Here is a 56,908-nt window from a genome sequence, read left to right as displayed (position 1 = left end):
CTCCTCCGTGCTCGAACCCGCCTCGACCGCCATGCTAGTCGGCGCGCAACAGCCCGAGGACCAGGGCGAGCGGCGGCCACGCGTCCCGCCCGCGCCGGGTGCACGCGTAAGCCCGAAGCCGCACGTCGGGACCGGTCAACGGCAGGACGGTGACGTCGGGCCGGGTCGGCCACGATTCGGGCAGCAGGCCGACCCCGCCGCCCGCGGCGATCAAGTCCTGCACCAGGTCGAGGTTGTCCGCGCGGTGGGTGAAGCGCGGCGAGAACCCGGCCATGGACGCCAGCGTCCCGACGACCGTCTCGTCCGCGCCGTTGCGGGAGTTGCCGATCCAGTCGTGCTCGCGGAACGCCGAGACCACCGCCAAGGCACCGGTGCCCTCCACCCGGTTCGCCTCCGGGCGCGGCACGGCGAGTCCCCACGGCGCCGTCCACAGCGGACGGACGGCGAGCGAAGGATCGTGGGTCGCGGGCGCGAGGTCGTAGTCGTAGGTGAGCGCGAGGTCGATGTCGTCGGTCCGGAGCTGTGCCAGCGCTTCGGCGGGCTCGTGCTCGCTGATCACCACGCGGACCTGCGGATGCCGCTGCGCGAGGAGGTCCGCGACCGGGAGCACGGCGTGCCGCACCCCGGTCCCGAACCCGGCGACGCGCACGGTTCCGGCCGGTTCGGCCTCGGGATCGAGATCGACGCGGGCGGCCTCGACGGCGGCCAGGATCGTCACGGCGTGCTCGGCGAGCCGCCGCCCGGCCGGCGTGAGCCGCACCCGGCGGCCGTCCGGTTCGAGCAGCGCGACGCCGGTTTCCTTGGCTAGAACCGAGATTTGCTGCGAGACGGTCGACGTTGTGGTTTCGAGCACGTCGGCGACCGCGCGCATCGAGCCGAGCCGCGACAGTTCGAGAAGGAACTGCAGCCTGCGAGTCTCCATCCGCCTATTGTCCAGGATACCCGGACGGTACGTCCAGGATTGGCACGTGGACACGAACGGTCCCGATGAGTTCTCCTGGACCACGTGCTTCCCTCCACTCCCCGCGTCGGAGTTGCCCTGGCTGTCGGCGCCATGTTGTCGGTCCAGCTCGGACTGGCGGTTTCGGTCAACATCGCGAACCAGATCGGGCCGACCGGCGTCGCGTGGCTGCGGCTCGCCTGGGCCGGCGTGCTGCTCCTGGTGCTCGTGCGGCCGCGGCCGTCGGCGTTCCGCCGTCCGGCACTGCTGACGTGCGTGGTGCTCGGCTTCGCGACGGCCGGGATGACGATCCTGTTCATGGTCGCCGCGACCCGGTTGCCGCTGGGCACGGCGAGCGCGCTTGAGTTCCTCGGCCCGCTGACCGTCGCGATCGTGCGCGGCCGCGGCGGAAACCGGGTGTGGCCGGTGCTGGCGGCGGCCGGAGTGGTGCTGCTGACCCAGCCGTGGCAGGGCGGGACCGACCTGATCGGCCTCGGCTGCGCGCTCGCGGCGGCGGTCTGCTGGGGCGCGTACATCGTGCTGACGCAACGAGTCGGCGACGAGGTGTCGGGCCTGCGCGGGCTGGCGGTGTCGATGCCGGTGGCCGGTCTGGTCGCCACCGTCGTGCACGCCCCGGCGGTGGTCGGCGAGCTGACGTGGCCGCTGGTGCTCGCCGGGCTCGGGCTGGCGGTGCTCGTGCCGGTGGTCCCGTTCAGCCTGGAAATGCTGGCGCTGCGGCGGTTGACGGCGTCGGCGTTCGGGACGCTGATGAGCCTGGAACCCGCGATCGCGCTGGTGCTCGGGCTGATCGTGCTGCACCAGGTGCCGAATGTCGCGGCGGTGGCCGGGATCGCGTTCGTGGTGGCCGCGGGCATCGGCGCGGAACGGACTGGGGCGCGGGAACCGGTGAAGACCGCCGTCTAGGGCGGGTCTGGCGAAACCTGGGGAGCTTTCTGGCCAAAGGCGAAAACCTCGCGCCATCCGCTGGCCGGGCTTCCGCCGGTGTCGGCGCTCCGGCGGAGAATCGCTTGGTCGCAGAGGGGTTTTCGGGCCTATGCTTGGCCAATGCGGCTGGGTGGGGCTGTGCGGGGGAAGTCGCGGTCGCGGCGCGGTTGGTGGCTTGCCGCTGCGGTGCTGGGCGTGCTGGTGTTCGCGGTCTTCGCCGCCGGGACAGCCTGGTCGCTGTTGTACCCCGGCTACGTCCTGGAAGACGGTGAGTTGGCGGCCGACATCGCCATTGTCGTCGCGTCGTTGTCCTTGGCGGTGTTCTCCGTCTCCCGTGCCCGTCGGCTGGGCCGCCGGGTCGCGGCGCGGGCGGACGAGGGGCGGTGGCTGCCGCCGCGCGACGAGCACGACGGGCAGGCGGCGATCGACCTGGACGCCGAGATCCGGCGGCTGCGGGGCACCGGCATCCGGGCGTGGGGGTTCGTGGGGTGCTGGGTCGTCGTTCTCGTCGGATGCGTCGTGGGAATGGGCCGCATCGAGTCGTCGGCGGAGACCCTGCTGGCCACCGGAGCCTGGACCGCGGGGGAGGTGCTGAGCGTCAACGACCCCAAGAGCGGGCACGGGGCGCCGTCGATGTGGGTGCGTTACGTGGCCGGGGGAGCGACCCGAACTGCCGAGATCGTGCGGAGCTCCCACTGGCGCTACCTGCCGGGCGACAATGTGACGGTGGTCTACGACCCGGCGGACCCCGACGACGTGCGGACCGTCGACGAGAAAAACGAGAACCAGGTCCTCGTCGGCGTTGATCTGGTGCCGATGCTTCTGGCTCTGCTCGGTTTGCCTTCCGCGGTGGCGGCGGCCGTGGGGTGGCGCCGTCGCCGCCGGGAAGTGCGCCGCACCGGTTGGCGCGCGGCAGCGGTGACGGTCGTGCCCAACCCCGCGCCCAGGAAGACGCGGGGACCGGACATCCTGGTGCGGTACCGCGACGGCTCCGGAATCTGCTTGAGCCAAACCTGGTCGACTCGCGGGTGTGCTGTCGTGAAGGACGCGCCGGCCTGGGTGGGCGGAACGGGACGGGACATGGTCGTGCTGTTCCCGCACGGCCGATGGAGGCGACGGCCGAACGCCATGCCCGCCGTCGCCCAAGGCGAGCGCGTTCGGCGCTTGTTCAACCTGGTGCGGTGATACGACCTCGCCCGCCGGTGCGCACCGGCAGGCGTTCTACGCTGGCGGCATGCAGGTGGAAATCTGGAGCGATGTCGTGTGCCCGTGGTGCTACCTCGGGAAGGCGCGGTTCGAGAAGGCGCTGGCCGGGTTCGAGCACCGGGACGAGGTGACCGTGACGTACCGGTCGTTCGAACTGGACCCCGGGAAGACCGGCACCGAGCCGTTGCTGGACATGCTCACCGCGAAGTACGGGCCGCAGGCCGGCGAGATGGAGCAGCGGGTCGCCGGGCTCGCCGAAGCGGAAGGGCTCGGCTACCGGACTGACCGGGAAATCGGCAACACCTTCGACGCGCACCGCCTGCTGCACCTGGCCCGCGAGAAGGGGTTGGAGCACGAAATGGTGTCGGCGTTGTTCCGCGCGAATTTCGCTGAGGCTCGGGCAGTGTTCACTTCGGAGGTCCTGGCGGAGGTGGCCGAGGAAGCCGGATTGCCGCGTGCGGAGGCGGAAGCGGTGCTGGCCGATCCGTCGCGGTATGCGGACGCGGTTCGGGCTGAGGAGCGCGAAGCTGCGGAGCTGGGCGCGGGCGGGGTGCCGTTTTTCGTGCTGGGACGGCGGTTCGGCGTTTCCGGCGGGCAGTCGGTGGAGGTGTTCGCGCAGGCGCTGGAGCAGGCTTGGGAGGCTTCCGCCGGACGCTGAGGCCGGGTCGTTCTTCGCCGCCGGGATCGGCCCGGCCGCCGGGAAGCAGCCGGGCGTCCCTCTCGGAGCGACTACTCGGACCAGGTGCTGAGGCGGTTGAGAAGCCGTTCCAGCACCTGCGGGTCCGCGGTGACCGGTTCGCCGGAGACGGGCTCGTCCACCAGCGTGCGGCGGTCGCCCCGGCGCGGCAGCCGGACCTGGCCCGCCGAAATCCCGCCGGGCAGCGCCAGTTCGCACCACGTGGTGCGGCCGCCGCGCTCGCCGGGGCGCACGCCGATCCGCTCGTCGCCCGGCGGGGCCGGGGCGATCAGGTCGTCGTCGACCTCGATGACGAGCCGGTCGCCGCGCAGCTGCAGCCGGACGGTCACGAAAGCGGGCGCGGACGGGCTGCTCTGGTCGACGACGTCGCCGACCAGCCGGACGGCGGCGTTCGTGACCTGCTCCAGCATCGGCATCAGCGACCAGTCGGTCAGGATCAGGCGGACGAACAGCTCGGTGCACGGGACCGCGCTCGGCTGCGCCACCAGCCGGAGGTCGTCCACCTGGGTAGTGCGCGTGCTCAAGCGTCACCTTCCTCCTCGGCGAGCGGTCCGATCGGCCGGGACCGTGCGGGCATCATGCCACCGCCGCCGGAGCAGCCTGCGGCGGGAGGGCGGTGCAGGGGAGAACCGCAGGTCACAGGTCCGGGCGCGGTTCCGGGCTCCGGCGGGGTCTCTTGTCCGGTCGTTGTCCACTGTGGAACTCCTATGCTGGCCGGATGTCGGCAGACTCGGCCCGGTGGGCGATCCAGGACCTGATCATGACCTACGCCGCGTGCATCGACGCCGGCGATCTGGCCGGGGTGGGCGAATTGTTCCGCGAGGGAACCCTGCACAGCGGCGGCGGCCGGACCGGGCGGGAGGCCGTGGAGAACTGGTTCCGCGACATCCTGATCCTCCACTCCGACGGCACGCCGAGGACCCGGCACGTGACGACGAACGTCCGGATCAAGGCCGAGGAGGACACGGCTTCGGCGCACAGCTACTTCACCGTTTTCCAAGCGACGGCCGACTTTCCGCTGCAGCCCGTCGCCGCCGGGCACTACGACGACCGGTTCTTCCGGCGCGGGGACGAGTGGCTCTTCGCGGAGCGGACGCCGGTGCTGCGGATGACTGGGGATTTGACGCGGCATCTCCGGCTGGACGTCGTGCGGGCGGCCAGTTCCGGGCAGTGACCGCGGGCGCGGCTGAGATCAGCGGTGCGGACTTCCGGCCGGTGAAGGCGGCGGCGCGCGGCTGAGACCAACGGTGCGGACTTCGGAACCGGCAGGGCGGACTCCGGCCGGTGAAGGCGACGGCGAGCGGCTCCAGTTTGGATCTTGGCCGTGGCAGGCCGCCAGACCGCTCACCGGCCGCGGACTGCCCCACTGCGGTTTTCAGTGGCGCGCGGGGGTTCTCGCCCTGGCAACCGGCCCGGCGCGCGCGGGAATCAAGGGGTCGCGGGGGCCGTCCGGCGCTCCGCGTCGCCGCCGCGAGGCCGCACACCGCACTGCTGAGAAAACCCCCATGCCGCAGCGGGTGCGGGGGATGCACTCCATGCGGCATGGGGGTTTCCGGTCGGGAGGGCGGGTCAGTCCTGTTTGCTCAGCTTCCGCCGCAGACCGCGCCCGGCGGCGAGCGTCGGGAATGCCAGCAGAGCGCCCGCCCCGAGCGGGATTCCCTGTTGCCACGCGGGGGCGCCGAGCGCGGCGGGCGCGGCTTGCGGATCGTGGTCGCTGACGCCGCCCCACCGCGACGGCGGCAGGACGATCACGCGGGCCTTGCCGATGACGTCGTCCACCGGGACGGTCCCGTTCACCCCGCCGCCGCCCTGGCAGCGGGAGTCGCACGAGTTCTCGCGGTTGTCGCCCATCACCCAGAGGCTGCCCTTCGGCACGGTGACCGGCGGGAACGTCTGCCGCACCGACGGCGGCTGATCGAGCCAGTGGATGTAGGGCTCGTCGAGAGGTTTGCCGTCGACGAGGACGCGGCCCTTCGGGTCGCAGCACTGGACGGTCTGCCCGCCGACGGCGATGACGCGCTTCACGAAGTCCCGCTCGTCCGGCGGCGCGAAGCCGACGAGCGAACCGAGGCCGCGCAACGCCTTCGTGAAGACGTTGCCCGATTCCTGCGGGGCGATCTCGTTCGCGGTCCACGGCTGCGGGCCGCGGAAGACGATGACGTCGCCGGGCGCGGGATCGGTGAAATCGTAGGTGACGCGGTCGACCACGACCCGGTCGCCGAAGCAGCCGTCGCAGCCGTGCAGCGTCGTCTCCATCGACGCCGACGGGATCAGGAACACCTTCGCGACGAACTGCTGGATCAGGATCGTCAGCACCAGCGCGATCCCGATCAGGATCGGCAGCTCCTGCCAGAACGGACGCTTCCGCCGGCCCTTCTTGGGCGGCTCGTCCGCGCCGGGACGCTCGGATCCGGACTCGCCGGGGGCAGGGACTGGGGGGATCGGGTCGGCCACGTCGCCAGGCTACCCAGATCCTCCCGCCGGACGGCGCACCGCGGGCGGCCACGATCGGGGGTAGTGCCGGTGAGCGGGACGGCAACCGGAGGTTTCGCCCGCGGGGAAGGAAAACGGGCCGGAAACGGGGGAGCGATTCGGAATCCGGGCGGGGAGACGGCCCGGGCGCGGGATCCGGTGGAAGCCGCGGCGCCGGGAGCGAGGTGAAGAGGAGGTGAGCGGCGCAGGGGTTTGGTGTGCCGGACAGGGCGCGGGCGGGTTTCAGGGGACGGCATGTGGCGGGGGCCGGGCAGTGGGAACGGCGAATCGGGAAGGGAGGGTGGGGAGGAGGCCGCCGTACTGCGCGCGAGTCCCGGTTCCGGCGAATCGGTGACACCGCGGTGACGGTGCTTCTGCTAAACCCGCTTGATGGCAGAACACGTCCGTCCGCGGCGCCGGGCCGCTCCCGAAGCGGTCGACGGGGTCGTCAGCCAGGCAGGAGAGCCGCTCGACCCGCGGATCCGGGCGTGGCTGGAGCCGCGGTTCGACCAGGATTTCAGCCAGGTCCGGGTGCACACCGACCGCGCGGCCGCCGAATCCGCCGACGCCCTCTCGTCGCAGGCCTACACGGTGGGCAACCACATCGTCTTCAACTCCGGCCAGTACGCCCCGGAAACCTCGGCGGGCCGCCGTCTCCTCGCGCACGAGATGACCCACGTCGCGCAGCAATCCGGCTTGCCCGAGCCGGTGCGCCCGGCGCTCGGCGGCCCGCACGACCACGCCGAGCACGAAGCGGCCTCCGTCGCGGCGGGAACCAGCCCCGGCGCCCGGCTGACGGCGGAGCGGGTTCCGGTGATCCGCCGTCAAGAGCGTTCCGTGCCGAAGCTGCGGATACCGACTCAGAAACAGTATGACGACCAACTAGCCGCGAAATTCGAAGGAATGCTCGCGCCGGGCGCGGCCGAAGCCCAGCAGGCGGTCGAAGAGCTGAACGGCTACAGCATGCGCGACATCGCCGCCGTCCTCAAACTGATGCGTGCGCACGGGAAACTCGCCGAACTCCGGAAATACGCCTCCGTCCGGCCGCTGATCGAGGTCGCGAGCAAAGCGACCGAAGACCCCGCCAGCGTCACCGACGACGACATGTCCAAGGTCGACAAACAGCGATGGCTGGACTTCCGGCTCCATTTCCACACGGTGGAGAACAGTTTCCTGCCCGCGCTGGAATCCGCGTGCCGGGACGTCGGCTGCCGCCCGCTCGACCTGCTCTCCTGCATGATGGCCGAAGGAGGCGTCGGGCCGGGGAGCGTGAACCCGCAGTCGCACGCGGTCGGCCTGATCCAGTTCATGCCTTCCACGCTGGAAAAACTCGGCTACCCGGGAACTTGGCGGGATTTCGCCGAGCTGTCGGCGACTGAGCAGATGGACTACGTCCGGAAGTTCCTGCTGCCCGGCAAGGGCACGTTCACCAGCGCCGGCCGCATTTACCAATTCATGTTCCTGCCGTCGACAATGAATTCGGCGAAGGATCGCGGAGGTGTCATCGCCGCTGCCGACGACGCGGACGAAAAACTGAAGAAGGCTTACGCGAAAAACGCGGGCCTCGATACGAACAAGGACGGCACGATCACTATCGACGAGCTCGAGGCCCGCGCGCGGCAGCACCGGGCCGCCGCGCAGCACCTGCTCGGCGCCCTCCAGGCTCGCCCCCAACCGCGGCCAGGTGCTGAATGAACTCCGTGACCCGATGGCTCCACGTATACCGGCTGCGCACCAGTTCGTAAGCATTGTCCCGGATCGTCTCCGCGAGAGCCGGGCTGTTCTCGAGGCGGCGCAGCCCGTCAGCCAACGCCTCGGGAGAACGCGGCGCGGCAAGCACCCCGTTGACGCCGTCGTCCACCAGCGCGGCAAGCGGCCCGACCGCGGTGGCGATGACGGGCACCCGGTTCGCCCACGCTTCGAGCAGCACCGTCGGGAACGCGTCGTTCGGGCTGGTCGGGCAGAGGATGAGCGATCGGGCACTGCGGAGCGCCCGGAATTTCGCGTCGCCGCCGAGGTTTCCGGCGAAGGTGACCTTGTCCGCGATCCCGAGTTTCCGGGCGAGCGCTTCGTATCCGGGACGCGCGGCCCCGTCGCCGATCACCAGCAGGCGGGCGGCCGGCGCGGAGAGGCGCAACGCGTGCAGGAGCTGATCCAGGCCTTTCCACGCGTGCGTCGGGGCCAGCCGGGCCAGGAACGCGGCGGCGTAGGGGCGGCCCGCCACCGCGCAAGCGGCTAACGCTCCGGGATCGATCGCGTTCTCCAGCACCCCGACTTTGCCGCCGTAACGGGGACGGAAACTGTCGGCGACATAATCGGAAACCCCGAGGATCAGGTCGGCCCGCCGGAGCATGAACCCCTCGGCCCCGGCGTAGGCGCGTGCGACGGTGTTGAAGACGGGATGGCCGTCCTTGGCCAGGGCGGCGGCGTGATAGGTCACGACGACGGGGACGCGACCGGCGACCATCGTCGCGGCGTCGGCCAATCCGGGCACCGGAGTGTGCACATTCAGGTAATCGGCTTGTTCGCCGCGCAGGATGCGGCGGATCTGCGTCGGCCAGCGGGGGTCGAGCGGAGTGTTGGACAGCTTGGCGAGCGCGGGGAGCCGGTAGACCGGGAAGCCGTCGCCGGAGCGGGCGCGGGTGCTCGCGGTGACGACGACGGGCCGCCATCCGGGGACTTCCCGCAGCGCGACGGCGAGACTGTGGACGTAGGTTTGCACGCCGCCGACGTCCGGCGGGTAGTACGGCGTCACGAAGACGACGGTTCGTTCGCGGCTCACGGAGGCTCCTGTCCTCATTGGTCCGGTTGGCTGGGCGCGTGCGGATGTGATGGTGTGGGTCCGGGACACGGGGGAATTCGAGGAGGCGCAGGATGTCCGGGATCCGGATGCCGTGGGCGACGGCGCGCTGCCGCGCGTGCGGCCACGACCGCAGCGAGCATCAGCATTTGCGCGGCGGCACCGACTGCGGACGGTGCGGCTGCCGGCGGTTCAGGTGGCTGCGGCGGGGCTGACCCCCGCTCAGGCGGCATGCCGCAGCGGGCTCAGGTCGCGGGCCCGGCGCGCGTAAGGGGGAAGGACTTCGCGCAGGTGCCGCCGGTAGTCCTCGCGGTGGTCGATGAGGCTGTCGAGGAGCGTGGGCAGCGTGGTGTCCCGGATTTCCCCGATGCCGACGACCCATTGTTCGAGCCCGAGGTCGCGCATGATGCCCGCGGTTTTGTGCTCGTATTCGACCGCGAGGCACGGGACGTGCGCGGTGAGGGCGAAGATGACGGAGTGGAAGCGGGTGCCGATCACGAGGTCGGCCTCGGCGTAGAGGGCGCGGGCGTCGCGGTGGTCGAAGGTGTCGTCGCCGAGGACGCGCAGCCGGGGGTGGTCGAGGCCGGCGGCGAGGCGGGTGTTGACCCTCCGGTCGTCGTCGCCTTGGAAAGCGCAGGTCACCTGGGGGACCAGGACGACGTGGTACCCGCGGCCGAGCAGGTGGCGGATGCCTGCGGTCAAGGCGTGCTCGTATCGGTGCTGCCCGGCGCCGTCGAGCCACTGGCGGGCGGTGACCATCGCGATCCGGGCGTCGGCGGGGATGCCGAGAGCGGTGCGCCAGTCGCGGTCGGAGCGGGTTTCGAAGGCGAAGGCGCTGTCGACGCCGCGGGTGAGCAGGCGCGCCGGCAGCCCGATTTCGGTGAGCCGGTCGCGGCTGATGTCCTCGCGGACGAGGACGGCGTCGGCGCGGCCGAGGACGTGGCGGACCAGCACGCGCTGGACCCGGCGCGGGAACGGGCCGTAGGACTGCGGACCGGTCACGACCCGGACGCCGAACCGCTCGGCCAGCCACAGCGGCAGCAGCAGGAACAGGATGTTCAGATCGGACGCGAAGTTCGCGCGTCCGGTGAGGTAGCCGCCGCCGAGGGAGACGACGAGGTCTGCGGTCGCGAGGGCGTGCAGTTCGCGGCGCGGTTCGGCGGGCAGCAGCCGGGCGACGGCCAGCAGCGGGCGGCGGGGCAGCCGGGCGGCGGCGAGGGCGACGACGGGCAGCAGGCTCAGTTTGCGCAGGATCCGCCGGAGCCGGGGGATGTTCTCCTCGCCCGAGTACCGGCGGAACGAACCGAGGTTGGGCACGCCCTCGAACTCCGGCCAGCGCGCGGGATGCTCGAAACCGGCGATCGCGATCCGCGCGCCGGGCAGTGCGCGGCGGATCTGGTCGAGCAGGACGCTGAGCAAGGCGGCGTCGCCGCGGTTGCCGCGTTCGAACGCGTTGACGACGAGGACGCGGGTCATCGGCGGGCCTCCTGGCGCGGGTGCTCCGGCGGGACGGGGAGGATGCGGTGCATGGGCAGGCCTCCTGGCGTGGCGGTTCGGGGCGAGCGGAGAGAGCGGGCTGGGCAGGGGCGGGTTCGGGGCGAGCGGACTGAGCAGGGGGCGGGGCGGCTAGCGCGGCTGCACCTCCTGGTAGTGCTGCTCGAGCCGGTCGAGGAAGGTGCTGAGGCTGTGACAGCACGCGAGCCCGGCCGATCGCGCGCCCATGGCCCGTCGCAGTGCGGTGTCGCCGAGGAGCCGGGAGAGCGCGTCGGCGAGGGCGCGGCGTTCGCCCGGCGGGACGAGCACCCCGTTGTGGCCAGGGCGGACCAGTTCGGGGATGCCGCCGACGTCGGTGGCGGCGACGGCCCGTCCGACGCAGAGGGCTTCCAGCGCGACAGTCGGGAAGTTCTCCGGCCACACCGACGGGATCACCACCACCGACGCGGCGCGGTACGCGGCCGCCAGTTCGGGGCCGTCGAGCCATCCGGCGAACCGGACGCGGTCGGCCAGGCCGTGTTCGCTGACGGACTTTTCCAGTACGGCCCGTTGGGTGCCGTCTCCGGCGAGCGTCAGCCGGGCGTCCGGCAGGCGGCGGGCGACGGTCGCGAAGGCGTCCACGAGCACGTGCGCGCCTTTCACCGGTTCGAGCCGTCCGGCGAACAGCGCGTGGGCGGCGTCGGGGACCGGTTCGGCTGCCCGCAGCGGCACTCCGTTCGGGACGACGTGGATCGGTGTCCGCGGCAGGTCGTGCAGTACGGCGTCGGCGAGGAACCGGCTCGGGGTCAGCACGCGGTCGACGGTGCGCAGGCGGCGCAGGTAGGCCGGTCGTTGCAGGAAACGCAAATAGGCCAGCCGTGCGGTGTCCATTGTGGATAATCGGGCGCGGCCTTCGGTGCGGCTGCGCAGGTTCCACGACAGCAGCTGTCCGGTCCAGTCCTCCGGACCGTGCACGGTGAGCACTCGCGGGTAGGCCGCCGACGCACTGAGCACTGCCGGGCTGAACTCGCCGATCGTGTGCAGGTGCACCACATCGGGCCGGAAAGACTGCAGCGCGGCGGTCACCTGCCGATAGGCCGCGCGATGCCAGAAGTAGCCCGCGAAGCGGCGGGCAGCGCTTCCGCGGATGGCGGGCACCAGGACGTCGGCGAAGACTTCCCGGTCGCTGACGGCGGGGTCGTCGAGCAGGTGGTCGGTCGCGATGACGAGGACCTGCTGCCCGCGGCTGCGCAGCCCGTCGGCGATGAGGCGGACGCTACGCTCCGCGCCGCCGGCTTCGAAGCCGACGTTGACGATGTGCGCGATCTTCATCCGAACCTCCCTTGTCGCTCGGAGACAAACGGAACCCGCGCAAGGCCAGCGCGACCACCGCGACGAGGCCGGACGCGAGATTGCCGACGCCCCAGGCCGCCGCGATCCAGACGAGGCTGTGCTGCGCCCCGAGCGCGGCGAGGCCGACCGTGACGACCGCGTAGACCAGATTCGACAGATTCATCGCTGGCAGCTGCCGGGTCACCTTCAGCAGAAACCCGGACCACGTATTGAAAGCGACCGCGAACGCGGAGACCGCGAGGACCACGAGGCAGTTCCGGGCGTCGGCGGCGTAGCTCGCGCCGAACAGCGTCAGCACGGGTTTCGCCAGCGCGGCGGTGATGCTGACGGCGGGCACCACGATCGCGAGAATGAGCAGCGCCGACCGTTTCGCCAGATGCTTGAGGTCTTCCTGCTCGTGCGAGCCTTCGGCGAACAACGCCTCGCCGACCGCGAACGGCACGGCGTTGACGAAGTTGGCGATCTGGAACGCCACGAAGTAAGCCGCCGACGCCTCCGGGCCGAGCGAACGCAGCACAAGCAGCGGAATCACCAGCAGCGGCACCAGATTCAGGCAGCTGGAGGCGTAATTGCCGAGCGAGTACGACAGCGTGGAACGCAGCGTCGCCGGGTACAGCCGGGGCCGCACCGGGATGCGCAGGCGCTGCCGGATGACGACGACGCTCGCGACGGCGGCGACAGCGGAGGCCACGGTGCTGGACAAGAAGATCCCGATCGCGCCCGCGCCGACGAAAACGATCGGCAGGCCGATTTTGACCACACTCATCAGGACGCCGTTGAGGAGCATGTTGTACTTCGCCGCGCGCAGGGCGACGAAGACCGAGTCGGTCAGCAGATTCTGCGCGACGGCCATCGCCAGCACCGCGAACAGCACGACCTCCGGGAACGACCCGCTGAGGAACGACAACCCGGGCGCGACCAGCGGTGCGACGAGGGCGAATCCGGCCCCGAGGACAGTGCCGGTGACAGCCACCGAGGTTAGCGCGGTGCTGACGTGCGCACTGCGGGCCAGCGTCGTGGGCAGGTACCGGACGAGGCTGGAGCTGAGCCCGAGCCCGCTGAAATAGCTCAGCAGCGTCACCGCGGAGAGCAGCGAACTCGCCCAGCCCACCTCGGCGGGCGGGTACAGCCGGGCGACGACGATCCAGAACACGAACCCGGACCCGGCTCCGAGCGCGGTCGTGGCCATCAGGAAGAACGAGTTGCGCACCAGCGGGTCGGATTTCAGCCGGGCGGCGAAGGACGGCACGGGCCCGGCGAGTGCGGTCATGCCCGGACCTCGGCTGGGTCGAGTGCCTCGCGGTAGGCCTGTTCGAGGCGCTGGGCGTGTTTCGGCCAGGAGAACCGGGTGGCGGCGAAATCGGCGGACCAGCGGCCCATGGCTGCGCGACGCGCGGGATCGGCGGCGAGGGAGCGCAGGGTCGCGCGCAGGATGTCCGCGTCGCGGGGGATGAGGGCGACTTGGGTTGGGTCGAGTCCGTAGGAGGCGTATCCCGGGTCGTCGGTGGTGACGATCGGGAGGCCCGAGGCCATGGCTTCTTGGACAGTCAGGGGAAATCCTTCCGCGGTGGAGGGCAGGGCGAAGATGTCGCAGGCGCGGTAGAGGTCGCTGATCTCGGCGGGGCTGAGCGCGCCGAGGTGATGGACGGTGGGATCGGCGGGGACGTGCTGGGGCCGTTCGCCAGCGAAGACCAGGTCGTAGTCGTGGTGGCGGGCGGCGAGGAGCAGGTCGTATCCCTTCTTCGGCACCGGCCGTCCGACGAACAGCACCAGGACCCGGTCGTCGGGCAGCCGCCAGCGTTTCCGCAGCAGCCCCGGTTCTCCGGCCGAGGCGGGGCGGTACTGGCTGGTGTCGACGCCGTTGGGAAGCAGTTCCGCGCTGCCGCCCCGAAATCGGCGGACGAACGCGGCGACCGAATCGTTGACCACGAAGACCTCGCGACTGGCCCGGAACAGCCGTCGCCCGACAGACCGGTACACCGCGTGCTGGACAGCCCGCACCAGCGCCGACGGATGCTCGACGACCGCGACGTGCTGGGTCAGGAAAAGGGGCGTGCCGGTCCGCGCGGCTCGCAATCCCGCACTCCAGGAGGACTGATAGAGCGTGTCGTGCAGGTGGACGACATCCGCCCACCGCACCCACTCGCGGACGGCGCGGCCCAGCCGGGGCCCGAACACCGGAAACGGGACTCCGGTCCGGTTCTCCACCCCGTTGAAGGCCGGTATGCGCACGACCCGGACACCGTCGTCAGGAACCGGCGGCCCGGCGCTCGTCAGCACGGTGACTGCGGAGCCGCGCGCGGCGAGCTTCCGGGCCTGCTGGGCGGCGACGTTCTCGATTCCCCCGACGTGCGGCGGGTAGTAATGCGAGACGAGCAGGATCCGGAGCGGACGGGAAGGCGTCATCGGTACACACTCGTTCCGTTGCTGCTGTAGACCTTGTTTTTGGTGGCGTCGAGAAACCGCAGCGGATAGCTGTAGGTGACGAGATCGCCCTGGTAGAACACGGTGACCTCGTCTTTGCGGACCGTCGGATAGCCGAGCAGGACGAACGAACCCGGTTGCACGAGCGTCGGGTAGATGTCGTCGCCGGGGCGGCCGTCGATGAGCGTTTGGAGCCTGCTGAGCGTGTAGCGGTCGGACTGGATCCGCTGCGCGGCGGTGTGCTGTTCGAGCCAGGCGATGGCGGCCCGTTCTTGGGGGTGGGCATAGTAGATGTCGTAGTACTGCCCGGCGTTGTCCAGGTGCAGCTGCGCGGGATAGCCGCCGAACAGCCGGGGCAGCGCGCCGGTGAGATCGAGGAACAGCAGCAGCGCCACGGTGGTGGCGGCGGGCATCCGCCACTGTTTCCTGAGCCACGACAGTGCCCAGACCGAGCCCATGGCGATGAACGGGGCGAACCCGAACAAGCCCTGCTGGAAGGTGCGCAGGAGTCCGTAGTCCACCGAGAGTTGCGGCACGGCGATCTCGGCGGCGAGCACGCCCAGGCCTCCGGCGGCGAGGACGAACAGGTCGTGCGTCGGGCGGAACAGCGTCGCGGTGGCGATGAGGGTTCCGGCCAAACCGAGGATCAACAGCACTTGCAGCCCGTCCGCGCACAGGGTGCGAAGGAAACCGTTGACGCTGGGGACGTCGAGGCCGAGACGGTCGAGGGCGGAACCCGCTGCGGTGAGCGGGAGATTGTCGGCGGGGGCGACCTGGGCGGTCGCCGCGGACAGCGCGGCTGGTGCTTCGCCGCCGGTGCGGGACCGGGTGGAGTCGGCGTAGTCGCGCAGCCGCTGCTGCGGGCTGACCCGGGCGGAGCTGAAGATGCCGTAAGCAGTGTCGGACGAGCCGCGTTGCACGTCGCCGGGGTGGAACAGCTCTTGGGCGGTGGCCGCGGCGGTGTGCTGGAGCTGATGCCAGGTGCCGGTGACCGGCCCGGTCCACAGCGCCGAGCACAGGACCGCGATGCCGATCATCGGCCAGGCGACGAAGTCGGTCGCCTCCTTCGGCGCCCGTTCGGCGAGCCGGCGCCGCAACGGCGGGATGACCCGGATGACGCCGCTGGCCAGCTTGCCCAGCATCAGGATGCCGATCAGCACGTAAGTGGTGGAGTAATGCGACAGCACGATCCCCGCGAACAAGACGGTGAACGCGATCCGACGGGGGCGGCGTGGCGAACTATGGTCGCTCAGCGCCAGGACCGCGCAGCCCAGCAGGAGGAACGCGATCTCCTGCCGGCCGAGGAAGGGCATGTCGGTGAAAAACGTGGGGAACGCGAGGAAGTAGATCGCGGCGAGGAGCGCGACCCGTTTCGACGTGAGATTGCGCGTCGTGCGGTACACCGCGACCGGTGCCGCGGCGAACAGCATCGGCAGCACGATCTTGAAGATCGCCAAGCCGGGCAGCGCGGTCAGCTTGGCCAGCGATGTGGGCAGGAGGGTAATGCTGAGGCAGGCGTTGTAGGCGTCGGGATAGCCGGAGATGTCCCAGTACCCCTTGGTCGAGGTCAGCTGGAAGAGCAGGTACTCGCGCTGGACGTCGTGCCCGCTGACGTACCAGCCGCGCAGCGAGGTCAGCAGCAGCAATGCCGTTGCCGCGCAGAGGATTCCGAACGCGATGGCCCCGTCGCCGTACCGGCCCGCCTTGAGGACGAGGAACCCGAGCAGCGCCGCGACGAGGACCAGCGCGATCAGGCTCGTCGCGCCCGTGAACCCGTTGTTCAGGCGGACAGCCCCGGCGATGGCGACCACCAGCGAAAGAACTCCGAGGACAGCGATGGGCGCGACGTTGCGCACCGGCATCAACCGCAGGGCGCGCACTGGCGGCGAGGCACCGGTGAGCCGTCGGTCCAAGAATGCGAGCGCCGCCGCGGCAAGAATCTGGGCCACGGCGAGGGACACGGTCGTGAGAGGACGCGAGACGCCGAACCAGGGGAGCACCGTGTTGACGGCCAGCGCGGTCACCATCGCGGTCAGCACCGCGAAACCGAGGCCCAGCAACCACTGTGCTTCGCGAGTGGACACGATTCTGGTGGCAATCCGGCGGCACAGCCAGGCTGGGGCGCCGAGAATCAGCCACAGACCCGCGACGGTCACCAGGACGGGCCACGGGCTCAGCTCCACGGCACCGGCGACGAGGGCCGATCCGAGCACGACGGTGCGCTGGCTGGGTCTCGTCACGGCAGAACCTCGGCGTAGACGTCCTCGACCCGCTGCGCCGCCTCGGCCCAGGTGAACTTCCGCGCTGCGACCGCGCTGGCCGCGGCGGTCCGCTGCCGGAAGTCCTCGTCCGCCGCGAATTCGTCGATCGCCGCGGCCAGGGCGGCGGGATCGGCGGAAGCGAGGGCTCCGATGCCGCGCAGGAGTTCGGAGTTGCCAGGAACGTCGGTCGCGAGCACCGGCAATCCCGCTGCCATGGCCTCGAGCGCGGCGAGCGACATCCCCTCGCGGTCCGACGGCAGCACGAACAGATCGGCTTGCTCGTACCGCTGCACCAGCGAAGCGCCGTGCAGACGACCGTGGAACCGCATCCCCGAAAGCCCTTGCCGCTGCGCGGTTTCCTCAAGCTGCTGCCGCTGTTCTCCATCCCCGACGACGTCGAGTTCGACCGGCTGGCGCACGAGAGTCAGCGCGTGCAGCAGCCGGGCGAGGTTCTTCTGCGGGCTGAGCCGTCCGACGAACAGCAAGCGCAGCACCGGTTCCCGTCGCGGCCGCGGCGGCAGGAAGAACTCGGCGGACACTCCGTTCGGCACCGCGAAAATCCGCGCCGGGTCCACCCGGTAGGCGGCGCGGACGAACTCCCGCTGCGCCTCGGTCAGCACCAGCACCCCGGCCGCAGCCCGCAGAACCCGCCCGAAGACGTGCCTTTTGTAGTGCGGCAACAGCCAACCCAGCTTCCCGGACTGGTCGACGTCCAGGTGGAAATGGAGCAGGAACGGCTGCCGACGGGCGGCCGCGGCGAGCGCGACCTGTTCGGGCAGCACCGCGTGCGCGGCATGCAGATGCCACACTGACGTCTTCGGCGTGCGCAGCAACGCGGGAACGACACCGGCGGACACCGGAGTGTGCGCGACGTCGAGCGCGAGCGCCCGGACGATGTCGACGTCGCACACCCGCTCGCGCCGTGGCGAATCGCGGGCGCCGACGGTCGTGGTGAGCACGGTGACGTCGTGCCGGCGCGCCTGTTCCACCGCCAAGTGCCGCACCACGGCTTCCATCCCGCCCAGATGCGGCGGGTAGTAGGGCGTGATCTGGACGATCCGGCGGGGCGTCACGGTCTGCCTCTGGTGGCGGAAGCGTTGCCCGGCAAGCGGAAACGGAGGTTCTCCATGCCGCCCGCGACGTTCACCGCGATCGCGTCCACGACCTGCCCCGGGGGGACCGGCAGGTGGAAGTCCAGCGTGGTGAACTGGCCGGGTTCGAGGGTCACGCGCCGCGACACCCCGGCGAGCCGGGCCGCCGACGAAGTTTCCAGCGCGGCTACCACTGTGTAGTCGGCGTGCGCGGGACCGTGGCGCACGAGCGCGACCTCGGCGGTGACAGTTCCGTCCCGGAACGCGGGCGTGCCGACGAAATACAGCTCGGTGTAGGTCTCGGGCTGTTCGGTGAAGGACTGCCGGAACAGCACCCGCGCGGCCGGCCACACCAGGACCGTCACGACCCCGAGCACCACCACCGCCGAAACCGCGCCGGCGAGCTTCAGCCAGCCGCGGCCGTTTCCCCGGTCTTCTCCCGCGGAGTCGTCCACGCTCAGTCCGCCATCGCCAGGACGCACTCGGCTTCGCCGGTGCAGAGCACGGTCGCCGGCCCGCGGACGGTGCGCGCGCGGTGGGCGGCCAGCTGCGAAAGGTTGCGCAGTCCGTCGCGCACGGCGTGCAGTTTCACTTCGCCGCCGCGGATCCGGTACTCGATCGGCGTTTCGCCGCAGCGGAAACCGCGGACGTACGCGTCGTTCTTGATCTCCTGCGAGAACGGCATCCCGCCGGACCGGATGTCGAGGTGCTGCCACACGTGCCGCCGGAACACCCACATGCCGGACTGCGAGTCCCGGAACGGCGAACGGAAGAAGAACCGGCTGATCAGCGTCAGCACCCGGTTGCCGATCAGGTGCGAGGGTTTCATCGCCTCGCGGTTCTCGTGGCCGAGCCGGTTGGTGGAGAGGAAATCGAGCCGCCGGTCCGCCATCGTGCACAGCAGCCCGGGCAGGTGGTCGAACGGATAGGTGCAGTCCGCGTCGCCGGTCGCGATCACGTCGCCGGTCGCGGCGGCGAACCCGGCGTGGTAGGCGTGCCCGTACCCGCGCTGCGGCTGCAGGATCACCCGCGCGCCGAGGGCGGCGGCCACCTCCCCGGTCCCGTCGGTCGAGGCGTTGTCGACCACGATCACCTCGATCTCGTAGCCGAGGGAAGCGAGCCCGGATCGCGGGATCGTGGCCAGCACCCGGGGCATGTTGACCCGCTCGTTCAGCGCGGGGATGACGATGGACAGCTTCCGCGGCCGGGGTCTTTCGCCGCAGGCGCCGCGGCTGGCGACCCGGAGGCCGCAACAGGGGCCGGCGGCCGCGCGGGGAGCGGTGTCGTCCGACGGCGAGGAGCTGGAACGCTCGGTGTTCGACGTCATGGAAGAACCTCGGTTCTCGTCTTGTGCTCGGCGGGGGAAGAGAACGGAAGAGCACGGGGGCGCGGCGGGATCCGGAGGCGGGAAGCACCGATTGCCCGGCCTCGTCAGGCCGGGCGGTCGGCGTCCGCCGGCGGGGGCCTGCCGGCGACGGGTCGGGGGGCGGGGTTGCTGTTGTAGAGGCGGGCGGTGCGAACGGCCACGCGGGCCGTGCGAGCGCGCTTCGGCGCCCGGCCTCGTATCTGTATCGATGCCGAGGGCCTGGGCGCTACGTGCGTTTAGCGAATTTTTCGTTCGCTCGATCGGACCAGCGGCGAATGCGGCCGCGACAATAAACGGTCGTCGCAGGTAATGGTGACCGGCGCGGAAAAAACCGAAAGGGATTCGCGTGTGGTTTCACTCGTTCGGCCTAGTCCGGAAAAAGCGGGTGACTGAGCCGAAAAGGCGGCCTTGAGCCGTATGCCCGCTATGTCCGCATGCCGTCCGCGTCTGCTTGGACGCGAGTATATGCCTTGCCGTGCAACGGTAATCGGACGCGACTAGTTCTCGAACGACCCGTGCCTGCCCGCGCCCTCGGCGAATCGCGTTGCTCCCGCGATGGTGTCCGCGTTCAGTGACTGAATCCCGTGCCGGAATTCGTTTGCCAATGCGGATTCCTCGGTCAGGGACTCGCTTTCCAGCAATGCCGCCCGGTCCTCTCGCAGGCACGTCTGCGGAAACGCCGCGAGTTCCCGTGCTAATGCGATCGCGGCGGGCAATGCCTGCCCGGAAGGCACGACGCGATTCGCCAATCCGATCCGGTGCGCCTCTTCCGCGCCGACCGGACGTCCGGTCAGCACCAGGTCCATCGCGTGGCTCCGCCCGATCAGCCGCGGCAGCCGGACAGTGCCTCCGTCGATGAGCGGAACGCCCCAGCGGCGGCAGAAGACGCCGAATACCGCGGTCTCCTCCACGATCCGGAGGTCTGCCCAGATCGCGAGCTCCAGTCCGCCAGCCACCGCGTGCCCGGACACCGCCGCGAGCACCGGCTTGCGCAGCCGCAGGCGCGTCGGACCCATCGGACCGTCGCCGTCCGGCTCGGTGCGGTTGCCGCGGCCTTCGCTCACCGCCTTGAGGTCCGCGCCCGCGCAGAACGTCCCGCCGACGCCGTAGAGCACCGCGACCGAGGCGTCTGAGGCGTCGAATTCCCGGAAGGCGTCGGCCAGTGCTTCAGCGGTGGCGCGGTCGACGGCGTTGCGCCGCTCCGGCCGGTTGATGCCGATGGTGGTGACCGGACCGTCGTGCTCGACCAGCACAGTGCTCACGCGGGGCCTCCTGCCGAAGTAGCGGGTGTCCGGGCAGCATGCCACGGCCCGTAGGCTCCGGCTGGCAGATCGGCACGGGAAGGGAACTGCGGAATGGACGCCGAAAGCCTGGCCGCGTTCGGGTTCGAGCTGGGAGTGCTCAAGCGGGTCCGCCGGGCGGGCTGGTGGCAGGCGGGGGTCCGCGATCCCGAGTCGGTGGCCGAGCACAGCCTCCGGGCGGCACAGCTGGCCGCGCTGCTCGCCGCCGAGGAAGGAGCGGTTCCCGAGCGCGCGGCGTACCTCGCGCTGTGGCACGACACCCAGGAGACCCGCACCGGCGACCTGCCGCACACGGCCGTGCCGTACCTGACGAAGCCGGAACCCCGGGCCATCACGGCGGATCAGACCGCCGGATTGCCGCATGCGGCGGCGGAAACCGTGCAGGCGGCAGTAGACGAGTACGAAACGCGCGAGTCGCCCGAAGCGCGCTGTGCGAAGGACGCCGACAAACTCGAAATGCTTTTCCAGGCTCTCGAATACCGCGCGACCGGAGTCTCCACAGTGGACGAATGGATCGCGTCCGCGCAGGCCGGGCTCTTCACCGAGACCGCCCGGCGGGTCGCCGAGGCCGCGCTGGCGACGTCGCCGCTCGCTTGGCGGTCTCGTTAGGGATCACCCACATGGGCGCACTTTTGGTTTAGATCTGTCCTCTCTGGGAAAGATCCAGAAGACGACCATCTCGGGGAGGCACAGGATGAACCGGAAACTCACGGCAATGCTGGCCAGTATCGCCGCGATGGCGGCAACACTCGGATTCGCGGCGACCGCGGAAGCGGCGGGACCGCCGTGCGGCGCGCAGGCGAAGGCGTGCCTGAAGCTGTCGGCGAACACGGCCTGGCTGATGAACAACGGCAAGGTCACCCGCGGCGGCGTGCGCGTCACCGTCGGCAAGCCCGCTTACCCGACGCCGGTCGGCACGTTCCGCGTGCAGTACAAGGATCTTCACCATTACAGCAAGGAATTCCACGGCCCGATGCCGTACTCGGTCTTCTTCACCAACACCGGGGTGGCGTTCCATCAGGGCAGCCTGAAGGTCCAGTCGCACGGCTGCGTGCACCTGTCGCACGCGGACGCGGTGGCGTTCTTCAACACGCTGCAGCCGGGCGACGTGGTGCAGGTCGTGCGGTAATCACCCGACGGGCATCGGCCGCCGCAGCGCTTGCCGGCGCAGGCGGCCGAACCCCTTCGGGTTGTTGAGCCCGAACACGGCCACGGTCTGGCCGTCGCGGTGGTAGGTGGCGAGGAAGGACTCGTCGTCCGGACCGCCGTCGGCGAAGCGCACCTCGTCGCCGGGGGAGGGGTGCCCGGCGAGCTGAAGCGTCCCCGCGTACTGATCGGACCAGACGTAACCGCTCGGCTGGTACTCCCGGACCACCTGTCCGGCCAGCAGGTTGGCGACCGCGACTGAGGCCTGCTCGGTGGCGTTCGTCCAGTGCTCGTGCCGAGTCCCCGCCGGTCCGTACGCCGCGACATCGCCCGCCGCGACCACGTTCGGCAGAGACGTGACCAGGCCGGTGTTGGTACGGACGCCGTTGCCGATCTCCAGCCCGGAGCCGTCGAGCCACTCGACCGCCGGGACCATCCCGATTCCGGCGACGACCACGTCCGCGGGCAGAGTCTCCCCGGTTTCCAGCTGCACTCCGGTGACCCGGCCGGAGAGCGTGGAAAGCCCGGCGACTGACGCGCCGCAGCGGAGCGTGACGCCGTTCCGCCCGTGCAGGCGCGCGCAGATCGAGCCGAGTTCCGGGCCCAGCACGCGCGCCATGGGCGTCGGCAATGCCTCCAGGACCGTGACATCGAGGCCCAAGCCGGAGCACGTCGAAGCCACCTCGGCCCCGATGAATCCGCCGCCGACGATCACCACCCTCGCACCGGGGACCAGCTCTTCGCGGAGGGCAAGTGCGTCGTCGAGGGTGCGCAGAACATGAACTCCGGCAACGGATTCCGTCCCGGCCAAGGCACGAGCCCGGCCGCCGGTCGCGAGGATGACGCCGTCGGCGGCGAGTTCGCCATCCGAGAGGACGAGGCGGCCGGTGGCCGGGTCGAGCCGTTCCGCGCGCGTGCCGAGCCGGACGTCTAGCGAAGTGAGATCGTCGGCATCGAGCAGGTCGAGCGACTCACGCGACGCGGTTCCGGCCAGGAAGGCTTTCGACAGCGGCGGCCGGTCGTAGGGGAGATGCGGCTCTTCGCCGATGAGCACCACGCGACCGTCGAACCCCTGTGCGCGCAGCTCCTGCGCGGCGCGGGCACCGGCGAGCGAAGCGCCGACGATCGCGACCGTTTTCACGCAGCGTCCTCGGCGGCGTCGGCGAGCACGTAGATGACGCCCTCGTCGACCTGCACCTGGTACGTGCGCACCGGCTGCTTCGCGGGCAGGCAGGACGGCAGGCCGGTGCGCAGGTCGAAGAGCGCCGCGTGCAGCGGGCACTCCACGAAGCAGCCTTCGAGCCAGCCGTCGGCCAGCGACGCGTCCTGGTGAGTGCAGGTGTCCCCGATCGCGTACAGCTCGCCGTCGGCGTTGAAGACGGCGATGGGCTCGGGCCCCGCGATCCGGACGGACTCGCCCGGGGGCAGTTCGTCCACTGAGCACGCGCGCAGCATTGATTCCTCCGAAGCTGGGGATTGTTGCGTATTGAGGAACACCCGACGTGATACGCAACAGAGTCTGGGCGCGCCGGAGGGGTGCCGTCAAGAGGTTCCGGGGTGGAGTTTTTCGGAGCGAAGTTCCGGATGAAAGCCCTGGTCGAGGGCGGTTCCCGCGAACGGGTGCGGTGCTGCGGCGGTGCTTGACAGCGCCCCGGCTGAGCCGCATCTTGTTCCGGAGGGAGCAACAAGATGCGTAATACGCAACATCGATCGTGTGCGAGAGGAGCCCTGCCGGTGACCGCTATCGACCTCCCGCAGAGCCTGCTGCCGACTCTGCCCGGGCCGCACTACACCGACCCGGCGATCTTCGCCCGGGAGCAGGAGCGGATCTTCGAAGCGGGCTGGTTCTGCGCGGTGCGCAGCGCCGACCTGCCGTCGCCCGGCTCGTTCGAGACCGTGCAGGTCGGCCGCGAAAGCGTGCTGATCGCCCGCGGTCGCGACGGGGCTCTGCGCGCGTTCCTGAACGTGTGCCGCCATCGCGGCGCGCGGCTGTGCACCGACGAAAAGGGTTCGGTGAAGCGCGCTTTCCAGTGCATGTACCACGCCTGGACGTACGGCCTCGACGGAAAGCTCGTCGCCGCACCGAATCTGACCGGGATGCCGGACGTCGACCGCGTCGAGTACGGCCTGACGAAGGTGCATCTGCGCGAATGGCTCGGCTACGCCTGGGTTTGCCTCGCCGAAGAAGCACCGTCCTTTGCGGACACTGTGCAGGCGGACGTGAGCGAACGGCTCGGCGGGCCCGGCGAAATCGAGGCGTACGGCATCGAGAATCTGTCCCTGGGCCGCCGCATCGAGTACGACGTGCGCGCGAACTGGAAGCAGATCATCGAGAACTTCATGGAGTGCTACCACTGCGCGACCATCCATCCGGAGCTGACCGAGGTGCTCCCGGAGTTCGCGGACGGCTACGCCGCACAGTATTTCGTGGGCCACGGCGCGGAATTCGGCTCAGACGTAACTGGGTTCACTGTGGACGGTGGCGACGGTTTGCAGCGGCTGCCGGGCGTCGGCGAGCACCAGGACCGGCGGTACTACGCGATCACGATCCGGCCGCAGGTGTTCGTGAACCTGGTGCCGGACCACGTGATCGTGCACCGGATGTTCCCGCTGGCCCCGGACCGCACCCTGGTCCGCTGCGACTGGCTGTACCTGCCGGAGGTGGTCGACTCGGGCGCGGACCTCGACCGGTCGGTGGAGCTGTTCCACCGGGTGAACCAGCAGGATTTCGAGGCGTGCGAACGGTGTCAGCAGGCGATGGGATCCCGCGCTTACGCCCGCGGCGGCGTGCTGGTGCCGAGCGAACACCACATCGGCGAGTTCCACGAATGGGTGCGGGCGAAGGTTGGCGACTAGATCAGCGCGCGGATCGCCTTCTCGAAGCCGGTCACATGGTCGAGCGTCAGCTCGGACGCCTTGTCGGCGTCCCCCTCCACGATCGCCGTCAGCAGCGGCGAATGCTCGTCCACGTGCCCGGCCATCCCGCGCAGCCGGGGAAGGAAGACGCACCAGATCCGGGTCGCGAGGTTGTCGTAATGAATGAGCGTGTCCTCGAAGAACGGATTGTGCACGCAGGCGTAGATCGCGCGGTGGAGCTCGAGGTCGATGCGCAGGAGGTCGGTGTTTTCCTTCGGCGTGGCCGAATCCAGTTGATCGCGCAGCTCCGCCAGCCGCGACCGGTCCGCGTCGGTCGCGCGCGTGGCGGCGGACGCGGCGGCGGTGGGTTCGAGGGTGCGCCGGACCTCGGAGATGTGCGCGAGGTCGGAGATGTTGACGTCGGTGGCGAACGTGCCGCGGCGCGGGTATGCCACCACCAGGCGTTCGGTCTCGAGCCGTTTCAGCGCTTCGCGGATCGGCGTGCGGCCCATGTCGAGCGCGGTGCCCGCCCATTCCTCGTTGATCGGGTCGCCCGGCTTGATGTCGAGCATGACCAGGCGGTCGCGCAGGAACTCGTAGGCGCGTTCGGCCAGCGACGGGGCGGCGGCCGGAATGACGTGGTTGACCGGGGTGTTCACCCGGCCTACTCTACCGCGAAGATTGATATATCAGTAGTCGACCAGTTGTCCGATACGGGAGGCCAGCGGGAATGACCACGACGGACCAGCCGCGTCCCCCGGGCGCGGACCTGCCGGACCACCCGGATTTCCTGTGGCGGGACCCGGAGCCGCGGCGCGCGTACGACGTCGTCGTGGTGGGCGGCGGCGGGCACGGCCTCGCGACCGCGTACTACCTCGCCAAGGTGCACGGCATCACGAACGTCGCGGTGCTCGAGAAGGGCTGGCTCGCCGGCGGGAACATGGCCCGCAACACGACGATCATCCGGTCCAACTACCTGTGGGACGAAAGCTCCGGCATCTACGAGCACTCGCTGAAGCTGTGGGAGGGCCTCGAAGAAGACCTCGGCTACCCGATCCTGTTCAGCCAGCGCGGCGTGCTCAACCTCGCGCACAGCCTGCAGGACGTCCGCGACAGCGTGCGCCGCGTGAATGCCAACCGGCTCAACGGGATCGACGCGGAATGGGTCGACGCGGACGGGGTCAAGGAACTCTGCCCGATCGTGAACACCTCGCCGGACGTGCGCTACCCGGTGCTCGGCGCGACCTACCAGCCGCGCGCCGGAATCGCCAAACACGACTACGTGGCTTGGGGTTTCGCCCGCGCGGCAGCCGAAATGGGCGTCGACCTCATCCAGAACTGCGCGGTGACCGGCCTGGAAACGCGCGACGGCAAGGTGGTCGCGGTCGAAACCAGCCGGGGCCGGATCGCCGCCGGAAAGGTCGCGCTGTGCGCCGCCGGGCACAGTTCGGTGCTGGCCAAGATGGCCGGGATCGACCTGCCGCTGGTGTCGCATCCGCTGCAGGCGCTCGTGTCGGAACTGCTCGAACCGGTGCACCCGACGGTGGTGATGTCGAACGCCGTGCACGTCTACGTTTCCCAGGCGCACAAGGGAGAACTCGTGATGGGCGCGGGCATCGACTCCTACGCCGGCTACGGCCAGCGCGGCGCGTTCCACATCATCGAGGACCAGATGGCCGCCGCCCTGGAACTGTTCCCGGTGTTCGCGCGGGCGCACCTGCTGCGGACCTGGGCGGGCATCGTCGACGTGACCCCGGACGCCTCGCCGATCGTCGGGCTGACCCCGGTGGAGAACCTGTACCTCAACTGCGGCTGGGGGACCGGCGGATTCAAGGCCACGCCGGGCGTCGGCGACTGCTTCGCGCACACCGTCGCGAAGGGCAAACCGCATCCGTACGCCGAACCCTTCACCCTCGACCGGTTCACCACCGGCGCGCTCGTCGACGAGCACGGCGCCGCCGCCGTCGCGCATTAGGAGCCACTGTGCAGCTGATTCCCTGCCCCTGGTGCGGTCCCCGCGAGGAGACCGAATTCCACTACGGCGGCCAAGCCCACGTCGCGTACCCGCAAGAACCGGCCGCACTGTCCGACGAAGAATGGGCGAAGTACGTCTTCTTCCGCGCCAACCCGAGCGGTCCGCTCGCCGAGCGCTGGACGCACAGTGCCGGCTGCCGCCGCTGGTTCAACGCCGTCCGCGACACCCGCACCCACGAACTCGCGGCGGTCTACCGCCTCGACGAACCCCGGCCGGTGATCCCATGACCTTCCGCCTCCCCAGCGGCGGCCACGTCGACCGCGACACCTTGCTCCACTTCACCTTCGACGGGCGCGTCCTCAGCGGACACCCGGGCGACACGCTCGCGTCCGCGCTGCTCGCCAACGGCGTGCATCAGGTGGCGAGGAGCGTCAAGCTCGGCCGCCCGCGCGGCATCATGGCGGCGGGCGTCGAAGAGCCGAACGCGGTGGTACAGCTGGAAAAGCCGTTCCCCGAGCCGATGCAGACCGCCACCACCGTCGAGCTGTTCGACGGCCTGGTCGCGCGCAGCCTGTCCGGGCAAGGCCGATTGGCGACCGAACCGGACCCGGCGCGGTACGACGCGAAGCACCTGCACTGCGACGTGCTGGTGGTCGGCGCGGGACCGGCCGGTCTGGTCGCCGCCCGCACGGCGGCGCGGGCCGGAGCGCGGGTCGTGCTGGTGGACGACCAGCCCGAACCCGGCGGTTCGCTGCTCGGCTCGAACGAATACCTGGACCTCAAGCCCGCCGTTGAATGGGCCCGCGCGGTCGCCGACGAACTCCGCGCGGCCCCGGACGTGCACGTGCTCGACCGGACCACCGCGTTCGGCGCCTACGACGACGGTTTCGTCCTGGCCGTGCAACACCGGACGTCCGGCGCGGCCCGGCAGCGCGTGTGGCGGATCCGCGCGCGGCAGACCGTCCTCGCGACCGGCGCGCACGAACGCCCGATCGTGTTCCCGGACAACGACCGCCCCGGCATCCTCCTCGCGAACTCCGCGCGGATTTACCTGCACCGGTACGGCGTCCTGCCCGGCCGCCGCGCCGTCGTGTTCACCATGGACGACTCCGCCTACGCGACCGCGATCGACCTCGCCGACGCCGGTGTGGAAGTCCCGCTGGTGGTCGACGTCCGCCCGGCTGCCCCGGAAAGCTGGGCCGCAGCTTGTGCGGAACGGGGTATCGAAGTCCGCGTTGATGCCGCGGTCACCGCGACCGAGGGAACCGAGCGCGTCACCGGCGTCCGCGTGGGCGGGGAACTGGTCCCGTGCGACACCCTTCTCGTTTCGGGAGGCTGGACACCGGCGGTCCACCTGTTCAGCCAGCAGTGCGGCGCCCTGCGCTACGAACCCGCGCTCGGCGCATATCTTCCGGACGGGGAGCTCCCGACCGCGCGCGTGGCAGGCAGCGCGAACGGCACGTTCGACTTCGCCGGTTGCGTCCGAGAAGGCCGGGCCGCCGCCGCGAAGGCCTTAGCCGAAGCACCGGAGGAAATCCCGCTCCCGGTCTCCGACGCGCCGCCGCGCGAACTGGCACCGGCCGTCCGATGGCAGATCCCCGGCGCGGAGTCCGATGTGGACACCCGGTTCGTGGACCTGCAGCGCGACGCCACCGTCTCCGACGTGCTCCGCGCGACGGGCGCAGGCCTCACCTCGCTGGAGCACGTGAAGCGCTACACGACCATCGGCACCGCGCACGACCAGGGCAAAACCTCCGGCATGCTCGCCGCCGGGATCACCGCCGAAGCCCTTGGCGTCGACCTCGCCGACCGCCGCCCGACCACCTACCGTCCGCCGTACACGCCCGTCGCCTTCGCCGCGTTGGCTGGACGGAACCGCGGCGAACTGCACGACCCGGTCCGCGTCACCGCATTGCACTCCTGGCACGTCGAACACGGCGCGGAATTCGAGAACGTCGGCCAGTGGAAGCGTCCGTGGTACTACCCGCAGCCAGGGGAGGACCTTCACGCGGCGGTGCGGCGGGAATGCATTGCCGCCCGCACCGACGTGGCGATGATGGACGGCTCCACGCTCGGCAAGATCGACGTCCAAGGCCCGGACGCCGCCGAATTCCTCGACATGCTCTACACGAACCTGATGAGCACGCTGAAGGTCGGCCGGATCCGCTACGGCGTGATGTGCGGCGTCGACGGCATGGTCATCGACGACGGCACCGTCATCCGGGTAGCCGAGGACCGCTTCCTCGTCACCACGACCACTGGCAACGCCGCGATGGTGCTGGACTGGATGGAGGAGTGGCTGCAAACCGAGTGGCCGCACCTGCGCGTGTTCGCCACCTCGGTCACCGAACACTGGGCCACCGTCGCGCTCGTCGGCCCGCGTTCGCGCGAGATCCTCGCCGGGCTCGCGCCGGAGCTGGACGTCAGCAACGACGCGTTCGGCTTCATGGCCTGGCGCGACGCCGAAGTGGCCGGAATCGCCGCGCGGGTGTGCCGGATCAGCTTCTCCGGCGAGCTGGCGTACGAGATCAACGTGCCGTCCTGGTACGGCCTGGCGCTCTGGGAAGCGTTGGCGGAAAAGGGAATCACGCCGTACGGCACCGAAACCATGCACGTCCTGCGCGCGGAGAAGGGCTACCCGATCATCGGCCAGGACACCGACGGCACGGTCACCCCGCAGGATCTCGGCATGAGCTGGGCGGTGTCCAAGAAGAAGGCCGACTTTCTCGGGAAACGGTCCTTCTCCCGGGCGGAAAACCTGCGCCCGGACCGGAAGCAGTTCGTCGGCCTGCTGCCGGTTGATCCCACGGTGCTGTTGCCGGAGGGCGCGCAGGTCATCGAAACGGCGCACGTCCCGCGCCCGCCGGTGCGCATGCTCGGCCACGTCACCTCCAGTTACCCGAGCGCTGCGCTGAACCGGACCTTCGCGCTCGCGGTCGTCCGCTCCGGCCGGGAGCGGATCGGGGAGACGCTGTATGTCCCGGTCGGCGACGAGGTCGTGCCGGTGACAGTGACCGAAACCGTGCTCTACGACAAGGAGGGGACCCGCCGTGACGGCTAAGACCCTGTCTCCGCTCGCGGAGCACGCAGGCCTGCTCGCCAGCAGCGCCCCGGCCGTGCTCGCCGAAGAACGCCCGTTCGTCTCGCAGCTCAACGTCCGCATCCGCGAAGGCCACGACGCCGCGGCAGCCGTGCTCGGCACCGCCCTGCCGGGCGCCTGCAAGTTCACCAACGGCATCGGCGACGTCCTGTGGCTCGGCCCCGACGAGTACCTCGTGCTCGGCGCTCCCGGAGGCACCGAAGCAGCGCTGCGAGAAGCAATCACTGTCGGCGCGGTCACCGATGTGTCCGCGCAGCGCACCACGGTGCAGCTCGGCGGACCGGCGGCCCGCGACGTCTTGGCGCACGGCTGCGCGATCGATCTCCACCCGAAGGCCGCCCCGCCGGGCACCTGCGTCCAGACGTTGCTCGCCCGCACCGGAATCGTCCTGCTGGTGCGGCAGGCGGACGAGTTCACCGTGCTCGTGCGCCAGTCGTTCGCCCCCTATTTCGCCGCCTGGCTCGCCGACGCGGCGCTGGAATACCGAGAGGAGGAGTCTTGACCCAGTTCACCTTGACCCTGCACTGCCCCGAGCGCTCCGGGATCGTGCACGCCGTGACGACGTTCCTCGTGAGCAACGGCTGCGACATCGTCGAGCACCAGCAGTTCGACGACGACGTGCACGGGGAACTGTTCCTGCGCACCGAGTTCACCTGCGCCGGACCGGCCACTGTGGACGATCTCACCCGCGAGTTCGACCTGGTCGCCCGGGATTACGCCATGCGGTACCGGTTCTCCGACCGCACCCCGGACCGGCTGCTGGTGATGGTGTCGAAGGCCGGGCACTGCCTCAACGACCTCCTCTTCCGGTGGCGCGCGGGCGCGCTCGGCGCGGAAATCGCGCTCGTGGCGTCCAATCACGAGGACCTGCGCCCGATGGCCGAGGCCGCCGGACTGCCGTTCGTGCACATCCCGGTGACCCCGGCGACCAAACCGGAGGCCGAACAGCGGCTGCTGGACTTGGTGCGGGAACACGACATCGACCTCGTCGTGCTGGCCCGCTACATGCAGGTCCTCTCGGACGAGCTGTGCCAGAAACTGCAGGGCCGCGCGATCAACATCCACCACTCGTTCCTGCCCGGTTTCAAAGGCGCGAAACCGTACGCGCAGGCCTACGACCGGGGCGTCAAGTACGTCGGCGCGACCGCGCACTATGTGACGCCCGAACTCGACGAAGGCCCGATCATCGAACAAGAAGTGCAGCGAGTGGACCACTCGCACTCGCCGCGCGCACTCGCGACCGTCGGCCGCGACGCCGAAGCTCTCGCTCTTTCCCGCGCGGTGCGCTGGCACTGCGAGCGGCGCGTCCTCCTCAACGGCACCCGGACCGTCGTCTTCCGCTGACCTATCCCAGGGAGTTCTCATGACCCGTGTCGTGATCATCGGCGCCGGAATCGTGGGCGCGAACCTCGCCGACGAGCTGACCCTGCGCGGCTGGACCGACGTCACCGTGCTCGACCAGGGCCCGCTGCCGCTGACCGGCGGTTCGACCTCGCACGCGCCGGGCCTGGTGTTCCAGACCAACCCGTCGAAGGCGATGACCGAATTCGCCGGCTACACCGTCGCCAAACTGCTCGACCTCGGTTGTTTCGAGCAGGTCGGCGGCATGGAGGTGGCGAGTACCGCGGCGCGCTGGGAGGACCTGAAACGCAAGCACGGCTGGGCGACGTCGTGGGGCGTCGAAGCACGGCTGATCGACCCGGACGAGTGCGTGCGCCGCTGGCCGATGCTCGACCAAAGCCAGATCTACGGCGCGCTGTACGTCCCGACCGACGGGCTCGCCGTCGCCTCGCGGGCAGTGGACGAGCTGATCAAACGGGCTTCCTCGCGTGGCGCGCGGTTCATCGGCTCGACCCGGGTCACCGGCATTCAGCAGGCGCACGGCCACGTCACCGGCGTCGAGACTGCCGACGACGTGGTCCCGGCCGACATCGTGGTGTCCTGCGCCGGATTCTGGGGCCGGGAGATCGGCGAAATGGTCGGCATGACCGTGCCACTGCTGCCGCTGGCGCATCAGTACGCCAAGACGGGCCAGCTCGCCGAACTGGCCGGAGCCGACCCGGTGCACCCGGCGCTGCCGATCCTGCGCCACCAGGACCAGGACCTCTACTTCCGCCAGCACGGCGACCGGCTCGGCATCGGCTCGTACGCGCACCGCCCGATGCCGGTGGACAAATTCGCCGAACCCGGCGAGGTAACCGCGTCCGCGATGCCGTCGATGCTGCCGTTCACCGAGGACGATTTCGCGCCGTCGTGGGAGGAGAGCAAGCTCCTGCTGCCCGCGCTCGGCCAGACCAAGGCGGAAGAGGGCTTCAACGGCATCTTCTCCTTCACCCCCGACGGCGGCTCGCTGGTCGGCGAATCCTCTGACGTGCGCGGATTCTGGATCGCCGAGGCCATCTGGGTCACGCATTCCGCGGGCATCGCGAAGGCCGTCGCGGAGTCTATTGTGGACGGTCGCTCCGAGACCGACCTGCATGAGTTGGACGTGCACCGGTTCGAGGACGTCCAACTCGCCCCGGAGTACATCCGCGAAACCGCGCAGCAGAACTTCGTGGAGATCTACGACGTCCTGCACCCGCTGCAGCCCCGGCTCTCGCCGCGCGACCTGCGGGTCAGCCCGTTCCATGCGCGGCAGCGAGAGCTGGGCGCGGTGTTCCTGGAGGCGGGCGGCTGGGAACGACCGCATTGGTTCGAGGCCAACGCGTCGCTGCTGAAAGACCTGCCGCACGACTTCCTGCCGCCCGCACGCGACGCCTGGGCCGGGCAATTCCACTCGCCGATCGTGGCGGCCGAGGCCTGGCACACCCGAAACCGCGTCGCGATGTACGACATGACCCCGCTCAAGCGCGTCGAGGTCAGCGGACCGGGTTCCCTGGAATTCCTGCAAGGGCTCACGACGAACCAGCTGGCGAAGTCGGTCGGCTCGGTGACGTACACGCTGATGCTCGACGACGCCGGGGGAGTCCGCAGCGACATCACCGTGGCGCGGCTCGAACCGGAGCTGTTCCAGGTCGGCATCAACGGCAACATCGACGTCGCGTACCTGCGCAGCCGCGCGCCGGAAGGCGTCCGGGTGGAGGACACCACCGGCGGCACCTGCTGCATCGGCGTGTGGGGCCCGCTCGCCCGCGACCTGGTGCAACCGCTGTCGGCGGAAGACCTTTCGCACACCGGGCTCAAGTACTTCCGCGGCCGCCGGGCCCGCGTCGCCGGGGTGCCGGTGACGATCCTGCGACTGTCCTATGTGGGCGAACTCGGCTGGGAGATCTACACGTCCGCGGACAACGGCCAGCGCCTGTGGGACGCGCTGTGGCGCGCCGGGCAGCCACTGGGCGTGATCGCGGCCGGGCGCGGCGCGTTCAACAGCCTCCGGCTGGAGAAGGGCTACCGGCTGTGGGGCACGGACATGACCACCGAGCACGACCCGTACGAGGCCGGGGTCGGGTTCGCGGTGCGCCCGGCGAAGGGCGAGTTCGCGGGCCGGGCAGCCATCGACGGCCGCAGTGAAGAAACCTCAGCGCGACGGCTGCGCTGCCTCACGGTCGACGACGGCCGGACTGTCGTGCTGGGCAAGGAACCGGTGTTCGTGGACGGAACCCCAGCGGGATACGTCACGAGCGCGGCCTACGGCTACACCATCGGTCGCCCCATCGCGTACGCCTGGCTGCCGGGCTCGGTGGCGATCGGCGACGCAGTGGAGATCGAGTACTTCGGCCGGCGAGTCCCCGCGACAGTGGCCGCGGAACCGCTGGTCGACCCCGGGATGGAGCGCATCCGGCGCTGAGTGGGAAGGAGACCCGCCATGCGGGACCAGATCGTGAGCGACTTCCTGAAAACCCTCGCCCGGCCCGCGATCCCGGCTCCGGCCGGAGCGACGGTCGCAGCCCTTGCCCTCGCGCAGGCAGCGGCCCTGCTGAGCCGGGCCGCCGGTGGCGACGCCGAGGCCGACCACCTCACCCGGCACGCGTTGCGGCTGGCGGAGATCGACGCCCACGCCGTCACCCACGACGTGCCCGACCGAGCCCAGCCCGCCGCGGACGTCGTCGCGACGGCAGGGGAGGTGGTCCGAGTGGCGGAACGCTTACTGTCCACTGTGGACCCAGCGGCGCTGGTCGACGTCTCCGCCGCCGCGGAAATGGCAGGCTCGTCCGCGCGGACGGCGTCCGTCGCGGTCGAGTCGCGAAATGGTTTCGCAGGCGGTGCGGACGCGGTCGCCGAACGGGCCGCTCGGGTGACGGAGGCGGTGCGCTCGGGCGCGCACAGCGGGGTGTGAAAGCGGCGGCGGCCGGGGAATGGCAAGATCTGCGGTGTTCTTCAGGAGACCCGTTCCCCGGAACACCGCAGACACCGCAGTGAGGATCGCCGCATGGCTGTGCCGCCCCTGCTCACGCTGAACAACTCCGTCACCGTCCCGCAGCTCGGACTCGGCATGTACCAGGTCCGGCCCGACCAGGTCGCGAAGGTCGTCGCGACCGCGTTCGAAGCCGGGTACCGCAGCATCGACACCGCCGCGATGTACGGCAACGAGGCCGAAGTCGGCACCGCCGTTCGGGAGTCCGGTCTGCCGCGCGAGGACATCTTCGTAACGACCAAGGTCTGGAACACCGACCACGGCTACGACAACACCCTGCGCGCGTTCGACCGCAGCGCCGAAGCGCTCGGGGTCGGCCCGGTCGACCTGTACCTGATCCATTGGCCGAAACCGGAACTGGACCGCTACGTCGAAACCTGGCGCGCCCTCGAACTGCTGCTCAACGAGGGCCGCGTCCGGGCGATCGGCGTGTCGAACTTCGGCATCGACCACCTGCAGCGGCTCCTCGACGAGACCGACGTCGTGCCGGTGGTCAACCAGGTCGAACTGCACCCGTGGCAGCAGCAAACCCCGCTGCGCGCGTTCCACGCCGAGCACGGCATCGCGACCGAAGCGTGGAGCCCGCTGGCCCGCGGCAGGCACCTGAACGACCGGGTGATCACGTCGCTGGCCGCGAAGTACGGAAAGACGCCCGCCCAGCTCGTGCTGCGCTGGCATCTGCAGCTGGGGATCATCGCGATCCCGAAATCCGCGACGCCCTCGAGGATCCGCGAGAACGCGGCGGTGTTCGACTTCGAACTGGCCGAGGACGACCTGCTGGCGCTGGCCGAACTCGACTCCTGAGCGGAGGCACCAGCGCCGCCGCACACCCGCACCCAGCCCAGCGCGGGCACGGCAGGGCGTTGTGAGCGCCTACGCCGGTTCTAACCGGCGCCAGCACTCACGACCCCAGCAGCACCGCACCCCCGCACCCAACCCAGCCCAGCGCAGGAGGGCCGGGCTCGTGGGTGTTCATGCCGGTGAGAACCGGCATGAACACTCACGAGGCAGTCGGAGGCTCCGCGTCCCCACCGCACCGAAGCCGATCCCGCCCGTGCCCCGAAGGCTGCCTGGCCAGGGCGCGGTCAGGCAGCGTGCCCCGAAAACACAACACCGCCCCATCCCAACGCGGACCGAGGCGGTGTCGAGCACGAAAGATCAGGAAGCGCGAATCCCCGCCGCAGCGAAGTCGGCCAGCTGGGCCGGTTCCTTGAGGAACGCCCGGAAGCTCTGCGTGCCGCGCTGCTGGACCTCGTCGATCGACGTGCCGGACAGGCCGACGAACGGGTAGTCGGCGGGCGGGCCGGAGCCGATCGGCATCGCGGGGGAGCCGATGACGTCCGGCTTCGCCTTCGACAGCTGGGTCACCCAGTACGAGGACTCCGGGATCCAGCCGTCCGGGAGGCCGCCGATGGAGTCGAGCGAGGACTTGCCGGTGAGCGCGTTGAGCACGTCGGACGCGGGCTTGCTCTGCACGGCCACGTGCACACAGCTGCCGTGCACCTGCGTCAGGTCCTGGTTCCAGCGCGCCGCGGCGGCCTCGACCGGCTTGGTGATCTGCGGGGTCACCACGATCCGGATGTCGGTGCGGCCGCCGTTGCAGCTGGCGGCCTGCGCCTCGGCGCGGTTGTTGAGCACGCTGTCGGCCCAGTTCCACCCGACGACGCCGAGCGTCGCCAGCACCACGAGCCCGAGGGCCACAAGCGGCCACTTCGCGATCCGCCTGCGGGGAGCCTTTTTGGCGACGATCCGGTGCGATCCGGTCGTCTCGCTGCGGCCGGCGGGCCGCTTGGGCGGATCGAGGGGGTGCGGCACCGGCTCCTCGGGCAGGTTGTGACGCCCCATCGTTGTCCTTTCGTGATGTGCACAACACGCTCTGTCATGCAACCAAACCGTTATCACTCTATCAGGCCAGCGACCTGCGGTGAATATTGTTACGCAGAGTTGTCGGCTCAGTCTTCGGGCGACTCCGGCGGCTTCGCCGGGTCGGCGAGCAGCCCGCGGCAGAGGCCGATGAGGCGGGCCCGCAGCGGCGCGGCCCGCTCGGCGAATCCGGCCTGGGCGCGGGCGTAGGAGGCCCGCCCTTCGGGGGTCTCGATCGGCACCGGCCGGTAGCCGTAGTCCGCTAGATCGTACGGGCTGGCCCGCATGTCCAGTTCACGGACGTCCGCGGCGAGCGCGAAACAGTCGCCGACCAGTTCGGCGGGCACGAACGGATCGAGCTTGTAAGCCCATTTGAAAAGATCCATATTGGCGTGCAAGCAGCCCGGCTGTTCCAGTTCGACCTGCGATTCCCGTGTCGGCGCGAGCGTGTTGCGCGGCCGCGCCGGGTCGGTGAAGAACCGGAACGCGTCGTAGTGCCCGCACCGGATGTCCATCGACTCCACGACCTCGTCGGTCCCCGCCGAACCGAGCCGCAGCGGGACCTGCGCGTGCCGCACCGAGTCCGCGGGCTCGCGGTAGACCATGGCCCATTCGTGGAGCCCGAAACAGCTCAGCCGCGGCGACCGGGACGCCGTGGCCGACAACAGCTTCAGCACGAACTCGGCGGTGCGCGCCCGGCGGCCGGTGAAGGCCGCCGGGTCGAGCATCACCCCGGCCTCGGTCTCGACGTAAGCCGGACGGTCGAGGAACCGCCGCGCGGACGCGCCCGCGAGCGCCACGCCCGGACCCGGCTGCCAGCGTTCGAGATGCCCCGGCCGGTGCGAGTAATAGGTGAACAGGAAATCCAGTACGGGATGTTTCTCGTCCCGCGCCCGACGTTCCTGGTGTGGCCCGGTCCACGCGCGCATCCGCTCGCCGTGCGCTCGCTCCCGGGCCTGCCAGTCCTCCTCGGCGAGCACGACCTGCACGGTCATGCCGCCACGTGGGTGCCGTCGCGAACGGTCCCCACGTATTCCTCGACGAGGTCTTCCAACGCCACCACGCCGACCGCCGCGCCGGAAGCGTCGAGCGCCCGCGCGAGGTGGCTGCCTTCCTTGCGCATGGCCGAAAGCGCGACGTCCAGCCGCGCGTCCGACCGCAATTCGGTGAGCGGCCGCGTTTTGTCGTCCGGCACGACCGTGTTGGGGTCCTGGCCGACGAGATCCAGAACGTCCTTCACGTGGATGTAGCCGGTGAGCGAACCGTCCTCTGTGCACACCGGGAATCGCGAGAACCCGGTGGTGGACACCGCTCGCTCGACATCGCCGAGCGTCGGCCCGCAGGGGAGCGTCGTGAGTTCCGAGGTCGGCACCAGCACGTCCGCGACGGTCTTGGCGACCGACGACAGCGTCTGCGAAAGCCGCTGGTGCTCGGACTGCTCGAGCAGCCCTTCCTGGCGCGATTCGCTGAGCAGTTCGGCCAGTTCGTCGGAGCTGTACGCGGTCTCCAGCTCGTCCTTCGGCTCCACCTTCATCAGGCGCAGCAAGGAATTCGCGACGAAGTTGAGGAACGCGATGATCGGGTTCGCCACCTTCACCCACGCCACGTGCACCGGCACCAGCCACAGCGCCAGCCGCTCCGGTTCGGCGATCGCGAGGTTCTTCGGCACCATCTCGCCGATCAGCACGTGCAGCATCGTGATGAACGCCAGCGCGATCGCGAACGAGATCGGGTGCAGCAGCTGGTCGGGCAGGCCGAGCAGGTCGAAGAACCCGGACAGCCGGTGCGCGACCGCGGGCTCGCCGAGCCGGCCGAGCAGCAGCGAGCAGATGGTGATCCCGAGCTGAGCCCCGGCCAGCATCTGCGAAACGTGCTTGCTCGCGTTGATGACGATCTGCGCGCGCGTCTTTCCCTGCTCCAGCAACGCTTCCAGCCGGTCGCGGCGCGAGGAGATCAGGGTGAATTCCGCGCCCACGAAGAACGCGTTGGCCAGCAGCAGGACCACGACCAGTGCGATGTTCAGCCAGTCGCTCACGCGGTCACCTCGCGTTCGGCCGGGCGGACCTGGACCTCGGCGACGCGGTGCCGGTCCATGCTGGTGACCGCGAGCCGCCAGCCGTCGACCTCGACGGCGTCGCCCTCGGCCGGGATGGCCCCGAGCCGCTCCAGGATCAGGCCGGCGATGGTTTCGTAGTCGCCCTCGGGCATCCGGAAGCCGGTGACGTCGCGGACCTCGTCCGCGCGCAGCTGCCCGGACACGAGCCAGCGGTCCGCGCCGAGCTGCTGCGCGGCCGGGGCCTCGCGGTCGTCGTGCTCGTCGCGGACGTCGCCGATGATCTCCTCGACCACGTCCTCCAGCGTGACCAGCCCGGCGGTGCCGCCGTACTCGTCGACCACGATCGCGAGCTGGTAGCGCGAATCGCGCAGCCGGTTGAGCAGATCGTCGCCGGGCAGCGATTCCGGCACCGTCGGCACCGGGCGCATCGCCGAGCGGATCCGCGTGGTCGCGCGGTCGGCGGCGGGCACGGCGAAGGCCTGCTTGACGTGCACGGCGCCCTGGACGTCGTCGAGATCCTCGGTGTAGACCGGGAACCGCGAGAACCCGGTGCGCCGCGAGATGTCGATGAGGTCGTCGATCGTGTCGTCCACGGTGAGCGATTCGACCTGCACGCGCGGGGTCATCAGTTCGTCCGCGGTGCGGTCGCCGAAGCGCAGCGAGCGGTCCAGCAGCTCCGCGGTGGACGTGTCGAGCTTCCCGCTTTCCGCGCTGGAGCGGACGATCGAGCCGAGCTCCTGCGGCGACCGCGCGGAACGGAGCTCCTCCTGCGGTTCGATGCCGAACTTGCGGACGAGGAAGTTCGCGCTGTTGTTCATCAGCGTGATGAGCCAGCGGAACAGCGCGGAGAACCGGGCGTGGTAGCCGGAAACCGCGCGCGCGGTCGGCAGCGGCCGGGCGATCGCGAGGTTCTTCGGCACCATCTCGCCGAGGATCATCGACAGGAACGTGGCCAGCACCAGCGCGACCGCCACCGCGACCCCGGACGCCGCCGATTCGGGCAGGCCCATGGCGTCGAGCAGCGGCCGGACCAGGTCGCCGATGAGCGGCTCGGCCAGGAAACCGGTGACCAGAGTGGTGAGCGTGATCGCGACCTGCGCGCCGGACAGCTGGAAGCTCAGCGTGCGGTGCGCTTTCTGCACGGTGCGCGAACGCTTGTCACCGACTTGGCGGACGTCCGCGTCGACGGTGCTGCGCTCGAGCGCGGTCAGCGAGAACTCGGCGGCCACGGCGAGGCCGGTGCCGATCGTGAGAAGAAGGAATGCCAGCACGCCGAGCACGGAAAGCAGGACGTGGATCACAGCGCACCGTCCGGGACGCTGGAACGGACGGCGGGCGGGAAGCCGGGTCGGGCGGGACCCGGCCCGGTACTGTCACCGGGCGATGGCGCAGCGCGCACGGGTGGAAGTCACTCCTCGGCAAAACTGGTTTGTAGTGCGACGATGCCGACAATCGTACCGGGTCCGGACAGCGGAGCCGCGACAGGACGCGAACCTGGCGCCGGATTTTCTCTCACATCACCGCAAGGGCCGCCCGCTCAGCCCGCGATGTTCCGGCCCGGACGCGGCCGCCCGGACCACCCCAATGCCACATTGGGTGCGTCTGACGCACCCAACGCCACATTGGGGCGTTCTGTCCACTGTGGCGGGTTCAGCGCGGACGGCGGCCGAGCAGAGCGACGAGCCGGTCGGGAGCCGCGGCGGTGCGGCCCGCCGCGACCGGCGGGTCGAACAGCCCGAGCCCCTGCCAGTCGTCGATCATCGGGCGCAGCACGTCGAGCAGCCGTCCGGCCAGCAGGCCGGGCACCGGATTCGGCCGGCCGAGCGCGGTGGCGAGGTCCCAGCCGTGGACGGCGAGGTCGAGCGTCATCTGCCAGCCGTACTCCTCGGCGGGCACCAGCCCGAACGAGACGTGCACGGTGCGGCGCAGCGCGCCGGGGGAGAGCCACGCTTCACGGGCGGCGGCGGAAGCCTTTTCCCAGACCGAGAGCGGGTCGTCGCCGAGGACGTCGCCGTCGTAGCGGGTGCCGACCTCGTCGAGCGTCGCCCCGGCGAGCAGATGCGGTACCCAGAGTTGTTCGACCGTCAGATGGTTCACCAGATCGCGTACTGACCAGTCGGTGCACGGCGTGGCGCGCGCCCAGTCGCCGGAGCCGACGGAGTGCACGGCTGCGTCGAACACGTCCAGTGCGCTGCCGTGGGCGGCGAGGAGATCCACGGGGCACATTGAACACGAACCTGCCCGATCGCGTCGGAAGCTAGGTCCGCGCGCCCGGCCGGTGCCGCCGCACGGTCTCCTCGACCAGGTCGAGCACCGGGCCGAGATCGTCGCCCGGAAGACCCATCGCGAGGTGCGACACGAGCCCCTCCAGCACGAGCTCCAGGAACGCGGTCAGCACGCTGACGTCGACGTCGTCGCGCAGGTTGCCGGCCTTGCGCTGCCATTCGAGCCGGTCGCGGGTCGCTTCGGTCAGCTGCTGCGAGCGTTCCGCCCACCGGCCGCGGAACTCCGGGTCGGTGCGCAGCCGCCGGGACACTTCCAGCCGGGTGCCGAGCCAGTCCGCCGGGTGCTCGCTGTTGCCGGCCAGCAGGTCGCGCATGACCTGGACCAGACCCTGTTCGGCGACGACGTCGGCCATCCGCACCGCGTCGTCCTCGGCGAGGGCGAGGAAGAGCGACTCCTTGTCGCGGAAGTGGTGGAAGATCGCCCCGCGCGACAAACCGGTGGCTTCTTCGAGGCGGCGAACCGTGGCACCCTCGTAGCCGTAGCGTGCGAAACACACGCGCGAGCCGTCGAGGATCTGGCGCCGGCGTGCGTCGAGGTGATCCTGGCTGACCCGTGGCATCCTGAAATCCTGACATCGAGGACCGGGTTCTCGCAATCCGTACGTACGTACTGTGACGAGACGGCGGAACGCATGCGCGCCGTCACACTGCCGGGTTCCCGGCTGACACGACCGGGCCGGTTGACTACGCTGTGCACATCACGACTGGCGTGTCACGACGCGAGCACCGGGAAAGGGAGCGGCCTTGGTCATCGGCGAGTCGGGCCGTGCGCGGGGCGGTTTCGCCATGGACGCGGCGGAGCTGACCGCCGTCATCCGGCTGTGGGAGGACCAGCTCGGCAAAATCGACGCCGACGGCCGCGCGATCGACGAGATCCTCGCGGTGTTCGCCGCCCCCGGCTCCGACCCGGCGAGCGCGGAGTACGCCGCGGCCGGCGCGGATTCCCTGCGCACGCTGCGCGACCAGAACGAGGCGCTGCGCCGCTACGCCGCCGGATACCTCGACAAGCTGCGCACCGCGCGGGACCGGACGGCCGAGGCGGACCGGGCCGGCGCCGATCTCGGCCGCGGCCGGTAAGCGGACGACCCCGGCTGCGCACGAAGGGAACCAGGTGGACGGCAAGCAGATCTTCGACAACTTCCGCGGCGGCGACACGTCCGGCCTGCGTGCCGCCGCGGCGAAGGTCCAGGAGCTGTCCGCGGCCTACCTGGAGCGCGCGCAGAGCGTGAAAGACCTGCAGGAGCGGATGGCGCGGTCGTGGACCGGCGACTCCGCGGACGCGGCGAAAGCCGGCGCGGGACCGGTCGAGGCCGGGTTCCGGGAGTCCGCCGACCCGCTCGACCTCACCAGCGCGTCGATGGACACCCAGGCCAGCAGCTTCGAAAGCTCCCGGCACGCGGTCGTCGACGTGCCGCCCCGCCCGGAGCGGCCGCAGCCGTGGGCCGGGCCGCTGCAGGCGGTGCTCCCCGCGTCGGCCGCGCCAGTGTCCTTTCAGGACGGAATCGACCGCTTCCACGGCGCGAACGAGAACAACGTGCGGGTGATGGAGCAGTACCACGGTGTCACCGCGAACACGAAACGCGTGCTGCCCCGGCAATACGGCCCGATCGTCCCCGACAGCGCCGCTGTGCACCGGACCGCTTCGGACAGCACGAGCACGCAAGCCGCCACGAGCCACGACCGCAACGGCCCCGGCCCCGCCCTGTTGCCGACCCCGGTCAGCGAACCGGCCCAGCGCGGCTCCGGCACGGCGGTCGGCGGTGCGCCGGTCGCGCAAGGCCCGGGCGACGGCCTGCACCGGCGGCCCGACTACCTCCTCGAATCCGATCCGGAGGGCGCTTTCGGCGTGGACGGTTCGGCGACCCTGCCGGTTCTCGGCGACGAGGAGGAGTAGCCGGTGGCCGATCCGGCGGGACGGGTGGATGTCCCGGTCGAAGCGCTCGCGGCGCTGGCCGAACGCGAGCAGGTGGGCCGGCTGCACGTGACGCTGCGCCCGGACCCGGCGTGGCTGTCGGAAACCGAACGCGACGAAGCGGCGAAGCGTGTGGACGACGCGCTCGCGCTGGCGGGCCTGGTCGACTCGCGCGGCCGGGCCACTGTGGACTTCCTCGACTGGCTCCCGCTGCTCGTGCGCCCGGTAATCGAGTACTACGGCTGGGTCGCGACCGGTGATCGGACGTATGGAGTGCTCGCCGCGGCCAGCGGATTGCAGGCAGTGCTCGCGGTGTCCGACGGCGAACACGTCGGCGTCCAGGAGATCGACCGCGAACGAGTGCTGGAAACGCTGGTGGAGCAGCTGCCCGCGGTCGGCCCGGGCGGCGGGCAAGTACGCACCGTGCGCGTCGCGGACCTCACCGAAGCCGCGCGCCGAGGCGAGGACGCTTTTCCGTTGGACCCGGTGTTGTCGGACGTGCTAACTCTGGTGCAGCGTCCGGTGCACGGCAGCGGAGAGCTGTACGCGGGACGACGCGACGACGTCGGCCGGTACGTCCGGCTGGAAGAACCATTGCACTACGCGGACACGGACTGGGGCCGGTACCTGAGCTACACCGTCGGGGCCGGGCCGGACGCGGAAATCCGGATCGGGCCAGCGGGCCCGGCCGAACTGTGCGGTGCGCTGCGATCCCTGGAGCGCACCCTGAACTGAGGGGACGTTCCTTTGCGCTATCCGGAAATCGAACCGTACGACAGCGGCCTCCTGGACGTCGGCGACGGCCACCAGGTGTACTGGGAAACCTGCGGCAACCCCGACGGCAAACCAGTAGCCGTCCTCCACGGCGGCCCGGGAACCGGCTGCAGCGAAGGAATGCGCCAATTCTTCGACCCATCACGCTATCGAATAGTCCTTATGGACCAACGAGGCTGCGGCCGCAGCACCCCGCACGCAGGCGACACCGTCGACGCCCTGAAAGCGAACACCGCCAGCCACCTCATCGCGGACCTGGAACTGCTGCGAGAAAAACTGGGAATCGAACGCTGGCAACTCTTCGGCGGTTCGTGGGGCTGCGTACTAGGCCTGGCCTACGCGGAACGCCACCCCGACCGAGTGACGGAAATCGTCATGATGGGCCTGGCCACCGACCGCCAGCTGGAAATCGACCTGCTGACCGGCGGCCTGGCCGGAATGTTCCCGGAGGCTTACGCGAGATTCCGCGACGGCGTACCGGAAACCGAACGAGACGGCGACCTCGCAGCCGCCTACTGCCGCCTCCTCACCAACCCGGACCCGGAAATCCATGAGCCAGCCGCACAGCGCTGGAGCGACTGGGAATCCGCAATGCTTCCCGGCGTCCCCCCGTCGCCGAAATTCGAAGACCCCCGCTTCAAACTGGCCTTCGCCCGCCTGGTCACCCACTACTTCTCCCAAGGCTGCTTCCTGGAAGACGGCGGAATCCTCCGCAACGCAAGCAAACTGGCCGGAATCCCCACAGTTCTGGTGCAAGGCATCCTTGACCTGAGCAGCCTGGTAGGCACCCCCTGGCTGCTGGAACGCGCAATCCCAGACGCAGAACTGATCCTGGTAGGCGGCGCAGGCCACACCACAGCAGTCCCGGACATGGAAAACGCACTCATCAAGGCCACAGACAAATTCGCCACCCGTACATGAGGGGAACCCTGAGGGAATCAGACTCCCTCAGGGTTCCCCTCATGACCCTAAAACCGCACCAACGCACCCAACCAGCGGTGCCCACGCAACCAGGGACGGCAATGTCGCCGCCAGGCGGAGCCGATCAAGGAATCATCAACGCAGGCGCCCCCACCGGACTAAGCGCTTCAGCAGCACGAGCCTCCCGAGTAACCTCAGCCTGCCGCAAAGCAGTAACCCGAGGCGGAACCCGATCCAAATGCCACTCCGCCAACACCAACGCCACCTTGGCCTGCATCTCGGTCCGCAACCGCAAGAACGAATCAGCCGGATCCGCCCCCACTTCACCGAGCAGCAACCACCACGCCCAAGCAGCAGCCCCGGCATTGGCGATAAAGTCCGGAATAACCGCAACCCCACGAGCAGACAACGCCGCCTCAGCCTCAGGCGTAGTAGCAGCATTAGCCGCCTCAACCACAACCTTGGCCTTCACAAGATTCTCGTTGTCCACCCGCAGCGCATAAGAAATAGCCGCGGGCACAAAGATATCCGCATCAACAGACACCACAGCCTCACGAGGCAACGTCTGAACCCCGTCAGGCAGCCGCCCCCGGTCAACCTCCCCGAACCGGTCCCGCAACTCCAGCAACGCAGGCACGTCCAACCCTTCCGGGTCATACAACGTCCCAGCCGCATCCGCGACAGCAACGACCTTCATCCCCGCTTCATGCAGGTACCAAGCCGCACCGCCCCCCATAGTCCCGATCCCCTGAATCGCGACCGAAGTCTCGGCAACCCCCCAGCCCCACGTGTTCGCGGCGCCGAGACAAGCCTGCGCCACGCCATAACCGCCGATGACGTCCCCCAGCAACTGTCCGCCGGGAACCGGAGCATTGAGCCCGGCCTGAACCCGCCGAAGCGTCCGAGCCGGATCAGCCGACCGGCGGATCGCGGCGTGGTACGACTGCTCCAACCCGAGCGTCGCGAAAACCTCGTCGATGAGGTGCTGCGGCACCCCCAGATCCTCAGCAGTCACCCAGCTGGCGTCCAGCCAAGGCCGCAGGAACTCGCAAAACCGGGTGAGCACGCCGGTCGCGCGCGGGTCCTTCGGGTCGAAGTCGATGCCGCCCTTCGCGCCGCCGACCGGGAGGTTGAACGCGGCCGTCTTGTTCGCCATGCCGCGCGCGAGGTCGGCCACCTCGTCGACGGTGCAGCCGGCGCGCATTCGCGTGCCGCCCGTGGCGACACCGGAAACCAGGCTGTGCACGACCAGGTAGCCGCGCGCACCCGTGACCGGGTCCGTCCACGTCAGCTTCATCAGCGGTTCGGCGATCCGCGTGTCCATCGAGCCACTCACCTCCTCGAGTCCGCCGGCGGCGCCGTTCGCCGCCTGCTTCCGAGGGTGGTGCCCGATCGGGGCCCGCGTCCATTTACCGAATGTGCACGAAGTTGTTTAGGGTTCGTACATGGAGCTTTCGTTGCACCGCTTGAGGATGCTCCGCGAACTGCATCGCAGGGGCACGGTCACCGCGGCTGCCGCGGCGTTGCATTACACCGCTTCGGCGGTGTCGCAGCAACTCGCGCAGCTGGAACGCGACGTCGGCGCGAAGCTGTTCGAACGGCTCGGCCGCCGGGTCCAGCTGACTGAACTCGGCATTCTGCTCACCGAGCACGCCGAGGAGATCCTGGGGTCGGTCGAGCGCGCGACGCTCGCACTGGAGGAAGCGCAGGGCTCGATGTCCGCGCGGCTCACGGCGGGCGTGTGGGCGTCCGTCGCGTCCGGTCTGCTGCCGACCGCGCTCACCGCGCTGGCCGCGGACTACCCGGGAATCCAAGTGCGGACGAAGGAACTGGCCCCGGAGGCGACCGCGGACGCGGTGCGGGACGGCTCGCTGGACCTGTCGTTCGTCATCGACTACTCCGACGCCCCGATGGAGTGGAGCGACGGCTTGGAGCGCGCGGTCGTCGCGGTGGAACGGATGCACGCGGCGGTCCCGGCGGGCGCGCTGCCGGCGGCCACGGTGCCGCTCGACGCGCTCGCGGAGCACCCGTGGATCCTGGCGAGTCCTAAGTCCCATTTCGGCCGTGCGATCCGGATTGCCTGCCAGCGGCACGGTTTCCAGCCGAAAATCAATCACGAGGTCGAGGAACAGTCGACCGCGATGGCGATGGTCGGCGCCGGTCTGGGTGTCACCCTGGTGTCCGATCTGGGCCTGCGGCTGCTGCGCCCGCCGGGGATCGACGTGGTCGCTCTCGCGCCGCCGTTGTTGCGGACGGTGTCGATCGCGTATCGCCGCACGGAGATCCGGCGCCCGGCGCTGCACCTGGTGATCGCGGCGGTGCAGAAGGCGGCGGCCGAGTTGGGGCTGGGTACGGAGCCTGCTTTGCCGTGAGCGGGGTGGTTCGGCGTCGAGCTGTCGTCGGATCTCGTGCTGCGCTCGCCGGGGATCGACGTGGTCGCGCTGGCCCCGCCGTTGCTGCGGACGGTGTCGATCGCATATCGCCGCACGGAGATCCGGCGTTGCACCTCGTAACCGCCGCGACTGGACAGGGCCTGGGCGCCGACCCCGCCACGCGGTGCGCGGGGTGCCCCGGATGGAGCAGTGCGCCGAGTGTGATCTGTCCGGTGAACTCCCAGGTCAACACAGATTACGAGGTTCTTATCGATCGCCTTCCCGGCTTCGCGGCCCTGTTTTTGTCAGACCCCGCGTGTAGCGTCGCGAAGCGACGAGGTCCGGTCCCGCGGACCTCCTGATCCGGACGGCGACAGATGACTGCAGTGCACGATTTTCCGGACAGATCCGGGAGCGCGGCGAACCTGACCGCGCGGGTGCTTGCCGACCGCGCGGAGGGGGAGCAGTACGTCGCTTCGGTGTGTTTCAAGCACGGCCCGCCGAGACTGCTCGGGGTGGAACTCGAGTTCACCGTGCACCACACCGGCGACCCGGTCCGCCCTCTCGACCCCGATGTCCTTGCCACGGCGCTCGGCCCGCACACCCCGCGGACGCTGCGCCCCGACAGCCCCGCGATCCCGCTCCCGGCCGGTTCTCCGGTGAGCCTGGAACCCGGGTGCCAGGTGGAGATCTCCTCTCCGCCGCAGGCCTCGCTGCGCGATCTGCACGCGGCTGTGGAGGCCGATCTCGCTCATCTCACCGGTCTTCTCGCCCGCCACGGCCTCGAACTCGGCGCCGCGGGCATCGACGAACACCGTCCGCCCCGGCGCGTTCTGCGCACGCCCCGCTACGCCGCCATGGAACGCCGGTTCGCCCCGATCGGGGCGGGCGGCATCACCATGATGTGCAGTACCGCGGGCCTGCAGATCTGCGTGGACGCGGGCGAAACCCACGAGGTCGCCGCGCGCTGGGCCGCCGCGCACGCGATGGGTCCGCCGTTGCTGGCGCTGTTCGCGAATTCCCGCGTGCACGCCGGAGCGGACACCGGATTCGCCTCGGCGCGCTGGCTCGCGGTGCTGGAAACCGAACCGGTCCGGAGCCAATCGCCCGAACCCGGCACGGACCCGGCCCGCGAATGGGCCCGGCGGATGATGGACACGCCGCTGATGGTGTTCCCGCGCGGCGAACGGCCGTGGGACGCGCCCGACGGGCTCACCTTCGCCGAGTGGATCGGCGGCCGGGGCGCGGCCGCGGTGCTGCGCCGCCCGACGGTCGCGGACCTCGACTACCACCTCACCACGATGTTCACCCCGGTGCGGCCGCAGGGCTACCTCGAGCTGAGGTACCTGGACGGGCAGCCGCCGGGGGAATGGCTGCCGCCGGTAGCGCTGGTCACCGCGCTGCTGGCGAATCAGTCCACAGTGGACAAGGTGCGGGAGGTGTGCGCGCCCGCGGCGGGCCGCTGGGTCGACGCCGCGCAGTGCGGCATGGCGGACGCGCAGCTGGCGGCGGTCGCCAGGGAGCTGGTGGAGCTGGGCATCGCCGAGCTTCCGGCCAGTGGGCTTCCGGAGAGCACCGTCGACGGGCTGGCCGCCGGGCTACGCGCCCGGGCCGCCGGAGTGCCGCGCCAGGACCGATGAGTAGGACCGAGATCACCGCCGGGCCGCGTGCCCGGCACACCCCGGACTCGAGGAGTCAGGAGCGATGAGCACCATCCCCGAACAGAACCCGTTGCTGGAGCTGAGCCCGCAAGACCTGCGGGCGCACACGGCCGCCGCCCTCACCCGGGCGCGCGAGCGCAGCGTGGCCCTCACCGACGCGGTCGACGACGAGGACCTCGTGCGGCAGCATTCGAAACTCATGTCGCCGCTGGTGTGGGACCTCGCGCACATCGGCAGCCAGGAAGAGCTGTGGCTGGTCCGCGACGTCGGCGGCCGGGAGCCGCTGCGCCCGGACATCGACGACCTCTACGACGCCTTCCAGCACGCCCGCGCGGACCGTCCGGCGCTGCCGCTGCTCGGCCCGGCCGAGGCCCGCGCGTACGTGAAGGAAGTTCGCGACAAGGCGTTCGACGTCTTGGAAACCGCGCCGCTGGACGGACGGCGGCTCACTGAGAGCGCGTTCGCGTTCGGCATGATCACCCAGCACGAGCAGCAGCACGACGAGACCATGCTGGCCACCCACCAGCTGCGCAAGGGCGAACCGGTGCTGCACGCCCCGGAGCCGCCGCGCGCGCCCGCCCGCAAGCTGCCCGCCGAGGTGCTCGTGCCCGGCGGCCGCTTCACCATGGGCACCACCGCCGAACCGTGGGCGCTGGACAACGAACGCCCGGCGCACGAGATCGACGTGCCCGCCTTCGTCCTCGACACCACGCCGGTCACCTGCGGCGCGTACGTCGAATTCCTGGAATCCGGCGGCTACGAGCAGCAGCGGTTCTGGAGCGAGCCCGGCTGGGCGTACCTGCGAGAGCACGGCATCACCGCGCCCCGGTTCTGGCGCCGCGAGCCGGACGGCTGGTGGCGCACCCGCTTCGGCGTGCACGAGCGCGTCCCGGAGAACGAACCGGTCGTGCACGTTTCGTACTACGAGGCCGAGGCGTACGCGCGGTGGGCGGGCAAGCGGCTGCCGACCGAGGCGGAGTGGGAGAAGGCCGCCCGGCACGACCCGGCGAGCGGGCGGTCGCGGCGATTCCCGTGGGGCGACGAGGAACCGACCGCCGAGCACGCCAACCTCGGGCAGCGCCACCTGCGCGCGGCCGAGGCGGGCGCGTATCCGGCCGGCGCGTCGCCGCTGGGCGTGCACCAGCTGATCGGCGACGTCTGGGAGTGGACGAGCACCGATTTCCACGGCTATCCGGGCTTCTCGGCGTTCCCGTACCGGGAGTACTCGGAGGTCTTCTTCGGACCGGAGTACAAGATCCTGCGCGGCGGGTCGTTCGGCACCGACGCGGCGGCGATCCGGGGCACGTTCCGCAACTGGGACTACCCGATCCGGCGGCAGATCTTTTCCGGCTTCCGGTGCGCGCGCGATCCGCGCCCGGGCGAGGCGGGCTAGCCGGATGTGCCGTCATCTCGCCTATCTCGGCGCGCCGGTGTCCCCGGCCGAGCTGATGTTCGCCGCGCCGCACGCGCTGCTCGTGCAGTCGTACGCGCCGCTCGACATGCGCGGCGGCGGTTCGGTGAACGCCGACGGCTTCGGCCTCGGCTGGTACCCGGAACCGGGCGCGCCGCCGCAGCGGTACCGCCGCCGCGAGCCGTTGTGGACCGACCAGACGCTGCCCGCGCTGGCCGCTTCGGTGCGCACTCGCGCGTTCGTCGCGGCGGTGCGCAACGGCACCACCGGAATGCCGGTCACCGAAGCGGCCGCCGCGCCGTTTCTGGAGGACCGCTGGCTGTTCAGCCATAACGGCGTGGTTCGCGGCTGGCCCGGTTCGATGCGCGGGCTAGCCGGACGGCTCGACGTGACGGAGCTGTTCACGCTCGAAGCGCCGACGGATTCCGCTCTGCTGTGGGCATTGCTGCGGGCTCGGCTGCGCGCGGGGGAGGAGCCGCTCGAAGCGGTGACCGCCCTCGTGCGCGAGGTCGAGTCGGTCGCCCCCGGCTCCCGGCTGAACCTTCTGCTCACCGACGGCGAACTGCTCGTCGGCACCGCCTGGACGCACGCGTTGTCCGTGCGCTGCACCGAAACCGGCGTGGTGCTGGCGTCCGAGCCGTGCGATCCGGACCCGGCCTGGACCGCCGTGCCCGACCGCCACGCCGTGCGCGTCACCGCGGCCGGCGTCGACGTTCTTCCCCTGACCCTGGAACGGAGCATCGCCCGATGACCGAAGCGGACCTGGAGAGCCATCGCCGCGACGTGGCCGCCGAACTGCGCGCGGACGTGCGCGAGGGGCTCACGGCCGACCAGAAGTGGTTGCCGCCCAAGTGGTTCTACGACGCCGAAGGCAGCAAGCTGTTCGAGAAGATCACCGCGCTGCCGGAGTACTACCCGACCCGCAGCGAGCGCGAGGTGCTCGCGCAGCGGGCGGCCGAGATCGCCGAACGCACCGGCGCGCACACGCTCGTCGAGCTGGGCTCGGGGTCGAGCGAGAAGACCCGGCTGCTGCTGGACGCGTTCACCGCGCACGGGACGCTGGAGTCGTTCGTGCCGATGGACGTGTCGGAATCCGCGCTCGCCGAGGCCGCTGCGGCGATCACGGCGGACTACCCGAAGCTCGAGGTGCGCGGGGTGGTCGGCGACTTCACCCAGCACCTGCAGCTGCTGCCCGGCACCGCGCCGCGCGTCGTGGCCTTCCTGGGCGGCACGATCGGCAACTTCCTTCCCGACGAACGCGCCGAGTTCCTGCGCTCGGTGCGGGAGGTGCTCAGCGAAGGGGAGTGGCTGCTGCTCGGCACGGACCTGGTGAAGGACCGGGAAACGCTGGAGCGGGCCTACGACGACGCGGCAGGCGTCACCGCGGCGTTCAACCGCAACGTGCTGCGCGTGATCAACACCGAGCTGGGCGCGGATTTCGACCCGGACGAGTTCGACCACGTCGCGCATTGGGACGACGGCCACGAGTGGATCGAAATGCGGCTGCGCGCCCGGAGCCGGACGGAGGTGCGCATCCCCGGCGCGGACCTGATCGTGCCGTTCGCCGAGGGCGAGCACATCCGCACCGAGGTGTCGGCGAAGTTCCGTCCCGGCGGCGTCGAGGCGGAACTGAACGCCGCCGGGTTCGCGCTCGAACAATGGTGGACAGACTCACAGCAGCGGTTCGGGGTGAGTTTGGCAAGATCAGTGCGTGCGTAACCCTGTCGCGGCGCTCGCCCGCAAGCTCGGCACCCAGCCCAGGCTGATGGGCGCGTCGCGCGCCATCATCGCGACCGACCGCCAGCTGCACCGGTGGTTCGGCGGCCGGATCAGCCTGGTCGGCCTCGCCGGACTGCCGTCCCTGCGGCTCACCACCACCGGAAGGCGCAGCGGCCTGCCGAGGAGCACGAACTTGCTGTACTACCCGCACGGCAGCGAGTTCGTGCTCACCGGCTCGAACTGGGGCCGCCCGCAGAACCCGGCGTGGACGCACAACCTGCGCGACAACCCGAAGGCGACGGTCGCGCTGCGCGGCCGCGAGATCGAGGTCAAGGCGCGCGAGTTGGAAGGCGCGGAGTACGACCGGATGTGGGCGGAACTGCTCGAATTCTGGCCGGGCTACCAAATGGAACGGGACGAGGCGCGGCGGGACTTCCCGGTGTTCGTGCTGACCCGCTGCTGAGCGGCCGGGCTTCGGCGGGGGAGCACGAATCCCCGGCCGAACCCGAGCAGAACGAGGAGTAGTTCGACGGGCTGGCCGAGCTCCCGGACTGCGCCGCCCGGGTGCTTCCCGGCTCGCACGGCGTCTTGCCCGGGTGCTTCTCAGCTCGCGGGGTCTTGCCCGGGCGGGACGAGAAGTCGCGAGAGCCGCCCCGGCCGCGCGATTACCGGGGCCGGGCCATGGCGCGCGGCGAAATCACCTTCCGGTTCGACCCGTTCCGCTCGCCGATCCAGCCCGTCGCCGAGGTCTGTCCCTCAGCGCTCGTTGTCGCTCGTCCGAACCCGCACTTCCTCCTTTTGGCCGGTGCCCGGCTTGGCCGGATTATGCCAGTCTCGGTGACGCCCCGTAATCAGGCGGGTGCGCAAACAGGGGAGATTCCACGTGCGCGGATCGAGAAGAACCGGAGCACTGGTCGCGGCGATCGCGACCGCGCTGACCGGGTTGGCGGGCACTGCTGTCGCGGCGCCAGCGAGCCCGGCGGCACAGGCCAAACCCGCGGAGATCGCGCGCACCGCGCCGGTCAAGTGGGAGGACTGCGCCAAAGAACAGCTGCGCGGCGTCCCGGAAGACCAGGTGAAGCTGTACAGCTGCGCGCGGTACGTCGTGCCGATCGACCACGACGACGCGTCGCTCGGCAGCATCGACATCGCGCTGATGAAGCGCGCCGCCAAGATTCCCGGCCAGCGGATCGGGTCGCTGTTCCTCAACCCGGGCGGCCCGGGCGGATCCGGGTTGCGGATGCCGATCTCCGGCGACCGTTACTTCCGCCCGCAGGTGATGGACCGCTTCGACCTCGTCGGCTTCGACCCGCGCGGCGTCGGCGCCAGCAATCCGCTGCGCTGCTTCACCACGGCCGAGGACGCCCAGGACGTCCAAAGCCAGCTGCTGCCGGTTCCGTTGTCGCGCAAGGAAATCTCGAACACGCTCGCCGGGTACCGCGACTACGGCCAGTTCTGCCGCCGCAACGCGGGCGCGCTGCTGGACCACATGTCCACCCGGGACGTCGTGCGGGACCTCGACCAGCTGCGCGCCGCGGTCGGCGACCAGCAGCTGACCTACACCGGCTTCTCCTACGGCACCCTCGTCGGGTCCACCTACGCCGCGATGTTCCCGAAGCAGACGCGGGCGATCGTGATCGACGGGAACGTCGACCCGCAGCTGCGCACCAACGACGGCGTCACCTACGACCTGGCGCGGGCGCAGGGCTTCGAGATCGCGCTCGACGGCTTCCTCGAACGCTGCGCCCAGGCCGGCGACAAGTGCGCGTTCAGCGCGGGCGACCCGCGCGCCAAGTTCGACGAACTGCGCGAGCACGTGCGCACCGACCCGATCACGCTGCCCGGCGGCCAGAAGGTGGACCTGGGCACGCTGATCAGCGCGGCGTCGAGCGCGCTGTACTCGCCGGATTCGTTCGGCGAACTCGCCGAGGGCTTGCAGCAGGCGTACTCGGTGCTGCACCCGTCGCTGCAGGCCCAGTCCGCACGGAAGGGCACCCTGTCCGCGGGCCGCGGCGGTCTGCTCGACCTCGCCCCGGACAGCCCGTACACCGGCAACGACTCGTACTTCGCGGTGAACTGCGCGGACAAGCCGATGCGGATCAAGCAGGAGCAGGTGCCGGGGATCGCGGGCAAGGCGGACCGGGAATCGCCGACCTTCGGCCGCTACCAGGTGTTCTCCGACATCGCCGCCTGCCCGGTGTGGCCCGCCGCGAAGACGTCCGACCCGTACCGCGGGCCGTGGCGCGCGAACACCGCGACGCCGGTCCTGGTGGTCAGCAACTTCTACGACCCGGCCACGCGGTACCGGTTCGGCCAGCGGATGGCCGAGGAGCTGGGCAACTCGCGGCTGCTGTCGGTCGACTCGTTCGGCCACTGCATCCTCGGCAGCGCGCGGGGCGTGGACGACGCGACCGCCGCGTACCTGATCGACCTGAAGGTGCCCGCCGACGGCCAGGTGTTCCAGCCGGACCGGCAGCCCTTCACTCCGCCCGCGAAGGGCTGATCGGTTGATCTTTCGGTTGATCTCCTGCCGGAACCGGGCATAACGGCACAACCCTCTTGTCAGCGCTCGGCGGATCGGTGAAAGTGTCCGCCAGAAGTTCACCTGAGGGGAGTTGACGTGCGGCGCTGGGCGGGCGGGTTCGGCGCGGCCAGTGCGACGGCGGTCCTCGTCGGGACCGCGGTACTCTCCGGCTGCTCCGGCTCGCCCGCCCAGCCTGGTCCGGTCGCGGTTTCGCGCTCGGCCTGCGGCGACGGCTGGACCGCGCCGCCGGCCGGGCCGCAGACCCTCCAGGTCCGCAACGACGCCGCCGTCACGATGGAAATCGACCTCGTCGACCCGGCCACCGGCACGGTCTTCGGGGAGCTGGAGGGCGTCGGCCCGGGCACGACGCGCGCGCTGCCGGTGAACTTCGCCAACGGCGCGTACGCCCTGCGCTGCGCGCCCGAGGACGGCACGCCGTTCGTCGGCCCGACGGTCCAGGTCACCGGCGGCGCGGACCGTCCGGGGCCAGCGGTGGTGCCGGTGACCAACGCCGATCTGCTCGGGCCGCTCAAGCAGTATCACGGCTACGTCGCCGACGGCCTCGGCACGCTCACCGGCCAGACCGCCGCGCTGGCCCGAGCAGTCCGCTCGGGCAATCGCGGTGCGGCGCAGCAAGCCTGGCTCACCGCGCACCTCACGTACGAACGGCTCGGCGCCGCCTACAACGCCTTCGGCGATTCGGACGGGGCGATCAACGGCACCACCGCGGGGTTGCCGGGCGGAGCCGCCGATCCGGACTTCACCGGGTTCCACCGGCTCGAGAACGGCTTGTGGCACAACGAAGCGATGCCCGCGTTGAGCCCGGTCGCCGACCAGCTCGACCAGGCCGTGCAGAAGCTGCGCACGTCGTTCGCCGACGCCCAGATCGACCAGAACGACCTCGGCCTGCGCGCGCACGAGATCATGGAGAACACCCTCCAGTTCGAGCTGACCGGCCGCACCGACTACGGCAGCGGCTCGAACCTCGCGACCGCGGGCGCGAACCTCACCGGCACCCGCGCGGTGCTCGACGTGCTGCGGCCGTTGCTGACCACCCGGTTCCCCGGCTTGAAAGACCTCGACGCCTGGATCGCCCGCACCGATCGCGATCTGCGAGCCGTCGCTGGCAAACCGCTGTCCACTCTGGACCGGAAGCAGCGGCAGCGGATCAACGCCGACGTCTCCGAACTGACCGAACGCCTGGCCCCGGTCGCGGCGATCGCCGAGCCGAGGAGGACCTCGTGACCCTGGGACGGCGCGCGTTCCTGCGCGGAGCGGCCGCCGCCGGGGCGGGCGCGGGCCTGGTCGGGCTGTCCGGAAGCGCGACGGCGGCCGGGGGAGCGGTGCCGTTCCACGGGCCACGCCAGACCGCCGTGCTGGCGGAACCGGCGAGACACTCGATCGTCGCGGCGTTCGATGTCGTCGCCGAGAACCGCGCCGAACTCACCGCGCTGCTCAAGGAACTCACCGACCGCGCGCGGTTCCTCACCAGCGGCGGCGCGCCCGCGTCGGTCGGCATCACCGGCCCGCCCGCGGATTCCGGCGTCCTCGGTCCGGAAGTCCCGAGTGGACAGTTGTCGGTGCTCGTCGGCGCCGGTGCGTCGCTGTTCGACGACCGGTACGGGCTGGCCGCGCGCAAACCGCCGAAGCTCAAGCAGATGCCGATGTTCCCGGACGACGCGCTCGATCCCCAGTGGTGCCACGGAGATCTGAGCCTCGTCCTCAACGCCGCGGAACCGGACACCGTGTTGCACGCGTTGCGCGACATCGCCCGCGCGACTCGCGGCGGAATGCAGCTGCGCTGGAAGATCGACGGGTTCAGCTCGCCGCCGCGGCCGTCTGGGACGCCGCGCAACCTGCTCGGTTTCAAGGACGGCACGGCAAATCCGGCACCGTCCGAAGCGGACCGTCTCGTGTGGACGGACGACGGCGGCAGCTACCAGGTCATCCGGCTGATCCGGATGCTGGTCGAGTTCTGGGACCGGGTGTCGCTGTCGGAGCAGGAGAACATGATCGGCCGCCGCCGCGACACCGGCGCGCCGCTCGACGGCGCGGCCGAGCAGGACGCGCCGCGCTACGCCGAGGACCCGATCGGCACCGTCATCCCGCTGACCAGCCACATCCGGCTCGCGAACCCGCGCACCCCGCAGACCGACGGACAGCGGATCCTGCGCCGCGCGGTGAACTACGACCGCGGCGTGGACGCCAACGGCAACCTCGACATGGGCCTCGTCTTCACCTGTTACCAGCGCGATCTCGAGCAGCAGTTCGAGGCCGTGCAGAAGCGGCTCGCCGGGGAGCCGCTCACCGACTACGTCTCGCCGTTCGGGGGCGGGTATTTCCACCTGTTCCCGGGCGTGACGGATCCGGCCGACCACTACGGCCGGGCAGTGCTGGGCTGAGCGGAAGGAGTTCTGCAGTGAAGCGGACCAGGAAGCGGGCCACCGCGGCGGCCGCGCTGGCGGCGACCGCGGCGCTGGCCGCGGCGTGCGCGAGCAGCGCGGCGTCGACCTCGGCACCGGCGCACGCGATCGCCGCCGAGACGTTCGCGACGTCGACGCCGATCAAGCATGTCGTGGTGATCTTCGGCGAGAACATCTCCTTCGACCACTACTTCGGCACGTATCCGAACGCCACCAACGAAAACGGCACCCCATTCCATGCCGCGCCCGGCACCCCGAAGGTCAACGGCCTCACCCCGGACCTGCTGCAGCACAACCCGAACGCCTACAACCCGAAGCGGCTCAGCCCGGACCAGGCGCTCACCTGCGACCAGGCGCACGACTACAAGAAGGAACAGGCCGCGTTCAACGGCGGCAAGATGGACAAGTTCGTCGAGTACACCGAGAAGGACAAGTGCACCGGGCAGCCGGTCCTGTTCGGCGAACCCGGCCTGGTGATGAACTACTTCGACGGCAACACCGTCACCGCGATGTGGAACTACGCCCAGCATTACGCGCTGAACGACAACTCGTTCAACACCGTCTTCGGCCCGTCCAGCCCCGGCGCGATCAACCTCGTCTCCGGTCAGACGCACGGCCTGCAGCCGGTCGATTCGGTCACCGGCGAGCCGAAGGTCGACCCGCACACCGCGGCTTCCCCGGACGCGCACGGCGTCGGCACGATGATCACCGACCCGGACCCGGCGTTCGACGACTGCTCGGACAAGAACCACACCGCGAAGGACAACCTCGGCGCGTTCCAGGGCCGCAACGTCGGCGACCTGCTGAACGCACGCGGCGTCACCTGGGGCTGGTTCGAGGGCGGCTTCCGGCCCACCGGCGAGGCGAACGGATACGCCGTCTGCGGGACGAAGCACCCGAACGTGGGCGGCCAGGCGTCCGTCGACTACAGCCCGCACCACGAACCGTTCCAGTACTACCAGTCGACCGCGAACCGCAAGCACCTACCGCCGTCCTCGTTGCACGCGGTGGGCCAGCACGACCAGGCGAACCACCAGTACGACGTCCGCGACTTCAACGACGCCCTTGCCGCGGGCACCATGCCGGCGGTGAGTTTCCTGAAGGCGCCGGAGTATCAGGACGGACACGCCGGTTACTCGGATCCGTTGGACGAGCAGGCTTTCGTGGCCGACGAGATCAACCGGATCCAGGCGTCGCCGCAGTGGAAGAACACCGCGATCGTGCTGG

53 protein-coding genes are annotated in these 56,908 nt (G+C 70.3%); 30 read left to right on the top strand and 23 right to left on the bottom strand.

The genetic code is table 11. The features are described 5' to 3' along the window. Window positions 1–34 precede the first annotated feature (34 nt). Window positions 35–922, bottom strand: coding sequence for a LysR family transcriptional regulator (locus ACWDNU_RS00265; protein ID WP_370937311.1), 888 nt, complete (start codon window positions 920–922; stop codon window positions 35–37). Between the two features lie 132 nt (window positions 923–1,054). Between ACWDNU_RS00265 and ACWDNU_RS00260 the strand changes: the two genes are divergently transcribed. The 3 genes from ACWDNU_RS00260 (at window position 1,055) to ACWDNU_RS00250 (ending at window position 3,749) form a co-directional block, all read left to right on the top strand. Next, a complete protein-coding gene (locus ACWDNU_RS00260; protein WP_449667061.1) occupies window positions 1,055–1,864 on the top strand; it encodes an EamA family transporter in 810 nt (269 codons plus the stop codon). A gap of 141 nt (window positions 1,865–2,005) precedes the next feature. After that, complete coding sequence (locus tag ACWDNU_RS00255) at window positions 2,006–3,070, top strand: DUF3592 domain-containing protein (RefSeq protein ID WP_449667060.1); 1,065 nt, start codon at window positions 2,006–2,008, stop codon at window positions 3,068–3,070. A 49-nt stretch (window positions 3,071–3,119) separates the two neighbouring features. Further along, a complete protein-coding gene (locus tag ACWDNU_RS00250; RefSeq protein WP_449667059.1) occupies window positions 3,120–3,749 on the top strand; it encodes a DsbA family oxidoreductase in 630 nt (209 codons plus the stop codon). Window positions 3,750–3,820: 71 nt separating this feature from the next. Here ACWDNU_RS00250 and ACWDNU_RS00245 read toward each other — a convergent pair whose 3' ends face one another. Then, window positions 3,821–4,312: an ATP-binding protein gene (locus ACWDNU_RS00245; RefSeq protein ID WP_449667058.1), complete on the bottom strand. Its 492-nt coding sequence runs from the start codon at window positions 4,310–4,312 to the stop codon at window positions 3,821–3,823. 194 nt (window positions 4,313–4,506) lie between these two features. Between ACWDNU_RS00245 and ACWDNU_RS00240 the strand changes: the two genes are divergently transcribed. After that, window positions 4,507–4,962 (top strand): nuclear transport factor 2 family protein, encoded by a 456-nt coding sequence (locus ACWDNU_RS00240; protein ID WP_449667057.1) that lies wholly within the window; start codon window positions 4,507–4,509, stop codon window positions 4,960–4,962. Between the two features lie 395 nt (window positions 4,963–5,357). On the opposite strand, the gene lepB is transcribed toward ACWDNU_RS00240, so the two are convergent. Further along, window positions 5,358–6,242, bottom strand: coding sequence for a signal peptidase I (lepB, locus tag ACWDNU_RS00235; protein WP_449667056.1), 885 nt, complete (start codon window positions 6,240–6,242; stop codon window positions 5,358–5,360). Between the two features lie 408 nt (window positions 6,243–6,650). Here lepB and ACWDNU_RS00230 point away from each other — a divergent pair, with 408 nt between their 5' ends. Then, window positions 6,651–7,955, top strand: a complete 1,305-nt coding sequence (locus ACWDNU_RS00230; RefSeq protein WP_449667055.1) for an eCIS core domain-containing protein — start codon at window positions 6,651–6,653, stop codon at window positions 7,953–7,955. On the opposite strand, the gene ACWDNU_RS00225 is transcribed toward ACWDNU_RS00230, so the two are convergent. The 10 genes from ACWDNU_RS00225 to ACWDNU_RS00180 form a co-directional block, all read right to left on the bottom strand. Further along, complete coding sequence (locus ACWDNU_RS00225) at window positions 7,852–9,042, bottom strand: glycosyltransferase family 4 protein (RefSeq protein ID WP_449667054.1); 1,191 nt, start codon at window positions 9,040–9,042, stop codon at window positions 7,852–7,854. The two genes, ACWDNU_RS00230 and ACWDNU_RS00225, sit on opposite strands and share 104 nt — an antisense overlap. Window positions 9,043–9,282: 240 nt before the next feature. Further along, the gene (locus ACWDNU_RS00220; RefSeq protein WP_449667053.1) at window positions 9,283–10,536 is read right to left on the bottom strand and encodes a polysaccharide pyruvyl transferase family protein; all 1,254 of its coding nucleotides are present in this window, start codon (window positions 10,534–10,536) and stop codon (window positions 9,283–9,285) included. Window positions 10,537–10,686: 150 nt separating this feature from the next. Beyond that, window positions 10,687–11,865: a glycosyltransferase family 4 protein gene (locus ACWDNU_RS00215; protein WP_449667052.1), complete on the bottom strand. Its 1,179-nt coding sequence runs from the start codon at window positions 11,863–11,865 to the stop codon at window positions 10,687–10,689. Then, window positions 11,810–13,156 (bottom strand): oligosaccharide flippase family protein, encoded by a 1,347-nt coding sequence (locus ACWDNU_RS00210; protein WP_449667051.1) that lies wholly within the window; start codon window positions 13,154–13,156, stop codon window positions 11,810–11,812. The genes ACWDNU_RS00215 and ACWDNU_RS00210 overlap by 56 nt, the downstream gene beginning before the upstream one ends. Next, window positions 13,153–14,292 (bottom strand): glycosyltransferase family 4 protein, encoded by a 1,140-nt coding sequence (locus tag ACWDNU_RS00205; RefSeq protein WP_449667050.1) that lies wholly within the window; start codon window positions 14,290–14,292, stop codon window positions 13,153–13,155. The genes ACWDNU_RS00210 and ACWDNU_RS00205 overlap by 4 nt, the downstream gene beginning before the upstream one ends. Continuing rightward, window positions 14,289–16,550 (bottom strand): DUF2206 domain-containing protein, encoded by a 2,262-nt coding sequence (locus ACWDNU_RS00200; RefSeq protein WP_449667049.1) that lies wholly within the window; start codon window positions 16,548–16,550, stop codon window positions 14,289–14,291. The genes ACWDNU_RS00205 and ACWDNU_RS00200 overlap by 4 nt, the downstream gene beginning before the upstream one ends. Continuing rightward, window positions 16,547–17,644 carry a glycosyltransferase family 4 protein gene (locus tag ACWDNU_RS00195; protein WP_449667048.1) on the bottom strand — a complete coding sequence of 366 codons (1,098 nt, stop codon included), beginning with the start codon at window positions 17,642–17,644 and terminating at the stop codon, window positions 16,547–16,549. Before ACWDNU_RS00195 ends, ACWDNU_RS00200 begins: the two co-directional genes overlap by 4 nt. Next, entirely contained in the window at window positions 17,641–18,117 is a 477-nt protein-coding gene (locus ACWDNU_RS00190) for a hypothetical protein (RefSeq protein WP_449667047.1), read from the bottom strand. The genes ACWDNU_RS00195 and ACWDNU_RS00190 overlap by 4 nt, the downstream gene beginning before the upstream one ends. A 2-nt stretch (window positions 18,118–18,119) precedes the next feature. Next, the gene (locus ACWDNU_RS00185; RefSeq protein WP_370937288.1) at window positions 18,120–18,989 is read right to left on the bottom strand and encodes a glycosyltransferase family 2 protein; all 870 of its coding nucleotides are present in this window, start codon (window positions 18,987–18,989) and stop codon (window positions 18,120–18,122) included. Window positions 18,990–19,525: 536 nt separating this feature from the next. After that, complete coding sequence (locus ACWDNU_RS00180; RefSeq protein WP_449667046.1) at window positions 19,526–20,290, bottom strand: crotonase/enoyl-CoA hydratase family protein; 765 nt, start codon at window positions 20,288–20,290, stop codon at window positions 19,526–19,528. A 93-nt stretch (window positions 20,291–20,383) separates the two neighbouring features. Between ACWDNU_RS00180 and ACWDNU_RS00175 the strand changes: the two genes are divergently transcribed. Then, the gene (locus tag ACWDNU_RS00175) at window positions 20,384–20,938 is read left to right on the top strand and encodes an HD domain-containing protein (protein ID WP_370937286.1); all 555 of its coding nucleotides are present in this window, start codon (window positions 20,384–20,386) and stop codon (window positions 20,936–20,938) included. Between the two features lie 85 nt (window positions 20,939–21,023). Further along, on the top strand, window positions 21,024–21,458 hold the full coding sequence (locus ACWDNU_RS00170; RefSeq protein WP_370937285.1) for a L,D-transpeptidase: 435 nt from the start codon (window positions 21,024–21,026) through the stop codon (window positions 21,456–21,458). Here ACWDNU_RS00170 and ACWDNU_RS00165 read toward each other — a convergent pair whose 3' ends face one another. Beyond that, the gene (locus ACWDNU_RS00165; RefSeq protein ID WP_449667045.1) at window positions 21,459–22,616 is read right to left on the bottom strand and encodes an NAD(P)/FAD-dependent oxidoreductase; all 1,158 of its coding nucleotides are present in this window, start codon (window positions 22,614–22,616) and stop codon (window positions 21,459–21,461) included. Continuing rightward, window positions 22,613–22,930: a bifunctional 3-phenylpropionate/cinnamic acid dioxygenase ferredoxin subunit gene (locus tag ACWDNU_RS00160; protein WP_344273947.1), complete on the bottom strand. Its 318-nt coding sequence runs from the start codon at window positions 22,928–22,930 to the stop codon at window positions 22,613–22,615. Before ACWDNU_RS00160 ends, ACWDNU_RS00165 begins: the two co-directional genes overlap by 4 nt. A gap of 279 nt (window positions 22,931–23,209) precedes the next feature. On the opposite strand from ACWDNU_RS00160, the gene ACWDNU_RS00155 reads away from it, so the two are divergent. After that, the gene (locus tag ACWDNU_RS00155; protein WP_449667044.1) at window positions 23,210–24,331 is read left to right on the top strand and encodes an aromatic ring-hydroxylating oxygenase subunit alpha; all 1,122 of its coding nucleotides are present in this window, start codon (window positions 23,210–23,212) and stop codon (window positions 24,329–24,331) included. On the opposite strand, the gene ACWDNU_RS00150 is transcribed toward ACWDNU_RS00155, so the two are convergent. Beyond that, window positions 24,328–24,990: a GntR family transcriptional regulator gene (locus tag ACWDNU_RS00150; RefSeq protein ID WP_449667043.1), complete on the bottom strand. Its 663-nt coding sequence runs from the start codon at window positions 24,988–24,990 to the stop codon at window positions 24,328–24,330. The two genes, ACWDNU_RS00155 and ACWDNU_RS00150, sit on opposite strands and share 4 nt — an antisense overlap. Window positions 24,991–25,061: 71 nt before the next feature. Here ACWDNU_RS00150 and ACWDNU_RS00145 point away from each other — a divergent pair, with 71 nt between their 5' ends. From ACWDNU_RS00145 to ACWDNU_RS00110, 8 genes are all read left to right on the top strand, one after another. Beyond that, a complete protein-coding gene (locus tag ACWDNU_RS00145; protein ID WP_449667042.1) occupies window positions 25,062–26,306 on the top strand; it encodes a sarcosine oxidase subunit beta family protein in 1,245 nt (414 codons plus the stop codon). An 8-nt stretch (window positions 26,307–26,314) separates the two neighbouring features. Beyond that, complete coding sequence (locus ACWDNU_RS00140; RefSeq protein WP_037814329.1) at window positions 26,315–26,593, top strand: sarcosine oxidase subunit delta; 279 nt, start codon at window positions 26,315–26,317, stop codon at window positions 26,591–26,593. After that, window positions 26,590–29,367 carry a 2Fe-2S iron-sulfur cluster-binding protein gene (locus tag ACWDNU_RS00135; RefSeq protein WP_449667041.1) on the top strand — a complete coding sequence of 926 codons (2,778 nt, stop codon included), beginning with the start codon at window positions 26,590–26,592 and terminating at the stop codon, window positions 29,365–29,367. Before ACWDNU_RS00140 ends, ACWDNU_RS00135 begins: the two co-directional genes overlap by 4 nt. After that, complete coding sequence (locus ACWDNU_RS00130; protein ID WP_449667040.1) at window positions 29,357–29,908, top strand: sarcosine oxidase subunit gamma; 552 nt, start codon at window positions 29,357–29,359, stop codon at window positions 29,906–29,908. The genes ACWDNU_RS00135 and ACWDNU_RS00130 overlap by 11 nt, the downstream gene beginning before the upstream one ends. Continuing rightward, the gene (purU, locus tag ACWDNU_RS00125) at window positions 29,905–30,750 is read left to right on the top strand and encodes a formyltetrahydrofolate deformylase (RefSeq protein WP_370937277.1); all 846 of its coding nucleotides are present in this window, start codon (window positions 29,905–29,907) and stop codon (window positions 30,748–30,750) included. Before ACWDNU_RS00130 ends, purU begins: the two co-directional genes overlap by 4 nt. A gap of 19 nt (window positions 30,751–30,769) precedes the next feature. Then, window positions 30,770–33,193 carry a GcvT family protein gene (locus tag ACWDNU_RS00120; RefSeq protein ID WP_449667039.1) on the top strand — a complete coding sequence of 808 codons (2,424 nt, stop codon included), beginning with the start codon at window positions 30,770–30,772 and terminating at the stop codon, window positions 33,191–33,193. Window positions 33,194–33,211: 18 nt separating this feature from the next. Then, window positions 33,212–33,682: a hypothetical protein gene (locus ACWDNU_RS00115; RefSeq protein ID WP_449667038.1), complete on the top strand. Its 471-nt coding sequence runs from the start codon at window positions 33,212–33,214 to the stop codon at window positions 33,680–33,682. 93 nt (window positions 33,683–33,775) lie between these two features. After that, window positions 33,776–34,564, top strand: coding sequence for an aldo/keto reductase (locus ACWDNU_RS00110; RefSeq protein ID WP_449667037.1), 789 nt, complete (start codon window positions 33,776–33,778; stop codon window positions 34,562–34,564). 354 nt (window positions 34,565–34,918) lie between these two features. Here ACWDNU_RS00110 and ACWDNU_RS00105 read toward each other — a convergent pair whose 3' ends face one another. The 6 genes from ACWDNU_RS00105 to ACWDNU_RS00080 all read right to left on the bottom strand — a co-directional run bounded on the left by ACWDNU_RS00105 (window position 34,919) and on the right by ACWDNU_RS00080 (window position 40,524). Beyond that, complete coding sequence (locus ACWDNU_RS00105) at window positions 34,919–35,605, bottom strand: hypothetical protein (protein WP_370937273.1); 687 nt, start codon at window positions 35,603–35,605, stop codon at window positions 34,919–34,921. A 107-nt stretch (window positions 35,606–35,712) separates the two neighbouring features. Beyond that, a complete protein-coding gene (locus ACWDNU_RS00100; RefSeq protein WP_449667036.1) occupies window positions 35,713–36,618 on the bottom strand; it encodes a 3-methyladenine DNA glycosylase in 906 nt (301 codons plus the stop codon). After that, complete coding sequence (locus tag ACWDNU_RS00095) at window positions 36,615–37,658, bottom strand: hemolysin family protein (protein WP_449667035.1); 1,044 nt, start codon at window positions 37,656–37,658, stop codon at window positions 36,615–36,617. Before ACWDNU_RS00095 ends, ACWDNU_RS00100 begins: the two co-directional genes overlap by 4 nt. Continuing rightward, a complete protein-coding gene (locus ACWDNU_RS00090; protein WP_449667207.1) occupies window positions 37,655–38,977 on the bottom strand; it encodes a hemolysin family protein in 1,323 nt (440 codons plus the stop codon). Before ACWDNU_RS00090 ends, ACWDNU_RS00095 begins: the two co-directional genes overlap by 4 nt. Window positions 38,978–39,329: 352 nt before the next feature. After that, complete coding sequence (locus tag ACWDNU_RS00085) at window positions 39,330–39,896, bottom strand: TIGR03086 family metal-binding protein (RefSeq protein ID WP_449667034.1); 567 nt, start codon at window positions 39,894–39,896, stop codon at window positions 39,330–39,332. Window positions 39,897–39,936: 40 nt separating this feature from the next. Next, window positions 39,937–40,524, bottom strand: coding sequence for a TetR/AcrR family transcriptional regulator (locus ACWDNU_RS00080; protein ID WP_354741543.1), 588 nt, complete (start codon window positions 40,522–40,524; stop codon window positions 39,937–39,939). A 184-nt stretch (window positions 40,525–40,708) separates the two neighbouring features. Here ACWDNU_RS00080 and ACWDNU_RS00075 point away from each other — a divergent pair, with 184 nt between their 5' ends. Genes ACWDNU_RS00075 through pip form a run of 4 tightly spaced genes read left to right on the top strand, consistent with a single transcriptional unit; the run spans window position 40,709 to window position 43,571 of the window. Then, entirely contained in the window at window positions 40,709–41,041 is a 333-nt protein-coding gene (locus ACWDNU_RS00075) for a hypothetical protein (RefSeq protein WP_449667033.1), read from the top strand. 34 nt (window positions 41,042–41,075) lie between these two features. After that, window positions 41,076–41,858 (top strand): WXG100 family type VII secretion target, encoded by a 783-nt coding sequence (locus tag ACWDNU_RS00070; RefSeq protein WP_449667032.1) that lies wholly within the window; start codon window positions 41,076–41,078, stop codon window positions 41,856–41,858. A 24-nt stretch (window positions 41,859–41,882) separates the two neighbouring features. Then, complete coding sequence (locus ACWDNU_RS00065; protein ID WP_370940458.1) at window positions 41,883–42,611, top strand: ESX secretion-associated protein EspG; 729 nt, start codon at window positions 41,883–41,885, stop codon at window positions 42,609–42,611. 12 nt (window positions 42,612–42,623) lie between these two features. Beyond that, complete coding sequence (pip, locus tag ACWDNU_RS00060) at window positions 42,624–43,571, top strand: prolyl aminopeptidase (protein WP_449667031.1); 948 nt, start codon at window positions 42,624–42,626, stop codon at window positions 43,569–43,571. Between the two features lie 124 nt (window positions 43,572–43,695). Here pip and ACWDNU_RS00055 read toward each other — a convergent pair whose 3' ends face one another. Beyond that, entirely contained in the window at window positions 43,696–44,895 is a 1,200-nt protein-coding gene (locus ACWDNU_RS00055) for a Glu/Leu/Phe/Val dehydrogenase dimerization domain-containing protein (protein WP_449667030.1), read from the bottom strand. A 121-nt stretch (window positions 44,896–45,016) separates the two neighbouring features. Between ACWDNU_RS00055 and ACWDNU_RS00050 the strand changes: the two genes are divergently transcribed. The 10 genes from ACWDNU_RS00050 to ACWDNU_RS00005 all read left to right on the top strand — a co-directional run. Next, window positions 45,017–45,943 (top strand): LysR family transcriptional regulator, encoded by a 927-nt coding sequence (locus tag ACWDNU_RS00050; protein ID WP_370937265.1) that lies wholly within the window; start codon window positions 45,017–45,019, stop codon window positions 45,941–45,943. Between the two features lie 377 nt (window positions 45,944–46,320). Continuing rightward, window positions 46,321–47,583, top strand: a complete 1,263-nt coding sequence (locus ACWDNU_RS00045) for a glutamate-cysteine ligase family protein (protein ID WP_449667029.1) — start codon at window positions 46,321–46,323, stop codon at window positions 47,581–47,583. 64 nt (window positions 47,584–47,647) lie between these two features. Further along, complete coding sequence (egtB, locus tag ACWDNU_RS00040; protein ID WP_370937262.1) at window positions 47,648–48,997, top strand: ergothioneine biosynthesis protein EgtB; 1,350 nt, start codon at window positions 47,648–47,650, stop codon at window positions 48,995–48,997. A gap of 4 nt (window positions 48,998–49,001) precedes the next feature. Next, the gene (gene egtC / locus ACWDNU_RS00035; RefSeq protein WP_449667028.1) at window positions 49,002–49,766 is read left to right on the top strand and encodes an ergothioneine biosynthesis protein EgtC; all 765 of its coding nucleotides are present in this window, start codon (window positions 49,002–49,004) and stop codon (window positions 49,764–49,766) included. Then, window positions 49,763–50,734 (top strand): L-histidine N(alpha)-methyltransferase, encoded by a 972-nt coding sequence (gene egtD, locus ACWDNU_RS00030; RefSeq protein WP_449667027.1) that lies wholly within the window; start codon window positions 49,763–49,765, stop codon window positions 50,732–50,734. Before egtC ends, egtD begins: the two co-directional genes overlap by 4 nt. After that, window positions 50,727–51,197 carry a nitroreductase family deazaflavin-dependent oxidoreductase gene (locus ACWDNU_RS00025; protein ID WP_370937259.1) on the top strand — a complete coding sequence of 157 codons (471 nt, stop codon included), beginning with the start codon at window positions 50,727–50,729 and terminating at the stop codon, window positions 51,195–51,197. Before egtD ends, ACWDNU_RS00025 begins: the two co-directional genes overlap by 8 nt. 420 nt (window positions 51,198–51,617) lie before the next feature. Beyond that, on the top strand, window positions 51,618–53,237 hold the full coding sequence (locus tag ACWDNU_RS00020) for an alpha/beta hydrolase (RefSeq protein ID WP_449667026.1): 1,620 nt from the start codon (window positions 51,618–51,620) through the stop codon (window positions 53,235–53,237). 117 nt (window positions 53,238–53,354) lie between these two features. Further along, entirely contained in the window at window positions 53,355–54,503 is a 1,149-nt protein-coding gene (locus ACWDNU_RS00015) for an EfeM/EfeO family lipoprotein (RefSeq protein WP_449667025.1), read from the top strand. Beyond that, entirely contained in the window at window positions 54,500–55,660 is a 1,161-nt protein-coding gene (locus tag ACWDNU_RS00010; protein ID WP_449667024.1) for a Dyp-type peroxidase, read from the top strand. The genes ACWDNU_RS00015 and ACWDNU_RS00010 overlap by 4 nt, the downstream gene beginning before the upstream one ends. 17 nt (window positions 55,661–55,677) lie before the next feature. Next, window positions 55,678–56,908, top strand: a 1,231-nt coding sequence (locus ACWDNU_RS00005; RefSeq protein ID WP_449667023.1) for a phospholipase C, incomplete at its 3' end; no start/stop codon positions are given.

This window comes from Amycolatopsis sp. NPDC003676 (genome assembly GCF_053587275.1).
Note: the sequence above shows the minus strand (reverse complement) of the source record. Positions and strands in the feature narration are given on the sequence as shown.

What these genes read in the sequence shown, in the direction of transcription:
- ACWDNU_RS00215 (WP_449667052.1), bottom strand. Translation starts at nt 11,865, where the DNA reads ATGAAGATCGCGCACATCGTCAACGTCGGCTTCGAAGCCGGCGGCGCG.
- ACWDNU_RS00240 (WP_449667057.1), top strand. Translation starts at nt 4,507, where the DNA reads ATGTCGGCAGACTCGGCCCGGTGGGCGATCCAGGACCTGATCATGACC.
- egtD (WP_449667027.1), top strand. Translation starts at nt 49,763, where the DNA reads ATGACCGAAGCGGACCTGGAGAGCCATCGCCGCGACGTGGCCGCCGAA.
- ACWDNU_RS00080 (WP_354741543.1), bottom strand. Translation starts at nt 40,524, where the DNA reads ATGCCACGGGTCAGCCAGGATCACCTCGACGCACGCCGGCGCCAGATC.
- ACWDNU_RS00055 (WP_449667030.1), bottom strand. Translation starts at nt 44,895, where the DNA reads ATGGACACGCGGATCGCCGAACCGCTGATGAAGCTGACGTGGACGGAC.
- ACWDNU_RS00145 (WP_449667042.1), top strand. Translation starts at nt 25,062, where the DNA reads ATGACCACGACGGACCAGCCGCGTCCCCCGGGCGCGGACCTGCCGGAC.
- ACWDNU_RS00250 (WP_449667059.1), top strand. Translation starts at nt 3,120, where the DNA reads ATGCAGGTGGAAATCTGGAGCGATGTCGTGTGCCCGTGGTGCTACCTC.
- egtB (WP_370937262.1), top strand. Translation starts at nt 47,648, where the DNA reads ATGAGCACCATCCCCGAACAGAACCCGTTGCTGGAGCTGAGCCCGCAA.
- ACWDNU_RS00255 (WP_449667060.1), top strand. Translation starts at nt 2,006, where the DNA reads ATGCGGCTGGGTGGGGCTGTGCGGGGGAAGTCGCGGTCGCGGCGCGGT.
- ACWDNU_RS00170 (WP_370937285.1), top strand. Translation starts at nt 21,024, where the DNA reads ATGAACCGGAAACTCACGGCAATGCTGGCCAGTATCGCCGCGATGGCG.
- ACWDNU_RS00050 (WP_370937265.1), top strand. Translation starts at nt 45,017, where the DNA reads ATGGAGCTTTCGTTGCACCGCTTGAGGATGCTCCGCGAACTGCATCGC.
- ACWDNU_RS00260 (WP_449667061.1), top strand. Translation starts at nt 1,055, where the DNA reads ATGTTGTCGGTCCAGCTCGGACTGGCGGTTTCGGTCAACATCGCGAAC.
- ACWDNU_RS00115 (WP_449667038.1), top strand. Translation starts at nt 33,212, where the DNA reads ATGCGGGACCAGATCGTGAGCGACTTCCTGAAAACCCTCGCCCGGCCC.
- ACWDNU_RS00230 (WP_449667055.1), top strand. Translation starts at nt 6,651, where the DNA reads ATGGCAGAACACGTCCGTCCGCGGCGCCGGGCCGCTCCCGAAGCGGTC.
- egtC (WP_449667028.1), top strand. Translation starts at nt 49,002, where the DNA reads ATGTGCCGTCATCTCGCCTATCTCGGCGCGCCGGTGTCCCCGGCCGAG.
- ACWDNU_RS00160 (WP_344273947.1), bottom strand. Translation starts at nt 22,930, where the DNA reads ATGCTGCGCGCGTGCTCAGTGGACGAACTGCCCCCGGGCGAGTCCGTC.
- ACWDNU_RS00120 (WP_449667039.1), top strand. Translation starts at nt 30,770, where the DNA reads ATGACCCGTGTCGTGATCATCGGCGCCGGAATCGTGGGCGCGAACCTC.
- ACWDNU_RS00045 (WP_449667029.1), top strand. Translation starts at nt 46,321, where the DNA reads ATGACTGCAGTGCACGATTTTCCGGACAGATCCGGGAGCGCGGCGAAC.
- ACWDNU_RS00205 (WP_449667050.1), bottom strand. Translation starts at nt 14,292, where the DNA reads ATGACGCCTTCCCGTCCGCTCCGGATCCTGCTCGTCTCGCATTACTAC.
- ACWDNU_RS00135 (WP_449667041.1), top strand. Translation starts at nt 26,590, where the DNA reads ATGACCTTCCGCCTCCCCAGCGGCGGCCACGTCGACCGCGACACCTTG.
- ACWDNU_RS00100 (WP_449667036.1), bottom strand. Translation starts at nt 36,618, where the DNA reads ATGACCGTGCAGGTCGTGCTCGCCGAGGAGGACTGGCAGGCCCGGGAG.
- ACWDNU_RS00210 (WP_449667051.1), bottom strand. Translation starts at nt 13,156, where the DNA reads ATGACCGCACTCGCCGGGCCCGTGCCGTCCTTCGCCGCCCGGCTGAAA.
- ACWDNU_RS00105 (WP_370937273.1), bottom strand. Translation starts at nt 35,605, where the DNA reads ATGGGGCGTCACAACCTGCCCGAGGAGCCGGTGCCGCACCCCCTCGAT.
- ACWDNU_RS00185 (WP_370937288.1), bottom strand. Translation starts at nt 18,989, where the DNA reads ATGACGTCGAACACCGAGCGTTCCAGCTCCTCGCCGTCGGACGACACC.
- ACWDNU_RS00175 (WP_370937286.1), top strand. Translation starts at nt 20,384, where the DNA reads ATGGACGCCGAAAGCCTGGCCGCGTTCGGGTTCGAGCTGGGAGTGCTC.
- ACWDNU_RS00110 (WP_449667037.1), top strand. Translation starts at nt 33,776, where the DNA reads ATGGCTGTGCCGCCCCTGCTCACGCTGAACAACTCCGTCACCGTCCCG.
- ACWDNU_RS00265 (WP_370937311.1), bottom strand. Translation starts at nt 922, where the DNA reads ATGGAGACTCGCAGGCTGCAGTTCCTTCTCGAACTGTCGCGGCTCGGC.
- ACWDNU_RS00220 (WP_449667053.1), bottom strand. Translation starts at nt 10,536, where the DNA reads ATGACCCGCGTCCTCGTCGTCAACGCGTTCGAACGCGGCAACCGCGGC.